Raw genomic sequence first — 43,551 nt, 5'->3', positions numbered from 1 at the left:
ATTGGTGCGCTTGGTGTCCGAGCCGAAGGGATTCTGCACGGTGACAAGGCAACTGGCCATGTCGAGAATGTCGGCCTTGAAGCCGGTATTGTAGTGCACGCGGGCTGGGGTGGTGGATACCGTGCCCGCTACGCCCGGACGAGTCACGTTCTTGTCGATATACACATAGGTGGCGCTGGCCTTGGCGGAAAAGGGCGCCGGATCAAACAGTTGATCCCAATCATAGCCATTGGCTTCAAGCCCGCCGGCATAGGCCACCCCCATCAGCGGCAGGCTGGCTGCCAGCCCGGCCAAGGTACCAATCAGTCGTCGATTCACTCTCATATGACCCTCCTAACCATGAATGGCACGCAATGGCGGCCTGCGTGATGCAGCAGGCAACCGTCTCCCGAGCAAAATGGTGACTATCAAGCCAGCCATTCCTCCTAACGCAAGGGAGTTGACCATTACGTCAACTACTAGCCAATTTGCGGCCATCGTCAATGCATCGGGCCCCCAGCATGCGACGGAGTTGGTGAATGTTGCCCTTGCGCAACGTGGATGTGGCGGCGCAAGCGTGGCCAGCGCGCCACTGGAGCGGTCGTGCGGCGCACAAAAAAGGCGCCTCCGGAGAGGCGCCCTGGCAAGCGGTGCGGCAGATGTCCTAGGACGCCGACATGGCCTTTTGCAGGTTCTGATCGATAGCGTCGAGGAACCCCATGGTGGACAACCACGGCTGATCGGGACCAACGAGCAGGGACAGGTCCTTGGTCATCTTGCCTTCTTCAATGGTGTCGACGGTCACCTTCTCCAGCGTCAGCGCGAACTTGGCCAGCGCTGCATTGTCGTCGAGCTTGGCGCGGTGGGCCAGGCCACGCGTCCAGGCAAAGATTGACGCGGTGGAGTTGGTGGAAGTCTCCTTGCCCTGCTGATGCTGGCGGTAGTGACGGGTCACGGTGCCGTGGGCGGCTTCGGCTTCGACGGTCTTGCCATCGGGGGTAGCCAGCACCGAGGTCATCAGGCCGAGCGAGCCAAAGCCCTGGGCCACGATGTCGGACTGCACGTCGCCATCATAGTTCTTGCAGGCCCAGACATAGCCGCCGGACCATTTCAGCGAGGCCGCGACCATGTCGTCGATCAGGCGGTGCTCGTACCAGATCTTCTTGGCTTCGTACTTTTCCTTGAACTCGGCCTCATAGATCTCCTGGAAGATGTCCTTGAAGCGGCCGTCATAGGCCTTGAGAATGGTGTTCTTGGTCGAGAGGTAGCAGGGAACACCGCGGTCATAGGCGTAGTTCAGCGACGCGTAGGCGAAGTCGCGGATCGAATCGTCAAGGTTGTACATGGCCATGGCCACGCCGGCGCCGGGGGCCTGGTAGACCTCGTGCTCGATGACCTTGCCATCTTCGCCGGTGAACTTGATGGTCAGCGTGCCCTTGCCGGGGAAGCGGAAATCGGTGGCGCGATACTGGTCGCCAAAGGCATGGCGGCCCACGATGATCGGCTGGGTCCAGCCGGGGACCAGGCGCGGCACGTTCTTGCAGATGATCGGCTCGCGGAAGATCACGCCGCCCAGAATGTTGCGGATGGTGCCGTTGGGCGAGCGCCACATCTTCTTGAGGCCGAACTCCTCGACGCGCTGCTCATCGGGGGTGATGGTGGCGCATTTGATACCAACGCCATGCTTCTGGATGGCATGGGCAGCATCAATGGTGATCTGGTCATCGGTGGCGTCCCGGCTCTCGACCGAGAGGTCATAATATTCGATAGGCAGATCGAGATAGGGATGGATGAGTTTGTCCTTGATCGCCTGCCAGATGATCCGGGTCATCTCATCGCCGTCGAGATCGACGACCGGGTTGGCGACTTTGATTTTGCTCATCGAAAATATCTCCTGGAATCCGCATTTTGGCCCATAGGCCGGTTTCGCAGCCCCTATAGCATTGGCTTTGGAAACGCGCAAAGGCGCCGTCCGGCAAGGGGGCATGCCAGTTGACACCGTGCATATGCACGACTACCTGATCAAAAATGAGGAGCGAGTTCGATCTTTGTCTGGTGCTCAATGCCCGCATGGCGGCGCGCGCGGTGACGCGGTTGGCGGATCGCCGCCTGCGGCAGCACGGCATCACGGCGGCGCAGTTCAGCATTTTGACCTTGTTGTGCGATCACCCCGGGCGTTCGGTGACACAGATGGCGAGCGCGCTGGCGATGGATCGCAGCACCCTGTCGCGCAACCTCACCCTGCTCGAGCGCAACGGGTTGGTGAGCACAACCGCAGCAAAACGTGGTAATGGCCGAGTCTGTGCGGTGAGCGAAGCGGGGCGACAGGTGATTGCCGCGGCAATTCCCGAGTGGCGCGAACAGCAGGCACAATTACGTTCCGCGTTGAACGATCCGGAATTTTCGACCGTCATTGCCGCTTTGCAGCAATTGGCGCGACTGCAACAAGATCCCGCGAAAGCCGGGCGCACAAGAACCAAAACAGGAGAGATTGCATGCTGAAGCCAGATCCGTCGGATCCTATCGTTGTCACCGGCATGGGTGTGGTTAGCCCGTTGGGCGTTGGCGTGCCGACCATGTGGAGCCGACTGACTGCTGGCCGCAGCGGCATTGTGCAGAACGATCGCTTCGATACCACCGGCTTTGGTTCAAGCATTGCCGGACTGGTGCCGAGCAAGGCAAACGATCCCAATGGATTTGATCCGGCGGACTTCATTGACGGCAAAGAGATCAAGAAGATGGATCTGTTCATTCAGTACGCCATCGGTGCGGCGCATGAGGCGCTTGAGCAGGCCAATTGGCACCCCACCACGCTGCAGGATCAGCAGGCCACCGCGACCATTATCGGGTCGGGCGTTGGTGGTTCGCCAGTGATGGGCCGGGCTGTGGAAATCATCAACACCAAGGGCGCGCGCCGGCTGTCGCCGTTCACCATTCCCTCGTTCCTGGCCAATCTGGCGGCGGGCTGGTTGTCGATCCTGCACAGTTTCCGTGGCCCGATCGGCACGCCGGTGACGGCGTGTGCCGCTTCGGCCCAGGCTATTGGCGATGGCATGCGGCTGATCATGACCGGTGAAGCCGAAGTGGCGGTGGTTGGCGGGGCCGAGGGCTCGGTCGATCCGATCTCGGTAGGCGGGTTTGCCGCCTCGCGCGCGCTGGCCACCTCGTTCAATGATCGGCCGCAAGAGGCATCGCGGCCATTCGACAAGGGCCATGATGGCTTTGTGCTGGCCGAAGGCTCGGCTGTGCTGGTGATCGAAAAGCTGAGCCACGCCAAGGCGCGCGGCGCGACGCCACTGGCCATTCTGGCCGGCTATGGCACTTCGGCTGACGCCTATCACCTGACCTCGGGTTCGCCTGATGGCGCCGGTGCCCAGGTGGCGATGCGCAACGCGCTGACCATGGCGGGGATTGATCAGTCGCAGATCGGCTATGTGAATGCGCATGCCACATCGACAGCCGTGGGTGACGCTGCAGAGATCGCCGGCCTGTCGGCCGTGTTCACCGGGCGTGGCAAGGATCTGGCGGTATCATCGACCAAGTCCGCCACCGGCCATATGCTGGGCGCCGCCGGGGCGTTTGAGGCGGTGGTGTCGGTGCAGGCGCTGCGCGCGGGCCTGTTACCCCCCACGATCAATCTGACGGATCCGGAAGAGGAAGCCGACAAGTTTGACCTGGTGCCCAATGTGGCCAAGGCCAAGAGCGTTGATTATGTGCTGTCGAACTCGTTCGGCTTTGGCGGGGTCAATGCTGCACTGGTGTTCGGCAAGATCTAGTCGCTGACCGCCTATTTGGGCGGCAAGGTGCTGACAAAGGCGCGGGCGATGGCGATCCATTGAGCAAGGCGATCATCGTCTTCAATGGCATCGCCCGTGACCATTACGAAGCCCGACATGGTGCGGCCGGTGAAATTCATCGGGCTGGCGCCGGGCAATTGCAGCGTTGCTGCATAGGCGGGCTTGCCGCAGCGCACCAGCAGGCTCCCATCCTTGAGTGGACCCACCAGCATATTGCCGTGCCACATGAAGGCGACGCCGCCAAACATCCTGCGCTCGCCGATATGAGGGTCGCCGGCCAGTTGCAGGCGGATGCGGTCTGCCAGTTCTTGCGAGGCCATGCTCATGGCGGGCTCTCCACCCGATAGGTGGTGTGCCGGGGCAGGTGATCGGCAATCAGGTCCCAGGCCTGCTGGCTGCGCGCAAAGATCAGTTGATTGGGCTGGTACCAGCCATTGTTGCCGGCAAAAAAGCCGACCGCAATCATGCGAATGTCGGGGGCGCGCGAGGACTGGCCATAGAGCGGCGTGCCGCATTCCGAACAGAAGTGGCGGGTGAAAACTGCGCCGGAATCACTTGGCCGGGCAAAGGATTTTGGCGCCCCGGTGACGGTCAGGGCGGCCAAGGGCGTCAGCGCCACGGTGGCGTGGCCGGTGCCGGTGGCGCGCTGGCAATCAAGACATGAGCACATGAACATCGACACCACGGGGCCGTTGATGGCCATGGTGATGGCACCGCAGGCGCAGGGGGCGGAGATGTCGATGCTGGGGCGACCGGAATTGCTCATGGGACAAGGCTGACACGCGCCGGGCGGGCCGGCAAGCGGCAGGTTCTTGCCTTTGGCCGTGGCTGGGGCAACAGTGGGTCCGGCCACGAGGGACGGCATGGCGCTCTATCCGAACTATCCATTGCAGACCGAACGCTTGCGATTGCGGCCTTTCACGCGGGGCGATGTCGATGCGGTATTTGCCTATCGGCGGCGCGAGGATGTGGCGCTTTACCTGTTTGACGGGCCGCTCAGCCGGGAGGAATGTGCCCTGGCGGTGCAGCAGCGCATTGGCCAGATTACCCTGGAGGTCGAGGGCGACAAGGTGGTGCTCGGCGTCGAACTGGCGAGCAGCGGGGCACTGATCGGCGAAGTGTCACTGATCTGGCGCAATGTGGACGCGCGGCAGGGCGAAATCGGCTGGATCTTTGACCCCGCCTATCAGGGGCACGGCTACGCCACGGAAGCGGCCAATGCCCTGCTCGATCTGGGATTTGGCCCGGGCGACATGCATCGGATCGCGGCGCGCTGCGACGTTCGCAACATTGCGTCCTGGCGCTTGATGGATCGGCTGGGGATGCGGCGCGAGGCACATTTTCGCGAACATGCGCTGTTCAAGAACCAATGGGATGAGGAGTTTGTCTATGCCATCCTCTGGCAGGAATGGCACAGCCGGCGTGAGGCCTCCGACGGCGGATGATTGTTCGCTAGCAGGGGATGGTGAGGAGCAAGTTATTCCACCGTCCGTCCGGAACCGGCGCCGCAGGTTGACGTTGTCCTGAAAACTCAGACGACGACCATGTCAGTCCATCCAGGGAGCAGCGCCATGTCACCAGCATTGCCTATTGATACCGATCGCCTGGTTCTGCGTCGTTTTGAACGGTCCGACCTGTCGGCCTTGTGTGAGTATCACGTCCTGCCGGCCATGCAGCGCTATACGCTGGGACGGACGCGCGACCGTGATGAGGTGGCTGGGGCGCTCGGCATCATGCGTGGCCAGATCAGCCTGCAACGCCCCGGCGATACGCTGACCCTGGCCATGATCCGCAAGGATGACGAGAAACTGCTTGGCCATGTTTCGCTGCACTGGACCGATTGCACCGCCGGGCAGGGCGAGTTTCGGTTTCTGATCAATCCGGTGCACTCGGGGAACGGTTTTGTTCGTGAGGCGCTGTCGGCGCTGTTTGACCTGGCGTTCGGGCATTATCGCATCCACCGGCTGATGGCGCGCTGCGATGGCCGCAACCACAATTCCATCAAGCTGCTGCAGCAGATGGGATTGCGGCTGGAAGCGCATTATCGTGAGCATGCGCTGTTTCAGGGCGAGTGGGACGAAGAACTGCATTTCGCCATTCTTGATCGCGAATGGCAGCGCTCGAGCAAGGTCGAGGACCTGCCGCCGCGCCACCGCGTCGCCTGATTGCGTCCGGGCGGTAAAACGAGCTATGTGCGCCTGATCTAAAGGATTGGGCGCCATGGCCGGAACGAACTCCTCCATCAAAATCGAGCTGCAGCCATCGCCAGTGGTGATCCTGTGTGAACCCCAGCTGGGCGAAAATATCGGCACGGCGGCGCGGGCCATGGCCAATTTCGGGCTGTGGGAGCTGCGCCTGGTGCGGCCGCGCGATGGTTGGCCCAATGAGAAGGCAATTGCCGCGGCCAAGAAGGCCGACCATGTGATGAACAATGCCACGGTGTTCGAGACCCTTGAGGAAGCGGTCAAGGATCTGACGCTGGTCTATGCCACCACGGCGCGGATGCGCGGCATCCAGAAGGACGTCATCGGCCCCGACGAAGCCGGCAGGCGGATGGCCAGCCATATTGGCGGCGGGCAGAAGGCCGGGCTGCTGTTTGGCCGCGAGAAGTGGGGCCTGCTCAACGAGGAGGTGGCGCTGGCCGACATGATCGTCACCCTGCCGGTCGAGCCCGCCTTTGCCTCACTGAACATTGCCCAGGCCGTGTTGATCCTGGCCTATGAGTGGCGGCGTCAATCGGGGCAGGCCGAGACGCTGCCGTTTGGCAGCCTGCTGCACGAGGTAGCGCCACGCAGCGAGCTGGTGGGGCTGTTCGAGCAGTTGGAGGGCACGCTGGACGAGAGCGGGTTCTTCACCTCGCTCGATAAACGGCCAACGGTGATCGACAATCTGCGCACGGCTCTGACGCGGGGCAATTTCTCGTCGCAGGAAATCCGCACGCTGCGCGGGGTAATCTCCTCGATTGACCGGCGCCACCAGCGGCCAAACCCCAAACGGCTGAAGCCGGCACCCAAGACAGACTGAGAATTGCTGGCGGCGAACGGCTTTCCGGTTTTTGGGCTTTGACGGCAGGCCCGCGCCGTGCACATTCCGCGCCATGAGCACACCAGCCCCATCTGACCGGTCCTATATTGCCTTCAGCTATGTCGGCTTCCGGTTTTTCTGGCTGACAACGCTGCTGGTCAGCTTTGCCGTGCAGATCATGTCGGTATCGATCGCCTGGCAGATCTATGATGTGACCGGCAATGTGCTGCTGCTGGGCCTGGTGGGACTATCGCTGTTCCTGCCGGCGCTGGTGCTGATCCTGGTCACCGGGCTGACTGCGGACCGGTTCAACCGCCGCGGTATCATGGCGGTATGCCTGGGGGTGGAACTGCTCTGCGCGCTGGGGTTTCTGGCTCTGGTCAATGCCGAGGCGCACGAAGTCTGGCCGATTTTTGGCATTCTGATCGTGCTGGGGACGGCGCGGGCGTTCTGGGGCCCGGCGGCGCAGTCATTGGCGCCCAACCTGGTGCCGCCACAGGCATTGTCCAATGCCATTACGGTCAATGCGTCCGCCTGGCAATTTGCCTCCATCATGGGGCCTGCCGCTGGCGGGTTGCTGTATGGCGTGGCGCCGATAGTGGCGTTTGGCACCGCAGGGGCGCTGCTGCTGGTGGCGATGGTCTGTGTGCTGTTGATCCCCCGGCCGGCGCGGCGCGAGTCGCAGCAGGCGACGAGCCTGGACACCATGCTGGCGGGCTTTCGCTATATTTTCTCCAACAAGGTGGTGCTGGGCGCCATTTCGCTGGACATGTTTGCCGTGCTGATGGGCGGGGCGGTAGCGCTGCTGCCGGTCTATGTGAAGGATATTCTGCATGCCGGGCCGCAGGAACTGGGCGCGCTGCGAGCGGCGCCGGGAATTGGCGCGATCGTGATGGCAGTGTATCTGACGCGCTTCCCGATCCGCGACAATGCGGGCAAGGTTCTGTTCCTGTTTGTCGGCCTGTTCGGCGTGTTCACCGTGGTGTTCGGATTGTCGACCACGGTGTGGATTTCCATTCCGGCGCTGGTGCTGGTGGGCGCCGCCGATATGGTGAGTGTCACCATTCGCGAGACCATCATGCAGTTGTGGACGCCCGAGGCGGTGCGTGGCCGCGTCAATGCCGTCAATTCGGTGTTTGTCGGGGCCTCCAACGAGCTGGGCGAGTTTCGAGCGGGGACGGTGGCCCATTTCATCGGGCCGGTCGCGGCAGTGGTGGTGGGCGGGTTTGGCGCCGTTGCCATTGCAGTGATCTGGAGCCGGGCGTTTCCCGGGCTGCGCAATCAGCGCACGCTGGACAAGAAAATGGCTTAAAGCCCCGTCCGGCTTGACTCCAGACCATCCCGAGTCTATCACCCGCGCACCTATAGAGACCGCAAGGTCCTTAGGCGCACCCGGGATCTCCTAACATAATTGGGGTCTGTCGGTCACTCGCGAGGGTGACAGAGGAGGGCGCGATCCATTCAACTATTAGAAGGATACGCGATGTCGAAGCGTCATTCAGCCAAGTACAAAATTGATCGCCGTCTTGGCGAAAACATCTGGGGTCGTCCGAAGTCCCCGCTCAACGCCCGTGCCTATGGCCCCGGCCAGCATGGTCAGCGCCGCAAGGGCAAGCTCTCGGACTACGGTCTGCAGCTCCGCGCCAAGCAGAAGCTGAAGGGCTATTATGGTTCGGTCACGGAAAAGGCGTTCAAGCGCCTCTACACCGAAGCTGCCCGCGTCAAGGGCGACACCGGCGAGAACCTGATCGGCCTGCTCGAGCGCCGTCTGGACGCGGTCGTGTATCGCGCCAAGTTCGTGCCGACCGTGTTTGCTGCGCGCCAGTTCGTGTCGCATGGCCACATCCTGGTCAACGGCAAGCGCGTCAACATTCCGTCCTACCAGGTTCAGATCGGCGACAAGATCGAAGTGCGTGACCGCTCCAAGCAGCTCACCGTGTTGATCGAAGCCACCCAGCTGGCCGAACGCGATGTGCCTGATTATGTCGATGTCGACCACAACAAGATGACCGCGACCTTCGTGCGCGTTCCCGCACTGTCGGATGTGCCCTATCCGGTGCAGATGGAACCAAACCTGGTCGTCGAATTCTACTCGCGCTAAGCGACGCAGAATCCCAGAATTGGAAAGGGCCGCTCCTCAGGGAGCGGCCCTTTTTGTTTTGCCGAATTGGCCAGTTCTAGAACTGGGCCGGCTGACGGGGAAGGTCGTCGCTGGTCGGGACTTCGGCCAGAGACTGCAGGAAGATCGGGTCGTCATAGTCATTGGCGGCAATGGCGTCAGGCGGGATATTGTTCTCGAAGGCCCGCAGACGCTTGAACACGGAAATCAGCGAGATGATCGTGGTCCAGGAACTGGCAAGGAATTTGAACGAGTCCTCGACCTGGCCGAAGGCATTGCTGACCTGCTGGAACAGGCCGAGCGTCAGCGCGCCGGCAACGATGGAGGGTCCCATGGCGATCAGTGGGACGAAATTGGAGCCCTGCAGATAGGCGTATCGGGCGATGTTGAAATAGAGATAGTGCCGGTACAGCCGAAAGTAGTTGGTTTGCATGTTGATGAACAACTGCCGCAGGGTCACCGGTTCAGCACGCTCCCCACTGTCCTCGCCATAGACCAGTTCCTTGCGGAAAGCGGCTTCGACCTTCTGGTTTTCGAACTCAAGTCCGGGCAGCTTCCAGCCGACCGCCGCCAGAAGCACAGTACCGAAGGCCGACGACACCAGGGCGACCCAGACCAGACTGCCATTGACCGCGCCGAAGAATGGCAATTCGGTAATATTGCTGGACAGTTCCCAGAGCAGGGGCAGGAAGACAATCAGCGTCATCACCGACGCCACCAGCGACACAGCCAAGCCCTCAACGATGTTGGCAAAACGCTGGGTATCTTCCTGGACACGCTGGGAGGCGCCTTCGATGTGGCGCAGGTGCTGCCAGTGGCTGAGATAGAAGAAGCTCATTGCCCGGCGCCAGCGGAACAGGAAATGGGCAATGAAGAAGGCATTGAGCACCAGCACCGTGATGTTGGGGATCAATACGTAAGCGACCGTCCAGATCTCACCCAGGAACTGATCAAGTGTCACTGTGCCGGGGGTGGTCAGGGCGGATTGGATCAGGTTGTAGAACGAGCCGTACCAGTCATTGAGCCAGGCGCTGATCTGAACATTGAAGTACACCACCTCGATAATGGTGACACTGCCCACAATTGACCACCAGTACCAGCGACGATTGCCGCCGATCCAGTACCAGGGAACGCAGAACAGGTAGCCGCTGAGCAGCACGTACTGATAGAGCCACACCTTGTCGGGCGAAAAAAACGGCGCCGGGTCGGCTTCGCTAGGTGCGATACCCAGCCAGGGGCCCAGGCTGAGCCCGGACTGGAGCTGTGGTCCAATGGTGTACCAGGCCACCATAACCAGCGCGACCCAGCACAGGGCGGCGGTAAAAAACAAACGAGGATTGGGAAAGAATGAGCGAAACACCGCGTGACTCCTGGGTGTCCAAAGATGGGCTATCTAGCCGTGGCAATTGGATTAGCACAAGCCGAAGAAGTTAAGCTTTGGTAAGGTTGGCCGCCTGCGCGGACCCTTCCCCTTTGCGCGTGGGGGCGCTATCAGCGGGAGCGGTATAAAAAAGAGAGTTCCATATGAGTGAGGGCATGATGCGCGCTGCTGTAGCGCCGCTGATCGATGCGACCGATGAAACCGATTCGGGCGCGCATCCGATCTATGCGCATGCGCCGCGCTCGGTGGAGTTCAACAAGCTGCGCAAGCGGTTGATCCGGCAGACGCGCGAGGCGCTGGAAAAATTCGCCATGGTGCGGGCGGGCGAAAAATGGCTGGTGGCGCTGTCGGGCGGCAAGGACAGCTACGGGTTGCTGGCGCTGCTGCTGGATCTGAAGTGGCGCGGCCTGCTGCCGGTGGAACTGCTGGTGTGCAATCTCGACCAGGGACAGCCGAATTTCCCCAAGCATATCCTGCCCGAATTCCTCACCGGGATCGGGGTGGCGCACCGCATCGAATACAAGGACACCTATTCGATCGTCACCAGCAAGCTGCCGGCCGGGGCGACCTATTGCTCGCTGTGCAGCCGGCTGCGGCGCGGCAATCTCTATCGCATCGCGCGCGAGGAGGGCTGCGCCGCGCTGGTGCTGGGGCATCACCGCGATGACAGTCTCGAAACCTTTTTCATGAACCTGTTTCATGGTGGCAAGCTGGCGGCGATGCCGCCACGGCTGCTCAATGATGAGGGCGATATCGAGGTGTTGCGACCGCTGATCTATTGTGGCGAAGAGGATCTGCAGCGGTTCTCCGACGCAATGGCGTTTCCGATCATCCCCTGTGATCTGTGCGGCAGCCAGGACGGGCTGGAGCGCAATGCGATGAAGGCCATGCTCGCCGATATCGAAAAACGCATGCCCGGCCGCAAGGATGTGATGATCCGGGCGATGGGCAATATCAATGCCAGCCACATGCTCGATACCAAGCTGTTTGATTTCAATGCGTTATTTGACAAGAGGACCGCATCTTGAACTTTGACGTAGTGGCACTGGCCAATATCCTGCGTGACGCCGCCCGGGCCGAGGCCCTGCCGCGCTTCCGGCGGCTGGATGCCTCCATGGTGACGACCAAGAGCGAAGCCATCGACCTGGTCACCGAAGCGGATGTGGCGACCGAAGAGGCCATCAAGATGGCGATGGCGCGGTTCATGCCCGCGGCGCTGTTTGTTGGCGAGGAATCGGTGGCGGCCGATCCGGTGCTGCTCGGGCGGCTGGCGGATGCCGAACTGGCCGTGGTGATCGATCCGATTGACGGTACGGCCAATTACGCCGCCGGGCTGCCGCTGTTTGCCACCATGGCAGCGGTGGTGTCGAAGGGCGAAACCGTTGCCGGGATCATCTACGATCCGATGGGCGATGACTGGATGATGGCCGAGAAGGGCTCGGGCGCCTGGTTGCGCCGGCCCGACGGGGAAGCGGTGCGGCTGTCGGTTGCCGCGCCGCTGCCGCTGGCCGAGATGGTGGGCTGTGCGTCAGTGTCGTATCTGCCGGTCAACAACCGCGCCCAGGTGCTGGCCAATCTGGCAAAGGTGCGTGTTGTCTCCAATTTCCGCTGTGCCGGGCATGAGTATCGCACGCTGGTATCGGGCCATTCGCAGTTCAGCTGCTGGAACAAGCTGATGCCATGGGACCATCTGGGCGGGGTGCTGATGAGCCAGGAAGCCGGGGCCCATGCTGCGCGGCTCGATGGGTTGCCCTATCTGCCGCACCATGCCGATGGCGGGCTGCTGGTCAGCATTGATCGCGACAGCTGGGACGAATTGCGGCGCGAAGTCTTCAGCTTCTAGGCGGGTTTGTCGGCGCTGCAGGCAGGGGCTTGCGGAATCACATAAGTCTGTGCTTATGTGAGCGCATGAGCGATACCGATATTTTCAAGGTTCTGGCTGATCCGACCCGCCGCGCCGTGCTGGAGCGGCTGGCCGACGACGAGTTGACGGCCACGCAATTGCGCGAGGGTTTTGCCATCAGCCAACCGGCGATGAGCCAGCATCTGGCGGTGTTGCGCGGGGCCGGGCTGATCAGCGAGCGCCGCGAGGGGCGCTTTGCCCATTACCGCGTGGCGCCAGACGGATTGGCGCCGCTGCACGCGTGGATTGCCCGCTATCGTGCCTTCTGGCCCAGCCGGATCGACAATCTCAAAGACCTGCTCAAGGAGATGGATCAATGACGTCAGACGTGGATGAGCTGGTCTTTGAGTGCAGTCTGGACGCGCCGCCGGAACAGGTCTGGCGGGCGCTGACCATTCCGGAATATCTGGCGCGTTGGCTCCAGCCAGCCGAGGATGTCGAGCTGGCGCTGGTCCGGGTCGACGAAAACAAGAGCCTGACCTATCGCTGGCGCGAGAGCGGGCAGGGCGCGGCGCTCAGCAGCGGGGATAGCCTGGTGACGTTTGAGCTGACTCCGACCCTGGATGGCGGCACCTGGTTCAGGCTGACGCATGTACCCCTAGCGGTGCCCGCGGCGGCCAATGGTAATCAGGCCGGGCCGATGATGCTGGCGGCCTAGCGCGCCGAAAGCTGCCCAACCCCCTCCCTGACCCTCCCCGCAAGGGGGAGGGTGATGACTGATAAATCGACCAACAAATCAACGAACAGGAGTTCGCCGATGCGCGACATGATGCAACTCGTCCCTATGGTGGTGGAACAATCGAGCCGCGGGGAGCGATCATTTGATATCTACTCGCGGCTGTTGCGTGAGCGGATCATCTTTCTCAATGGCGAGATCGAGGACAATATGGCGGCTCTGATCTGCGCGCAGCTGCTGTTTCTGGAGTCCGAAAATCCCGGCAAGGAAATCTCGCTCTACATCAATTCTCCCGGCGGGGCCGTGACGGCGGCGCTGGCCATGTATGACACCATGCAGTTCATCAAGGCGCCGGTGGGCACGCTGTGCATGGGCATGGCAATGTCGGCGGGCTCGTTCCTGCTGATGGCCGGTGAGCCGGGGAGTCGGGTTTGCCTGCCCAATGCCTCGATCATGCTGCATCAGCCGAGCGGGGGCTTTCAGGGCAAGGTCACCGATATCATGCTGCATGCAGCAGAAAGCGAGCGGCTGAAACGGCGCATGCACGGGCTCTATGCCAAGCATTGCGGGCGCACTTATGAAGAGGTGGAAGCCGCGCTGGAACGCGACAATTTCATGACGCCCGAGCAGGCCCGCGACTGGGGGCTGGTGGACCACGTCTATCGCGACCGTGGAGACATCGAGGCGCTGTCGCGCCCCGATGCTGGTTAGTGTGCGCTGCCGAGCGCGGCCGCTTCGTCGTCCTGGGCATATTGCTCGCCGACACCGAACAGGCGGCCGTTTTCGGCGATCAGGATGAAGATCAGCGACAGAATACCCATGCCGGCGTAGCCGACGGCCACGGGGATGGTGGTGTTGTTGAACAACTGGCCGATATAGCCGCCAATCACCGCACCGCCGACAGTCTGGATGAAGCCGAATACGGCTGATGCCGAACCGGCAACGGCGCCAAGCGGCTCCATGGACAGCGAGTTCATGTTCGAGGCGGCCCAGCCGAAGCTGAACATGATCACCGCCAGCAGGGAGAAGAACAACCATAGCGGCAGGAATCCGATCAGGGCAAAGCCCAGCCAGACGATGCTGAAGCCGGTGAAGCACAGCATGGCGCCATGCGACAGGCGGCGCATGCCGTAGCGCCGCACAATGCGCGAATTGGTGAATGAGGAGACCGACATCAGGCCCGCCATGGCGGCGAAGGCCACGGGGAAATATTCGCCCAGGCCGTAAATGTCGACATAGATCTGCTGGGACGAGCTGATGAAGCCGAACAGGGCGCCAAACAGGAAGGTGCCGGCCAGGCCATAGGAAATGGCCATGCGATTGGTGAAGACAATGCGGAAGCCCTCGATAATCCCCTTGAAGGTCAGTGGGCGACGCTTGTCCAGAGGCAGGGTTTCGGGCAGCCGGAAGAAGGTCCACAGCCAGGAGGCGGAGGCCAAAAGCGCCATGAAAATGAAGATGGTCTGCCAGGGGCCGGTCAACAGCAGCACCTGACCGATGCCAGGCGCAATGATGGGGACAGCCATGAAGACCATGAAGGTCAATGACATGACCTCAGCCATCTCGCGGCCGGCATAGCGATCGCGCACGGCGGAGGTGACAATGACGCGCACGCTGGCGGCGCCGAGACCCTGGATGAAGCGCAGAACCAGTAGCGTGGTGAAATTGGGGGCAAAGACTGCGATAAAGGCGGCAATGACATAGATGCCCATGCCCACCAGCAAGGGAGCACGGCGGCCGAAACGGTCGCTGAGCGGGCCGAACACCAGTTGGGCCGTGCCCATGCCGATCATGAAGGCGGTGATGACGAACTGCCGCTCGTTCTCGCTGGTGACGCCCAGGGCCTCGCCCATATAGGGCAGAGCCGGCAGCATGACATCAATGGCCAGCGCATTGAGGGCCATCAATGCCGCCATCAGGGCAATGAATTCGGGGCGCGAGAGAACCCGCGTGAAATGATTGGTCATGAAAGAGTCTCAGAAAAGCCGCCGCAGAAATGCCGGCGCTGGAATTGAGGGCGGACCATGAACCTGCTGGCGGGATTTGGCAAGGCTACATCGTCGAAAAACGATGGTTGCCTGGCGCAGTATTTCTCAAGCGGGCTGGAGCGAAAAGCTGGGCGCTGCGCGCTCATTGATGGGCAGGTGCACCGCCGCTGAGGCGAGGCCGAGCATGATGCCCAGATACCAGACCAGACTGTAGGATCCGGTCACATCAAAGACGTAGCCGCCGAGCCAGACGCCGACAAATGAGCCGAGCTGGTGGCTGAAAAAGGCGATGCCATAGAGCATGCCGAGATAGCGGGCGCCAAAGAACATGGCCACCAGCCCGGCCGTCAGTGGCACGGTGGACAGCCAGAGCACGCCCATGGCAGCGGCGAAGGTATAGGCGGTGAGCTCGCTGACCGGAAAGATCAGGAACAGGCCAATGGCAACGGCGCGCAGGAAGTAGATGGCCGCCAGCAGCAATTGCTTGGGCAGGCGACCGCCGAGATAGCCCGAGAGCAGCGAGCCGACAATATTGAACAGGCCGATCACGGCAATGGTCCAGCTACCCACAGATGGCGACAGGCCGCACTGCACCAGATAGGCGGGCATGTGCACATTGATGAAGGCCAAATGGAAGCCACAGACGAAAAAGCCCACGACCAGCAGGCGGTAGGAGCCGTGACCCCAGGCCTGGGACAGGGTTTGCATGAATGGCAGGTCGGCTTGACCGACGGGATTTTCGGTGCGGCCGCGCAGGGCATAGCTGAGGGGGATGATCAGCAGCAGTGCCATGCCCAGATAGAGCAGGGCCGACTGCCAGCCGAAGGCGTTGATGAAGCCCTGGCTGATGGGGGCAAAGGCAAACTGGCCGAAGGAGGAGGCCGCCGTGGCGACGCCGAAGATCAGCGAGCGCTTTTCCGGTGGCACGGCGCGACCAAAGGCTGCCATTACCACGCTGAACGAGGAAATGGCGATGCCAACGCCGGTGATGATGCCGGCAGTGACGGCCAGCACGCCGGCGGTGGGAGACACGCGCATCAGCAGCACACCGAGCGCGTAGATCGCGGCACCGACGGCGATGGTACGCCCGGTGCCGACGCGATCGGCATAGGCGCCGGCAAAGGGCTGGGCGATGCCCCAGGCCAGGTTCTGGATGGCCATGGCCATGCCCCAGCCTTCGCGCGACATGTCCAGATCTGCCGTCATGGGCAGGGTGAACAGGCCGAAGCTGGTGCGCACGCCATTGCCGATGGCCGCCACGGCGCAGCCGGCAATGATCAGCACGAGCAGGGGAACCACTGGGCGGAGGGCGGACGAGTTCATGGCGCGCGTTCTCTGAGTAAGACTCAGCTTTTACGCCGGCGCCGTGATTGGGCAAAGCGACAAAACAGAATGGGCGTTATCAGCTTTGGTGATGGGCAGTGCGCAAAGAAAAACGCCGGACCCCAGGGTCCGGCGCTTGATCGATTGGGCAATGGCGATCAGGCGGTCTGCTTGACCGGGATGCCAGCGGCTTCCATGTGGGCCTGCAATTCACCGGCCTGGAACATTTCGCGGACGATGTCGGCGCCGCCGACGAATTCGCCCTTCACATAGAGCTGGGGGATGGTTGGCCAATTAGTATAGGCCTTGATGCCGTCGCGCAGTTCAGCGCTGTCGAGCACGTTGGCGCTGTCATAGGTGACGCCGAGATAGCCCAAAATCTGGACGACCTGGCCGGAAAAGCCGCATTGCGGAAAGTCCGGCGACCCCTTCATGAACAGGAAGACGTCGTTGTTCTTCACCTTTTCATCGATGAAAGCGTTGATATCGGTCATTGCAGCAGCCTTTCGTGAGCCAAGGGCGGGCCAGAAAATTGTTAGCCCACAAATAGGAGCTTGGCGTGGCGCTGTCGAGGGGGCCATCGGCAATCGCCGATCAAGTCGGGGTGCGTCACAAAAGCGCCATGACGCGGACTGGCTAGAGCCGCGCGGCAATCCAGGGGTGGGTGGTGACATCCTCAACGGTGGTGAACAGCACGGCCTCCCAGCCGGCGCGACGGGCGCCGTCGATGACTTTGGGGGTGTCATCGAAGAATAGCGGTGGTTCAGTTTGCGGGCCGATGCGGTGTTCGATAAAATCGAAAAAGCCCGGCTCCGGTTTTCGGACGCCAGCGCGGGCGGAATAGAAGATGTCCTCGAAGAGTTCGCCCAGTCCCAGCGTCTGCCAAAGCCAGAGCGCCCGCATGTGGTCCTGGTTGGTGGCAATGAATAGCCTGAGGTCATCGCGTGCCTTGAGCTGGCGGACGATGTCGAGCAGCGGCTGGTTCAGATCGCTGTCATGGCTGAGCCAATAGTTGACGAAGGCCATGGGCGAGCCTCCATAGCCCAAGGAGGGCAGGCGGCGATCGAGAGCCTCAACCAGCGACATCTCGCCGACGATGACCTTCTTGATGAAGATGTCGAAGATAAATTCATTGCGGAACCGCTCGCGATCGATGCCGAGGTCTTGCAGGAGTTGGGCGTCCCAGTGTCGCTGCAGTTCCGGGCGGGCGTGATACCCGTGCACCAGCACGCCATCGACGTCGAAGAATACGGCGCGGGTCATGGGCGGGTTTCCATTGCGCCAAGGCCGGCAAGTACTTGGGGTGGAATGCTCAGGCTCTGAATCACGTCCGTATGACGACGGAAGCCGATCAGTTCACGCTGCACGAAATAGGCCCAGACGGCGCTGCGGGCCTGCTGCAGGGCCTGCAAATCGCCCGGCGCGCTGGTCAGCGCCGCAATGGCGGCGATGACCTTGTGTTCGGCGGCGCCGAGTGAGGACGCGCGTTCGGCCATGATTTCATGGTCGAGGGCAGTGGTCCCAGCCTCGGGTTTGACCATGCGGACCAGATCGAGCGAGTCGCGCAGTGACACCGGGCCGGCCTAACGCTAGTCCGGTACGTTGGTCTGCAGCGCCAGGGCGTGCAGGGCGCCGCCCATGTCACCCTGCAGGGCATCGTAGACGAGCTTGTGCTGCTGCACGCGGGACTTGCCGCGGAAGGATTCGGAAACCACCGTGGCGGCCCAGTGATCGCCATCGCCGGCCAGATCGCGGATTTCAACCTTGGCATCGGGAATGGCCGCCTTGATCCGGCGTTCGATTTCGCTGCCATCCATCGCCATGACACAACTCCTTGGGTAAACCACGGTCGAGTGACCGATTCAGCGCAGGATAGGCCACGGCAGGGGCGGCAGCAATACAACGGGCAGCAAAGGCGCTATTGTGCCGCGGCTGGTTCGGGCGAGGGCGGCACGGCAACGCAGCATTCGGCGTCGGCGCTGGTGGAGAAATTGGCAATGATGAAATTGACAATCGGGCGGGCCTGTTCGGCCTGCGTCGTGTCGAACAGGCAATCGAGCGTATAACCGAGCCCGTTGGCCACAGTTTCGGTGTGCACGATGGTCAGCGGCATGCCCATGGGCGAGTCGGTGCTGGTGCCCTCATAGATCAGCGCCGGATCACTCTGGTAGGCAGTGGTGCCGGTGGTGCCCAGCACGAAACCGGGGAAGGTGGCGCGCCAGCCCGCTTCCAGTTCAGCCACATCCAGCGAGGCCAGGGCCCCCTCGGGCGTCCAGTCGGTCTGCTCCACGGTCACGTAACTCATGGTGCACTGCAGGGGCGCATCGGCATGATTGATGGTCAGCGGCTTGTCGACGCCGCCGGAGGCCTGCATCGTGGCGGGATAAATCAGGGTGTAGGACTGATCGGGCAGCACCGAATGCGTCACGCTGATGTCCTGCGCGACGGCGGCATGGGTGCCCAGCGCCATGATCAGGGCGGTCACGCAGACAGTAGCCGGTCGAATGTTCATTGAGCTCTCCAAAAGAAACGACGCCGCCCTTGAGGGTTCAAAACACCCCAAAGAGCGGCGATCATAAGGCAGTCCGTCGATTAGGCTGCGGCGCCTGCCATAAAGCCGGGAAACCATCCCTCATGGGCGGCCTTGAGGTCGGCGACTGGCACGGGGCGGGCGGCGCCCAGCGTCAGCGCCGTGCCGCCGGTGGTGCCGATCCAGGGGCAGAAAACGCCCAGTTGCCGGGCCTGGTCCCAGAGCGCCAGCATGGCATCGCCCTGCGGGTCGAGGTTGACGGTGACCAGATAGCGGCCCTGATCCTCGCCAAAATACTGCAGGACGGGATCCTGGCCCTCCAGATCAACAATCTGTGCGCCGATGCCCGAAGCCACGGCCATTTCGGCCAGGGCGACGCCCAGGCCGCCATCGGACAGGTCGTGACAGGCAGTGACGACGCCGGAGCGGATCAGCTGGCGCACGAAATCGCCGGTGCGGCGCTCATGGGCAAGATCAACCGGTGGCGCCGAGCCATCGCGGCGATCGAACAAATCGCGCAGATAGATGGACTGGCCGAGATGGGTGCCGCGCTTGTCGGGCGATCCGACCAGCAGGATGGCCTGGTTTTCAGCGGCAAAGGCGATAGAGGCCATGCCGGTCCAGTCGGGCAGCAGGCCGACGCCACCAATGGTGGGGGTGGGCAGGATGCCCTGGCCGTTGGTCTCGTTGTAGAGGCTGACATTGCCCGAGACGATGGGGAAATCGAGCGCCAGGCAGGCCTCGCCAATGCCCTTGATGGCATGAACCAGCTGGCTCATGATTTCGGGGCGTTCGGGATTGCCGAAATTGAGATTGTCGGTGGCGGCCAGCGGCTCGGCGCCGGTCGCGGTCAGATTGCGCCAGGCTTCGGCGACGGCCTGCTTGCCGCCCTCATAGGGATCGGCCTGGCAATAGCGCGGGGTGACGTCCGAGGTGAAGGCCAGCCCCTTGGTGGGGTGACCATCGACGCGGATGACGCCGGCATCGCCGCCGGGACGCTGCACGGAATTGCCCTGGATCATGGTGTCGTACTGCTCATAGATCCAGCGGCGCGAGGCGCACTGGTGGCCACCGACCAGCTTGAGCAAGGCGTCGGCCACATCCATCTGCGGCACGTCGCTGGCCGCCAGCGCGGGGGCGGGGGCAGCCGGGGTCCAAGGACGGTCATATTCGGGGGCCTGGTCGCCCAGATCCTTGATCGGCAGATTGGCAACTTCATCGCCCTGCCACAGCACGCGGAAGCGCAAATCGTCGGTGGTCTTGCCGACGGTGGCAAAATCGAGTTCCCATTTGACAAAGACCGCGCGGGCCACGGCTTCCCTGTCGGGATGCAGGACCATGAGCATGCGCTCCTGGGATTCCGAGAGCATCATCTCATAGGCGGTCATGTTGGTTTCGCGCACCGGCACCATGTCGAGGTCCAGTTCGACGCCGAGATTGCCCTTGGCACCCATTTCGACGGCCGAGCAGGTCAGCCCGGCAGCGCCCATGTCCTGAATGGCGATGACGGCGCCGGTGGCCATCAGCTCAAGGCACGCCTCGAGCAGGCGCTTTTCGGTGAAGGGGTCGCCAACCTGGACGGTGGGGCGCTTTTCCTCGATGTCGTCGCCGAATTCGGCCGAGGCCATGGTAGCGCCACCGACGCCGTCGCGGCCGGTCTTGGCGCCGAGATAGACCACCGGCACGCCAACGCCCTTAGCTTCGGACAGGAAGATACTGTCGGTATCGGCCAGGCCCGCCGCAAAGGCATTGACCAGAATATTGCCGTTATAGCTGGCGTCGAATTCGACTTCGCCGCCCACGGTGGGCACACCAAAGGCATTGGCATAACCACCAATGCCCGCCACGACGCCGGAAACCAGGTGCTGGGTCTTTTCATGATCGACGGCGCCAAAGCGCAGCGCGTTCATCGCGGCGACCGGGCGCGCGCCCATGGTGAAGACGTCGCGCAGAATGCCGCCCATGCCGGTACCGGCGCCCTGATAGGGCTCGATGAAGCTCGGATGGTTGTGCGATTCCATCTTGAAGATCACGGCCTGGCCGTCGCCGATATCTACGACGCCGGCGTTTTCACCCGGGCCCTGAATGACCCGGGGGCCGGTGGTCGGCAGGGTCTTCAGCCACTTCTTGGAGGATTTATAGGAGCAGTGCTCGTTCCACATCGCCGAGAAGATGCCCAGCTCGGTATAGGTTGGCGTGCGCCCGATCAGATCGAGAATCTTCTGGTACTCGTCGGGCTTGAGGCCATGGTCGGCAACGAGTTCAGGGGTAATCACGATGTCATTGGGGATGGTCATCAGGCTGGGTTTCCGTAGGGCGGCTCTGGAAAATATTCCATGTGGGTCTGGGTGGAGCGGGCCATGTCTTCGCCGAACAGATGCCCCACCAGCCACAGGGTCATGTCGATGCCGGCGGAGACACCGGCGCTGGTGACGATATTGCCGTCATGCACGAAGCGCTGGTCGAGAATATAGGTGTGCGGCGCATGGGCGCGCAGAAAGTCCAGCGCGCTGCGATTGGTGGTGGCCTGGCGCCCTTCGAGGAAGCCGGCGCGGGCCAGCAGCGCGGACCCGGTGCACACCGAGGTCTGCCATTTGGCCTGCGCCAGATAACTGCGCAATTCGGCGTTGAAGACATCGTCCTGGGCCAGCTGGCGGGTGCCCTTGCCGCCGGGAACCAGTACGACATCGGCCCGGGGCTTGTCGGCAAAGGCATGGTCGGCGGTGATCTTGAGGCCCTTGGCGCAGGTGATCGCCGTATCGGGCCAGCCAACAGTGAACACATCGAGTGGTGCACCGAGCTGTTTGGCCATGGAAAACACTTCCCAGGGACCGACAAAATCCAGCTCTTCAACGCCATCAAAAACCAGAATGGCAATGCTCGCGTGAGCGGCGGTTTCAGGCATGGTGGTCCCTCCAGAAAAGGGGCAGGGGGAAGATGGCGTGCAGCATACCCGACAGAGGGCGGGTGCGCTGCATCTCAGGCGGCCTGGCCGAGCAGGCCAGTAAACAGAGCCCGGCCATCAGTGCCGCCATGAGCGGCCTCAATGAGGTTTTCGGGGTGTGGCATCAGGCCGAGCACGTTCTTGCGCGCGTTGAGGATGCCGGCAATGTCGTGCAGCGAACCATTGGGATTGGTACCTTCGGCGTAGCGGAAGGCCACCAGGTCTTCACCCTCGAGGCGCTTGAGCGTCTCGGCGTCGGCAAAATAATTGCCGTCATGATGGGCCACGGGGCAGCGAATAATCTGGCCCTTTGTGTAGCCACGGGTGAAGTCGGTGTCGGCATTGGTGACCTCGAGCTTGACCTCGCGGCAGACGAATTTGAGCGAGGTGTTGCGCATCAGCGCACCGGGCAGCAGACCGGCTTCGATCAGGATCTGGAAGCCATTGCAGACGCCCAGCACCTTGGTGCCCTGCTCGGCGCGGGCGCGGACTTGATCCATGATCGGCGAGCGGGCGGCGATGGCGCCACAGCGCAGATAATCGCCATAGGAAAAGCCGCCGGGGATGACGATCAGGTCGACATCGGGCAGCTCGGTATCCTGGTGCCAGACTATGGCCGGGGCAGTGCCCGATACCTTGGTCAACGCCGCGATCATGTCGCGGTCACGATTGAGTCCAGGGAAGACGATGACAGCGGCTTTCATCGGCTATTCCTCGCTATGTCAGGAGTTGCGAGGCTCTTTTGGTGAGTCTTGGCGGAAAAGGCAAGGGCCGTGATGGGATATCGCGGCCCGAGCCTTGCCAGCGCCACGGCGCCGCTACTCGGCCGGGTTGGCCTGTACCTGCTCGCGCCGTCGTGCGGTGCCGGGCAGGTGGGCCCAGGCAGGACGCTCGAACAGAAACCTGCCGAAGCCGGTACGCTGCGCCAGCCAGAGCAGCACGAGCGGGGAAATGATCGCCACGGCCATGGTCAGGAAGGTCAAAAGCGTGGGTTCGACAAGGCCGAGCTTGATCAGCAGGGTGCGGGCAATGCCCATGGGCAGCACGAAGGCGACATAGACGATCAGGGACTGGCTACCCATCCAGCGCAGCCAATCCATCATGGGCAGGCGGGTGAGCAGGGCGGCGATCATGCAGAGGGCGGCGGTGCCGAGCAGCGCCAAGATCAGATGCACGCCGGGCAGACCGGCCAGGCCCATGACCGGGTGGACAGGATCAATAGCAAAGCCGGGGGAGAACACCAGGGCAGTGTGAAGAATCAGCCAGATTGCCAGGCCGACCAGGGTCAGCGCGATATTGCTGGTGGCCCAGTCGGTGAGGCGGAACAGCTGGGGCGCGAGCACGAAGCCGGCGTAAAAGAACACAAAATAGGCGGCGAACTGGTCAATGGCGTAGCTGCCGGTGTGGATCGCGGCCATTTGCAGAATGGCGCCGACGGCGAAGACGGCCCAGACCGGGGCGCGCAGGCTGTGCAGCAGCTTGGTGGCGGCGCTGACCACGGCCAGCATGTAGATGAACCACAGCACGCCATAGGGCTGGATCACGGCCCAGGCGAGTTGCTCGACGGCACCCAGCGGATCGGTGGCCAGCAGGCCAACCTTGAAGACGATGTGGATGAGCGCCCACAGGGCATAGAAATAGAGGTAGTGGACCACCCGGCGGTCGGCAAAGGCGCGCCAGGGGCGGTCGATCACCTGCGCCAGGAACAGGCCTGAGATCAGGAAGAATTCGGGCATGCGGAACGGGGTGGCAAAGGCGATTGCCCAGTGGAAGGCGCCGACGCGACCGGTGTCCTCGCCAACACTGGCGGCGGCATACATCATCACCACCAGAATGATGGACAGGCCCTTGGCCATGTCCACCCAGTCAAGACGCTTGTTATCGGCTGTCATTGTCCACACTCCGCTTATGCCGGGCATATTAGCGGGAGGAGCAACGCCAGCGGGTAAACAGCGGCCAGCAGGCGCAAGATAGCTATTTGACTGGTAAGCAGTTTGCTAACGCCTGCGCGCATCAAGCCGATGCCGGGACGCGATCAGTGCCGCTGCGGCATGCCAGGGCACGCGCGCGTTTGTGGCCTGGTGCGCGCCGCGATGCGGCCAGCGGTTGGAATGGCGGGGAGCTGTTAGACCGGCACCGAGGCGTAGGCGGCGAAGAGGAGGCCGAGGGTGGCGAAGAACATGACCGAGAGGGCGACAGATTTGAGCATAGCAAAGGGTCCGGCGCCGTAGAGTGGCGCACTACTAGTTATCGCCGTCAGGCGTTAATTTGAGATTTCGATCGCGTAGTTTTCGATCACCGTGTTGGCCAGCAGCTTGTCACACATGCTGGTGATCTGAGAACGTGCGGCCTCCACATCGGTTCCCTCCAAAACAAGATCAAAGACCTTGCCCTGGCGGACCGAGGCGACACCGGGAAAGCCCAGAGTCTTGAGCGAGCCTTCGATGGCCTGCCCCTGCGGATCGAGGACGCCGGCCTTGAGTGTAACGGTTACACGGGCTTTCATGGGGTCTGCTCCGGACTATTGAACGAGACGCGGACCAGTGGTCAGCGCGTTTTCGGTTTCAACCAGAATGCCAAGGCGCTGGGCGACGTCGCGGTAGCTTTCGATCAGACCGCCCAGGTTTTCGCGGAAGCGGTCCTTGTCCATCTTGGCGCGGGTCTTGACGTCCCACAGCCGGCAGCTATCGGGGCTGATCTCGTCAGCCAGCACGATACGCATCAGGTCGCCTTCATAGAGGCGGCCGCATTCGATCTTGAAATCGACCAGCTGGATGCCGACGCCCATGAACAGGCCGGTGAGGAAGTCGTTGACCCGGATGGCCAGGCTCATGATGTCGTCGAGTTCAGCCGGGGTGGCCCAGCCAAAGGCGGTGATGTGCTCTTCGCTGACCATGGGGTCATGCAGCGCATCGTCCTTGTAGCAGAATTCGATGATCGAGCGGGGCAGCTGGGTGCCGGGCTCAAGGCCGAGGCGCTTGACCAGCGAGCCGGCGGCAAAATTGCGCACGATGATCTCAAGCGGAATGATCTCCACTTCCTTGATCAGCTGTTCGCGCATGTTCATGCGGCGAATGAAGTGCGTGGGAATGCCCAGGCCGTTCAGCTTGGTGAAGATGAACTCCGAGATTCGGTTGTTCAGCACGCCCTTGCCGTCGATGATTTCATGGCGGGCGCCATCACCAGCGGTGGTGTCGTCCTTGAAATACTGAACCAGAGTGCCGGGCTCAGGACCTTCGAACAAGATCTTGGCCTTGCCCTCGTAGATTTTGCGACGACGGTTCATTGCGAATCCGGACCATTGGGGAGAGAGGAGGATTTGGCCGCTTCATGTGCCAGAACCCGGCTAAAAAGCAAGCTCTATTGCATTGGCGCGGGTGATGGCAACCCGCGCTGGCCCCGCCTGAGCATGTGGTCGCAGCGCTGGAGGAGGCGTTGATTTGGCCGGATGAACCGCCTATGTCGATGGATGAGCGCCCGGCAGGGCGAAGCTATCAAAGCGAGCGGAGAGTGGCATGAAGCAGTTTGAGGATCGGGCGAAGGGGCAGGAAGCCAAGTTTGCCTTCGACGCTGAAACCAAGTTCAAGGCTGAGGCGCGGCGCAACAAGCTGCTCGGCATCTGGGCTGCCGAACTGCTGGGCCATACCGGGGAGGCAGCGACCGCCTATGCGGCCGAAGTGGTGGCAGCCGACTTCGAGGAAGCCGGCGACGAGGATGTGTTCCGCAAGGTGGCGGGCGATATCAAGGCCAAGGGGCTGGCCATTGGCGAGGACGTGATTCGCGCCAAGATGCTGCAGCTGACGCAGACCGCCAATGAGCAGGTCGCCGCAGAAGGCTGAGCGTTCAGCCAAAACGAAATCTGGAGGAGCCGGTCACGTGACCGGCTCTTTTTTTGTTGGAAGTTTCGCGCTAGTTTTTGATCTGGCACAAAGTTGTGCCGCCGCGGCTGACTATATTCTGGGGTATTGGGAGAACACATACCATGACTGATAGCGTCAAAAGTCGGGCAGGCGATCCCCTATACTCATCGCAACAGCGGCTGATTTTTCCGTTTCTTGAGAACTTCTATGAGGGCTTTGCCAAGCCCTTCGCCTGGGTGGCCCTGCGGCTCGCCGTCGGCCTGGTCCTGGCCTATGAAGGCTGGGTGAAGATGGGCAATCCCATGGCCATGGCCGGGTTTGTGGAAAGCCTGAATTTCTATCCGGGCTGGTTCTGGTCGCCCGTGCTGGGCCTGGTCAATCTGGTGGGCGGTCTCTGCATCGCCTTCGGTCTGCTGACGCGGCCCATGGCACTGGCCAATACCGTGATGTTGGCCGTTACCCTGTGGTTTCACTACACCCACCCCTATGGTCCGACATTTCTGACCGAGGCGGGCATTGAACTGCTCAAATCGCCCGACGCCGCGCAGTATTTCACGGCAGACGCCTTGCGCCGGCTGGCCGATGGTGGTGGCGCATTCCTGACACAGGTGCAGGGCAAGGCCAATTTCGCCTCGCTGTACTGGACCGGGGCGACGGCACTGTTTGCGGCTTATGGCGGCGGGGCATGGTCGATCGACCGCAAGCTGGGCAAAGAGTTCTAGCCGTAGCGCCAGGATGGATTTTGCTGGGGAGCCGGTCGCAAGATCGGCTCCCTCTTTTTCGAGGGTGCACCGTCACTTTCTCGCCGGGCGCGAGGCCGGGCCTGGACGGTGAGCGGCAGGACATGGCGGCTGCCAGCACCAGGCTGCGGGCGAGCAGGTTGACGGTGGCAAGCTGGCGGCGATCCAGAAGTGGCCAGACTAGAGCCGCTGCATCAGCCGGGTGAACATCAGCAGGCCCTCCGGCCAGGGGCCGTGGCCCGAGTCCAGGTTGATGTGGCCGGCTTCGCCGGCCTGATGAAAATCGGAGCCCCAGCAATTGGCAAATTCCACGGCCCGTTCCAGCGATACATAAGGGTCGTTGCTGGAGGCAACGAGCATGGACGGAAACGGGAATGGATCGCGCGGGATCGGGCGGAAGCCATGCACCTCTTCGGGGGCAGCGGGGCTCAGTTCGACGTCGGTGGGGGCAACGAGAAACGCGCCGCTCACATTGTCGGGCAGGCGGGTGGCGGCATGCGCCACAGCCGTGACCGACAGCGAGTGGGCAATCAGCACGACTGGGCGCGTGGTCAGGCGACAGGCCTGATCAATGGTGGCGACCCAGTCATCGAGGTCGGGTTCATCCCAATCGGCCTGTTCCACAATGGCCGCGGTGCGCATGCGCTCGGCCCAGCGCACTTGCCAATGGCCGGGGCCGGAATTGCCGAGACCGGGCAGGATCAGGATGTCGCACTCGGCCAGTTTCATGGGCGATCAGTCCTTGCTGCTGGCTTGGCCGAAGACCCGGGCAAAGATCGTGTCGACATGCTTGAGGTGATAGGCGTCATCGAACATGGCGTCGATTTGTGCATCGCTCAGAGTCACTTCGGGGTCGTTCTTGAGGTTGGCTGCGAACTGGCCGGCGCGGTCGCCCTGCATGGCCCAGACCTTCATGGCATTGCGCTGCACGGCCGCATAGCTGTCTTCGCGGCTATAGCCGGCCTGGGTGAGGGCCAGCAGCATACGCTGGGAATTATGCAACCCGCCCAGCAGGTCGAGGTTTTTCCGCATGTTTTCTGGATAGACCACCAGCTTGTCGATGACGCCGGTGAGGCGGGCCAGCGCAAAGTCGAGGGTGACGGTGGCGTCAGGGCCGATCATGCGTTCGACCGAGGAGTGCGAGATATCGCGCTCGTGCCAGAGCGCCACGTTTTCCAGCGCCGGGGTGACCATGCCGCGCACGAGGCGGGCGAGGCCGGTGAGGTTTTCGGTCAGCACCGGGTTACGCTTGTGCGGCATGGCTGAAGAGCCCTTCTGGCCGGGAGAGAAGAACTCCTCGGCTTCGAGCACTTCGGTGCGCTGCAAATGGCGGATTTCGACGGCAACGCGCTCAATGGAGCTGGCGACGACGCCCAGCGTGGCGAAGAACATGGCGTGGCGGTCGCGCGGGATCACCTGGGTCGACACCGGCTCGATGGAAAGCCCGAGCTTTTCGGCGACATATTCTTCGACCTGCGGATCGATATTGGCAAAGCTGCCAATGGCGCCAGAGATGGCGCAGGTGGCGATTTCGGCGCGGGCGGCGACAAGGCGGGCGCGGTTGCGGCTGAACTCGGCATAGGCTTCGGCCAGCTTGACGCCAAAGGTGGTCGGCTCGGCATGGATGCCGTGGCTGCGACCGATGGTGATGGTGTCCTTGTGCTCATAGGCGCGGCGCTTGAGGGCGGCGAGCAGGGCATCGCAATCGGCAATCAGCAGGTCGGCGGCGCGGGCCATCTGCACCGAGAGGGTGGTGTCGAGAATGTCCGAGGAGGTCATGCCCTGATGCACGAAGCGGGCGTCGGGGCCGACGATTTCGCTGAGGTGGGTCAGGAAGGCGATGACGTCGTGCTTGGTGGTGCGCTCGATCTCGTCGATGCGCGCGACGTCAAAGCCGTAATCGCCATGCTCGGCCTTGCGCGCATTCATCACGTCCCAGATGTTCTGGGCGCTCTCTTTGGGGACCACGCCCAGTTCGGCGAGCTTGGTGGTGGCGTGGGCCTCGATCTCGAACCAGATGGCAAAGCGCGTTTCGGCGGACCAGATGGACACCATTTCGGGGCGGGAATAGCGCGGGATCATGGGCTTAGGCTTTCGGGTTCAATAGTTGATTCAGGCGAGGCGGGTGGAGGCCGCAGTACGGATGGCGGCAATGCGGGGGGCATAGGTGGCTGCGTCATTGCCGCCATAAACCGAGGAGCCGGCGACAAAAACATTGGCGCCGGCTTCGGCCACGGCGCGGGCATTGTCGGGGGTGATGCCGCCATCGACTTCGAGATCGATGGCGCGGTCGCCGATCAGCGCGCGCGCCTGGCGCAGCTTGTTCAGCGATTCGGGAATGAAGCTCTGGCCGCCGAAGCCGGGATTGACCGACATGATCAGCAACAGGTCGATATCGCCGATCACATGCTCGAGGGCGGAGACGGGGGTGGCCGGATTGATGGCGACGCCGGCCTTCTTGCCCTCGGCCTTGATGGCCTGAATGGTGCGGTGCAGATGCGGGCCAGCTTCGACATGCACGGTGATGATATCGGCGCCGGCCCTGGCGAAGGCGGGGATATAGAGATCGACCGGGGCAATCATCAAATGCACGTCGAACGGCTTGCTGGTGATCTTGCGCACCGATGCCATGACCAGCGGGCCAAAGCTGATATTGGGCACGAAATGGCCATCCATCACATCGACATGGATGTAATCGGCGCCGGCCGCGTCAATCGCCGCGACTTCTTCGCCGAGCCGGCTGAAATCGGCCGAAAGGATGGACGGGGCGATGCGGATCGGTCGCGTGGTCATGGCAGCAATACCTCAGCCGGCAGGGATGAGGCTGGAATATAGCGGGCAGGGGGTTAGGGCAAGGGTGGAGGTGGCCGGGCAGCATTGCTTGTGCGGGGGCGGTTGCGGGCCCAGGCCTTCAACGATGGCGGGCCAGGGTCGCGGTGTAAACCATAAAACGGCATCGCAGCGGACTCCGGCGCGGGTCTGCGTTAAGGTTTCGTCAACCATATCTGGGAGGGCGTGATGCGAGTTCCGTCGATTGGTCTGCCGCTTGATGAGCGCCGCATAGTGCGCGAGGGCTATCGGCTCGCCGAGCGGATGCTGCGCGATTACGTCGATCCGCCGGGGCCGTTCGCGGTGATCGGCGCGACGCTGGCAAACTGCCGCCAGATGCTGCGCGGATTTTACCAGGTGATCGCGCGCGGCTGAATCCGGCGGCATGGGCGCGCGTTCGGGCGGCCCGCTTCACGAAGGGGCGATGTGACATCGGGCGCATTGCATTGGCGGGCCGACGCGGTAGAACAACACCGCAAACGGGAGCGTCATCTTGGAATTTTCACTGCCATTGGTGTTCGGCGCCGGCGTGCTGAGCTTTCTGTCGCCATGCGTGCTGCCGCTGGTGCCGCCTTATCTCACCTATATGAGTGGCGCGAGCTTTGACCAGCTGCGCGATGAGGGTACCACTGCCGGGGCCCTGCAACGCCGGGTGGCGTTCACGTCGCTGTTCTTCATTTTCGGCTTTACCGTGGTGTTCGTCTTGCTGGGCGCCACAGCGACGGCCTTTGGCCAGGTGTTTCGGCAGGCCTTGCCGATCCTGACGCCGATTGCCGGCGTGTTGATCATCGCCATGGGCCTGCATTTCCTGGGCGTCTATCGCATCGGCCTGCTCGACCGGCAGATGCGGCACCAGGGGCCGGGGGTGGCCAGCGGGCCGCTGGGCGGCTTTCTGCTCGGCCTGGCCTTTGCCATTGGCTGGACGCCCTGCATCGGGCCGGTGCTGGCGGCAGTGCTGTCGGTAGCGGCGAGCAAGGGCACGGCCTGGGAAGGGGCCGGGTTGCTGGGCCTGTATTCGCTGGGGCTGGGCGTGCCGTTCTTTCTGGCCGGCATTGCGGTGGGGCCGTTCCTGGCATTCTTCCAGGGCTTCAAGCGCCATCTGCAGACGGTTGAGCGGGTGATGGGCGGCCTGCTGGTGCTCACCGGCGTGCTGTTCCTGACCGGCAATTTCAGCCGGCTATCCTACTGGTTTCTTGAGACCTTCCCGGCACTTGCCAATTTCGGCTGAGCGGTAATGGCCGCTTAACCGTGGTCACAGATACGTGATTTTTCCGGTTCCGGTTCAGTCCTGATTTACCCGGGGGCGGCACACTGCGCTGCATGAGTGAAACCGTGTTGCCAGCGCTGGACCCGACAATGCCGCCATCCGCCACTCTGGCCGGCGATGGGGTTCCGGCTGCGACTATGCCAATGGCGATCAGCGTTGCGGTGAGCCATGAGATTGCCGAGGTCGAGGATGTGTGGCGGGCATTGACGCGCACGGCCATCGAATCGCCGGGGCAGAGTTTTGATTTTATCCGGGCCTGGGTCACTCAGCGCGGCATTGCACCGGCTGACCAGCGCTATGTGGTGGGGCGGGTCGATGGCGTGGCGGTGGCCCTGTTGCCGCTGCATCGCAAGCGCGTTTATGGCCAGCCGATCCTGACCTGGTTTCCGGGCGCCAATGCGGGCTGCTATGCGCCGGTGGCCGATTATGAGCGGCTGGCGCGGATGGGGCCGGCGGGCCGCAAGGCTTTGTGGGCGGCGATGACCGGGGCCCTCAGGGGTGCGGACATGATCTATCTGCGCTCGATCCCCATGGCGGTGGGCGGGCATGAGGGGCTGTGTGACGAGCTGGGCAGCGCGCTCGCCGTCGAGACGCTGTATCGCTCCGAATATGGCAGCTGGGAGGCGTGTGACCGGCTGCAGCGCAGCAAGTCGCGGCGCAAGCATGACCGGCAGCAGGGCGACCGGCTCAATGCCATGGGCGCGGTCAGTTTTGAGGAGATCCGCAATGGCGGCGCCACCGAGCGGGCCATTGCAACGATGTTCCAGCAACGCTCGGCGCGGTTCCAGGCGCAGGGGATTCGCGACACTTTTGTGTATGATCGGCTGACCGGTTTCTATCAGGCGATAGCGGCTCCCGATTCCGGGGTCGATGTACGGCTGCACGTGCTGCGGCTGAATGGCGACACGGTCGCGGTGCGCTACAATGTGGTGCACAATGACCGCATGTTCTGCCTGATTTCCTCAATGAGCGATGACCCGGCGATCCAGAACGGCTCACCGGGCAAGCAATGCCTGTTGCGGGTCATGCAGAGCGTTTTCGACCAAGGCATTGCCGTGTTCGATATGGGCGCCGGTTTCACCGACGAGAAGCGCCATTGGTGCAATGTGCAGCTGCCGCTGCGGCAGCACTATATCGGGCTCAACTGGCGCGGTGGGCTGATTGTCATTGCCCATCAGAGCTTTCAGAAGGCCAGGGCCCGGATCAAGGCCAACCAGCAGCTCAAGGCGGGTTTCCGCATGGCGCAGCAGGTGATTGACCGGTTCAGCGGCGCGAAAAGGCTGCCAGCGCAAGGCGCGCCATCAGAGTAGCTTGAGGCCGCGCAGCGAGGCGTGGCCGGTTTTGCCAATGATGATGTGATCGTGCAGCGTGATGCCGAGCGGCCTGGCGATGTCGTTGATGTCCTTGGTCATGCGCACATCGGCGGACGAGGGCGCCGGGTCACCCGAGGGGTGGTTGTGCACCAGGATGATGGCGGTAGCGGAGAGTTCGAGCGTGCGGCGGATCACCTCGCGCGGATAGACGGGGGTGTGATCGACGGTGCCGGTCTGCTGCACCTCATCGGCGATCAGCCGGTTTTTCTTGTCCAGAAACAGAATGCGGAACTGCTCGATGCTCTGATAGGCCATCTGGCTGTTGCAGTACTCGATCAGTTGCGACCAGGACGACAATATGGGTTGGGCGGAGTCGATCCTGTCGCGACCGAAGCGGGCGGCAACCGCCTGGATCACCTTGAGATGGGCAATGGTGGTGGGGCCCAGCCCCTTGATAGTGGCCAGACGCGCCTGGCTGGCGGTGAAGACGCCGGAAAACGAGCCGAATTCGCGCAGCAGCGTCTTGGCCAGCGCCTTGGTATCGCGCCGGGGAATGGCCAGTTGCAGGGCCAGTTCGAGCAGTTCGTAATCTTCGAGCGCGTCACCCCCCACCTTGAGGAAGCGTTCGCGCACCCGCTGGCGATGGCCCGCATGGTCGTCGACGCCCGTATCGGGCGCTGGAAAGCCGGCCTCGGCGAATTCGTCGGGCCGGTCGCTCATCAGGCGGCCCGCACGGCCAGCGGATTGAACAATCCGCCCGGCGACAGGGTGAAAATCTCATGGCCGGTTTCGGTGATGCCGATGGAGTGCTCACACTGCGCCGACAGGGTGCGATCACGGGTGACGGCGGTCCAGCCATCGGAGAGAATTTTCACGTCGGGCCGGCCCAGATTGATCATCGGTTCGATGGTGAAGATCATGCCCGGCTTGAGCGGTACACCGGTACCCGGCTTGCCGAAGTGGAGAATATTGGGCTCGTCATGGAACAGCTGGCCCAGGCCGTGGCCGACGAAATCGCGCACCACGCTCATGCGTTCAGCCTCGGCCAGGGTCTGGATGGCGTGGCCGATATCGCCGGTGGTGTTGCCCGGTATGGCCGCGGCCAGACCGGCCTCGAGGCTGGCATAGGTGATTTCGATCAGGCGTTCGGCCTTGCGGGAAATCTCGCCGACCGGGTACATGCGGCTCGAATCGCCATGCCAGCCATCGACCACCAGGGTGAGATCGATATTGACGATGTCGCCGTCGCGCAGGGCACGCTCGTCGGGGATGCCGTGGCAGACCACGTGGTTGATCGAGGTGCACAGCGAGTGGCGGTAGCCCTTGTAGAACAGGGTGGCCGGCACGGCGCCGTTGTCGCGGGCGAATTCGTAGGCGATCTTGTCGATGGTGGCAGTGGGCACGCCGGGCTCGACGTAGTCGGTGAGGATGTCGAGCGCCTGGGCGGTGAGGGCGCCAGCCTTGCGCATGCCCGCAAATCCTTCCGCCCCATGCAGCGGGATGACGCCGGCGGTGCGGCGGGCTTTGGCAGGGGCGTCGACAAAGGTAATCATCTAGAACTCCAATTGGTGCGCCGAAAATAGGCGCACTGGAGCGTGATTGGAAGACCAACAGCGCCGCTTGACGCGGTAATCGCTCCCGGGCATTGCTGATCCCTCATATTCAGGGAACAATCCATGCCCAGCGCAGACAGCGTAACCGCCGGCCTTCTGGTGATCGGCGATGAAATCCTCTCGGGGCGGACCAAGGACGTCAACATTGGCGCGACCGCCGATTTCTGCACCGATCTGGGGATCGAGCTCAAGGAAGTGCGGGTGGTCAGCGACGAGACCGACGAAATCGTCGACGCGCTCAACGCCATGCGGGTGCGCTACACCTATGTGTTTACCACTGGCGGCATCGGGCCGACCCATGACGACATCACTGCCGATGCGGTGGCCAAGGCCTTTGGCGTGGCGCTGCCGATCAATCCGCTGGCCCGCGAAATGCTCGAGTCGCGCTGGAAGCAGACCGGGACCGAGGTCAACGAGGCCCGGCTGCGCATGGCGCGGATTCCGGAAGGCGCCGACCTGATCGTGAATTCGGTCAGCGCCGCGCCGGGCTTCCGGATCGACAATGTGCATGTGATGGCCGGGGTGCCGGTGATCATGCGGGCCATGCTCGAAGCGCTGGTGCCGACGCTGAGGGGCGGCAAGAAGGTGCTGTCGGTGACGGTCAAGGCCTTGGTGGGCGAGGGCACGGTCGGCGGGCCGCTGGGCGAGCTGCAGGCCGAATATCCGGACGTCAAAATGGGCAGCTACCCGCAAATGGGCCAGGATCGGATCATGACCGAACTGGTGCTGCGCTCGTCCGATCCGGCCCGGCTGGAAGAGGCGGCAGCCAAGGTGCGGGCGATGGTGGCGGCGGCTCATGCCAAGGCCGGCATTGCCACACCGGCAGAAGACTGATTGGCGCAGCGCCTCAGCTTTGCTACACAACGGCCTTCCGAAAATTCAACCGGGCGCGTGACGCCGGTGCAGGAGAGACAGTTTGAGCGATCCCAACCAGAAGTCGTTCCCGGTAACGTGGGACCAGTTTCACCGCGACAGCCGGGCCCTGGCTTGGCGTCTGGCCACCATGGGGCCGTTCGATGCGGTCGTGGCCATTGCCCGTGGCGGCCTGGTGCCCGCAGCCATCGTGGCGCGCGAGCTCAATATCCGTACCGTCGAGACCGTGGCGGTCAAGAGCTATGACCACCAGAACAAGGGCGGCATCCAGGTGCTCAAGGAGATCAGCCAATCGGTGCGTGATCTGGCCGTTTCCGGCGCCAAGGTGCTGATCGTGGACGATCTGGTCGATACCGGCTCGACTGCCCGCGTGGTCCGCGAGATGCTGCCGAACGCGCATTTTGCCACGGTCTATGCCAAGCCAAAGGGCCGCGAGATGGTGGACACCTTCATTACCGAAGTCAGCCAGGACACCTGGATCTTCTTTCCGTGGGATCTGGACGTCGCCTATGTCGCCCCGATCAGCGGCGGGACCGACTGAGGGACGTCCCCGCCTCGGCGGGGAACGCTCGATAGTCCAACCTGCGACCGGGGCAGCCTCTAGCGGACGACGAGGACGGGAATGGTGGTGTGGGCCAGCACTTCAGCTGTCTGACTGCCCAGCAGCAGCTTTTGCATGCCACGGCGACCGTGCGAGGCCATCACGATGAGGTCACAGCCATTGAGTTTGGCGTACCTGATGATTGCCTCGGCCGGAAATCCGTCAATTTCGTGGGCCAGCGTCGCGGCGACGCCGTGTTCGGTGCCGCGTTTCTCGATTTCAGTGAAGCGTTCCCGCATGACGGTATCGATCTGCTGGTCGTAGCGCCCGACGGGATCACCGATGCCGCCCAGCCGTGCCGCATTTGCCATCTGCTCGCTCAGCGGTTCGGACACCGTCAGCACCGTCGCTTTCGCCCCCAGCGCCTTGGCCAGCTTCAGGCCCTGTTCAAGACCCTTGGTGGCCAGGTCCGAGCCATCGGTGGCGATCAGAATGTGCTGGTACATGTGCTCTCTCCATGCAGGAATGACGCACGCATCCTGCACGGTATTGCTGCGAAAACAAGCAATTGTCACCAGCGGTCGCGACGTTGACCAATGTGTGTATGGAGCTTGGCTGTTGGGATGGCGCGGGCAATGGCCGCTGCGTAGTGCGTCCCCGGGACGCCCTCTGATCGGGCGGCGCATTCTGCTGAGCGGGAATCGCCTAACAGCGTTGGCACAGCTCGGGGAGCGTGCTAATCGCCGATGCGCTGCGGGCGTGGTGGAATGGTAGACACACCGGACTTAAAATCCGGAGGGGGTATCCCCGTGCGGGTTCAAGTCCCGCCGCCCGCACCATAATGACGTGGCCGGACATCAACCATCACGCGGACGCGCTGTGGCGCGGTGCGGTTCAGCTTTCCATCAGGCGGCCTGGCTGATAATTCGGCAGCGGCATCGAGCCAAGGGTGGATGCCAATTCGGGCGCTATGCCGGGGATGGCGGCGCGCAGGATGGCTTCATCGGCCGGGGGCAGATTGCCGAAGTCGAGCAGGTAAAGCAGGGCCGCGACGGTGTCTGCCGGCGTCGTGGCTATTGGCGGGCTTTGCAGGGCTTCGAGCGCCGGGCCATAGGTGTTGCGGACAGCAGCAACGCTGTCCAGGCCATCCCGCATCATGATTTCGTAGTTGGCGACCTGTTTACGGAACTGAGCGATAAGCGCGGCAAGGCTGGTTGGTTTCTGGGCTGGCATATAATAAACACGCGTCTAATGACCTGCGCGAACTTGCGCGAGGATATGGTCTCACCGACGCGCGCCGGACACAAGTCACGAATACTGACCGATTTTTTGCCGCCGCGGCTTGGGCAGGCACGGTTGGCGGTGCTAGGGTATGGGCACCTCTTACACCCAGCAAACAGCAATCGACAGGATGAGCATGATTGAGCAGATCAGGACAGGAATTGCCCCCTCGGCGTCGCCGGTAAGCGATGCGATCAAGGCTGGCAATCAGGTGTGGCTGGTGGCCATTGCCGAGGATCCGGACAGTGGCGAGATCGTGCCGGGCGGTATTGAAGAGCAGACGCGGCGGACGCTGCAGAATCTGGAAATTGCGATCCGGGCAGCAGGCGGTACGCTGGCCAATATCGTGCAGGTACAGGTGTTCCTGATCGACAGTGCAGACGCCAAGGGCATGAATGCGGTCTATGCCGAGTTCTTCCAGCAGCCTTTTCCGGTGCGCGCTACCGTGGTGGTCAAGGAATTGCTGGCCAAGGGACTGAAGGTGGAAATGCTGGCAACGGCGGTGCTGGGCTGATGTTGCTCAAGGCTGCGCTGCTCGAAGAGATCAAGGCGGGCAAGGTCGATCTGATCTTTCGCCGCTGGAGCCGACCGACCGTCAAGGCAGGCGGTACGCTCAAGACCAAGGTAGGGCTGCTGGCGATCAAGGCGATCGACGATATGGCGCCCGAGGATGTGACAGAGGCCGAGGCGCAACGCGCCGGGTTCAAGGATGTGGCCGAATTTCGCACCTGGCTGGCGACGATGAAGCCGGGCCATTTGTTCCAGCGTATCGAAGTGGGCTTTCTCGGCGAGGCCTAGAATGGGGGTGGGGCCACGAAGGTCATGAACGCGCCGGTGCTGGGATGGGTGAAGCCCAGTTCGGCGGCATGCAATTGCAGCCGATCGGCCGCAGCCAGGGCATCGGCATCGGCATAAAACGCATCACCCAGAATTACATGGCCGATGGCCTTCATGTGAACCCTGAGCTGATGGGTGCGGCCGGTCAGCGGATGCAGCCGCACGCGGGTGGCGTCGGCCTCGCGCTCCAGCACCGTCCATTCGGTCTGCGAGGGCTTGCCGTTTTCATGGTCGACGCGCTGGCGCGGCTTGTTGTTCCAATCGGTGGCCAGCGGCAGATCGACCAGACCGGAATCGGCCTCGATAATGCCGGCGACGCGGGCGATGTAGGATTTGGTGGTCTGGCGGTGCTCGAACTGGCTACCGATGCGGCCATGGGCGCGCTTGTTGAGCGCCATCACCAGCACGCCCGAGGTGTCCTTGTCGAGGCGGTGGCACATGCCGGCGGTCGGCCAGGTCTGGCGGGCGCGATGCTCCAGGCAATCCCACAGCGAAGGGTCCTTGCCGGGCACGCTGAGCAGGCCGCTCGGCTTGTCGAGCACGAGGATGTCGTCGTCCTGATGCAGCACAACGAGGTAGGGCTCAAGTGGCGGAAAATAGTTGACGAGCGTGGGCATGGGTCCGGGCATGGCGCCGTGTAGCAGACCGGTTAGGTGATGGGCAATAAGGGGGCGCCATCCGCAAGTACCACTGGCGATTCCCGGGGGGCATAATCGTGTGGCGCCGGCGCAATGGGACGGAACGATTGGCTGGCGCAGCCGTTATGTGGGGGAAACACTACAGAGGAGCTTCCCATGCATAAAGATGAAGTTGAAGGCGCCGGCAAGCAGGCCAAGGGCGCGATCAAGGATGCTGTTGGCGGGCTGACCGGCAACGAAAAGCTGCAGGCCGAGGGCAAGCTCGACAAGGCCGAAGGCAAGGTGCAGCAGAAGGTCGGCGAAGGCAAAGACGCCATTCGCGATGCGCTGAAGAAATAGTCCATCGGTTGACACGCAAAAGGCCGCCCCACCGGGCGGCCTTTTTTCGTTCAGTTGAAGTGGTGGGTCAGTTGAAGCGATAGTGCAGGCGGGCGCAGGCTGGCGTCAGCATTTTGGCAGAGACCAGCCTGGGTGACGCGCGCAGGCCGGTGGCGGGAAACAGCGCAATACCCGCGCCGATGATTTCGGAGATGACATAGATCTCGATCTCGTCGAGCGCATCGTGCTGCATGAAGGCCATTTGCAGTCTGCCGCCGCCAAGCATCCAGACATTGCCATCGTCGAGGGCGCGCAATTCGGCGATCAGGGCAGCAATATCCGACCGGGTTTCCAGTGGCCCCTTGGGATTGTCGATGGGGCGCGAGGTGACGACGATGACCCGCTGATCCCGGTATTCCCAGGCTCCCGGATAGTTGGCGATCCAGTCATAGGTGGCGCGACCCATGACCACGGTGCGGATGGTCTTGATGAAGGTGCGATAATCGTGCTCACCGAGATCAAGGTCCGGCTGGTTGGTGAGCCAGTCGAGGTTTTCATCGGGCGTGGCGATGAAGCCGTCCAGGCTGGTGGCGATATAGCCGACGATTTTGGCCATGCGGGGATATCTCCTTGCTGGTGGGCGTGGAAGCTGGCGCAGCTGCCTGACAGCATGTGTCAGCAGTGTTGCGATGCGCCACGATAGGAGCTGGAAAGCGGCGCCTCAGGTCCGTAAGGTCTGGGCATGGAAACCACGATCTTTGACACAGCATTGGGAGAATTCGGCATTGGCTGGACCGATGTTGGGGTGGCGCGCGTGCAATTGCCGGGGCTGGATCGCGCCGCGCTATTGGCGCGGATCAATCGGGATGGGGCGGTGGCGGGCGCGCCGACACGGGCAATCGAGGCGGTGATCAACCGGATCGAGGATTATGCGGATGGCGCGGCGGTGGATTTTTCGACCGTAGCGCTGGATCTGCGCGGGGTGCCGGATTTTCATCGCAAGGCCTATGCGGCGCTGCTGGCGTGCGGCTGGGGGCAGACCACCAGCTATGGCGCCCTGGCCAAGGCGCTGGGTGATGTAACGCTGTCGCGCGCCGTGGGGCAGGCGATGGGGGCCAATCCGATACCCCTGATCATTCCATGCCATCGGGTGCTGGCGAGCACTGGCAAGCCGGGCGGATTTTCGGCGCCCGGCGGGGCGCTCTCCAAGCTGCGCATGCTGGCGCTGGAGGGCGTGTCGGTGGGGGCGCCTGCGGGCCAGATGGCGTTCGGGTTTTAGCCATGGGCATTGAAATCGAACGCAAATTCCTGGTGCGATCAGACGGATGGAAGGCTCTGGTAACGCAGCGCGCGGCGCTAAGGCAGGGCTATCTGTCGACCAATGCCAAGGCGACGGTGCGGGTGCGGACCAAGGATGATGCGCAGGCGGTGGTGACGATCAAGGGGGCCGCCGTGGGGCTGGTGCGGGCGGAATATGAGTATGCCATCCCGATCGAAGATGGCCGCGAAATGCTGGCGATGGCGGCGCCGCACGTGATCGAAAAGGTGCGCCATCTGGTGCCGATTGGAGATTTGATCTGGGAGGTCGACGTGTTTGGAGGCAAACACGCCGGCCTTGTGCTGGCCGAAGTCGAATTGCATGCGGCGGATCAGCCGGTGCCGCTGCCCGACTGGGTCGGGGCCGAGGTGAGCCAGGACGACCGCTACGCCAATGCCAGCCTGTCGCGCAGTGACGGGGTGCCTGACGAAATGCTGGTGTGAGAGTCGGGCACGGGTAGTGCAGGACGGGCCTGCGGGCCCGTTTTTTGTTGCCTGGACGGAAGATCGCGTCGATAGAGAGCGTAGCTCCCAGAGACATTTCATGACCAAGCCCAATTCCACCACCGCCCTGTGGCTTGCCACGCTCGCCCTGATGGTGATGGCCGCCATGTCAGCAGCCATCCATGAAGCCGCCAAGGTGGCGCCCGTCGGGCAATTGGTGTTCTGGCGGAGCTTTGCAGCGCTGCTGCCTATCGTGAGCTACGTGGCAATACGGGGGCAACTGGGCACTTCGCTGCGCACCAGATATCTGCACAAGCATCTGATCCGTGGCCTGCTGGGCTGCGCGGTGATGTTCTTCTCGTTCATTTCACTGGCCTATCTGTCGGTGGGCATGGCGACGGCGCTGAGCTATCTGGCGCCGATGCTGTCGATTCTGGCCGCCATGACATTGCTGCGGGAGCGCCCGGGCGCCTTGGTTTTTGTCGGCGTGGCGCTGGGCTTTATCGGCATTGTGCTGATGGTCTACCCGTCGCTGGTCGGCGACGCCGTGCGGGAGGGAACGCTGATCGGCGTGGCGGCCGGGCTGGCGATGGCGGGAACCAATGCGCTGTCGCGGGTGCAGGTGAAAGACCTGACGCGGACCGATCCACCGGCCAGCATCGCGCTGTCTTTTGCCGTGATCTGCAGTATCGTCGGACTGGCCACCATGGCATTTGGCTGGGCCGAGCTGGATGGCCGCGCCTTCGCGCTGCTGATCGGCGCCGGGCTGCTGGGTGGCATGGGGCATGTGCTGATGATGGAGGCGGTGGCCCGTGCGCCGGTCTCGCTGCTGGCGGCCTATGAGTATAGCGGTATCGTCTGGGCCTTCCTGTTCGACATCACGCTGTTGGGCGTGGCGCTGGACGCCTGGTCGGTCGCCGGCGCCCTGGTGGTGGTCAGCGCGGCGGCTTTGGTCGCCTATGGCCAGGGACGATTTAGCCAACGGACAGCGCGCGTGGCGCAAGCAGGAGAGTGACAATGCTGATCAATGCAGCAGATTTCGAGGCCATCGTGGCCGGACGTGTGGATACCGCATTTCGGCGCTGGGTCAGGCCGACCGTCAAGGCGGGGGGTACGCTCACGACATCGGCGGGTGTGCTGGCCATCGAGGCCGTGGATGCCGTGGCGCTGAATGCGGTCAGCGACGATGACCTCAAGCGCGCCGGATATGCCGACCGGGCAGCGTTGGACGCCATGCTTGGCAAGCGGGAGGGGACGCTCCATCGTATTCGCCTGCGCTACCTGGGGGTGGACCCTCGACTGGCACTGCGCGACGCAGCTGCCCTGTCCGACGAGGATGCCGCTGAACTGTCCCAGACGATCGAACGGATGGATGGGGCGACACCCTGGGTGAGGGTCACACTAGAATTGATCGGGCAGCGACCGGGCGCGCCTGCCCAGGACCTGGCCGAATTGCTTGGGCGGGAGAAGACCAAGTTCAAGAGCAATGTCCGCCGGCTCAAGTCGCTGGGCCTGACCGAAAGCCTCACCGTGGGCTACCGGCTATCGCCGCGCGGAGAGGCCTGGCTGAGCCGGGCTACTGCCAGCGCTTGAAGGTCTTGAGGTGGGTGAGCGATTTGGTCACCGTGCGGGTGATCTTGTCGACGCTGTCGGTGACCGGCACGGTCAGCACGTTTTCGGTGGCCGGTTCTGGCACCTCAAGGGTGGCGAACTGGCTGTCGAGCAGGCTGGCGGGCATGTATTCGTGGCTGCGCTTGGCCATGCGCTCGGCAACGACCTCCCGATTGCCGTCGAGATAGACGAAGAGGATCGGCTCGCCGGCCTGTTTGGTCAGAAAGTCACGATAGGCCCGCTTGAGGGCGGAGCAGGCGCCCACGGCGGCGTCCTTGCGCTCGGCCGCCTCGTGCAGGGCGGCGGCCAGCCGTTCCAGCCAGGGCCAGCGATCGTCGTCGGTCAGCGGGATGCCGGCGCGCATTTTTTCGACATTGGCCTCGGGGTGGTAACCGTCACCGTCAAGGAACGGGACGTGCAATCGCCGGGCGATGGCATTGCCGACGGTGGATTTGCCCGATGAACTGACGCCCATCACGATGATGATGCGGGCTGGAGTAATGCTCATGGCTCAGGCCGTCGCGGTAAAGGCGCCATCCACGTAAAGGATGTGGCCGTTGACAAAGGTAGCGGCGTCGGACGCCAGGAAGACCACGGCGCCGCTCAGTTCCTCGGGCTTGCCCCAGCGGCCCATCGGCGTGCGGGCTTCGAGCCAGGTATTGAACTTGGGATCCTCTACCAGCGACTGGTTGAGCTCGGTGGCGAAATAGCCCGGGGCGATACCGTTGACGTTCAGGCCATGGGGCGCCCAATCGACCGCCATGCCACGCGTCAGATTGGCCACAGCGGCCTTGGAGGCGGCGTAGGGGGCGATCGAGGCGCGGGCAAAGCCGGACATCAGCGAGCAGGTGTTGATGATCTTGCCCCGGCCGCGCGCGATCATGTGGCGGGCGACAGGCTGGCTGACATTGAATACCGAAGTGAGATTGGTGGTGATCAGCTGATCGAATTTTTCCGGCGGGAAGGCCTCGAGGCTGGAGCGGAACTGCATGCCGGCATTGTTGACCAGAATGTCGATGGGACCGATCTCGTCCTCGATATGATTGATCGCCTGGTTGATGCTGTCGCGATTGGTGACGTCAAAGGCGACCGCATTGACCTTGGCGCCGGTGGCCGCCAGATCCTGGGCGGCGGCGCCCAGCGCAACGGCGTCGCGGGCATTGAGCACGATGGTGGCGCCAGCGGCAGCCAGTGCCCGGGCCATCGCCAGACCAAGACCACGGCTGGACCCGGTCACCAGGGCGCGCTTGCCGGACAAGTCAAAGGGAGAGGGCATGAAATTGGCTCCGAACAGGGTGGGAGGCGAGAGGGTTTGCCTCAAATAACAAGAAAAACTACCATACTAGAAGCTGAATTTGCCCAAATATTGCTTGAATGCGGCTTTCTTCGAGCGGCGGATTGTGGTCAGGTTCGGCGCCGCGCGGCGTGAGTTGCGCGTAGCTTACGCGAAAATCTTCAGAAGGACTGCTAGTATGTCGACAGCGGATATCGGCCTGATCGGCCTTGCTGTGATGGGTTCCAACCTGGCCCTCAACATCGCCGAAAAAGGCTACACTATTGCTGTCCACAACCGGTCTGCCGGGCGTATTGACGAATTCGTGGCGGAAGCCAAGGCGCAGGGGCTCGATGGCAAGACCATCGCCAAATACGATCTGGCCGAGTTCGTGCAGACGGTAAAGCGTCCACGCTCGATCATCATCATGGTCAAGGCCGGCAAGCCGGTGGACGACATGATCGAGCAATTGCTGCCGCATCTGGAAAAGGGCGACGCGATCATCGAGTGCGGCAATTCGCTGTTCACCGATACGCAGCGCCGTTTTGACTATCTGACCCCCAAGGGCATCGGCTATCTCGGCGCTGGTGTATCGGGCGGAGAAGAGGGCGCGCGCCACGGACCATCGATCATGGTGGGCGGCTCCAAGGAGCAGTGGCACAATGCCGAAGCGGTGCTGACGGCGATTGCCGCCAAGTTCGATGGGGAGAGCTGCTGCGCCTATCTGGGCGAAGGTGGGGCCGGCCATTTCGTCAAGACCATCCATAACGGCATTGAATATGGCGACATGCAGATGATCGCCGAAGTCTATGGGGTGATGCGCGACGGTCTGGGGATGAGCCCGGGCGAGTGCGCTGACGTATTCAAGGGGTGGAACAAGGGTCCGCTCAATTCCTATCTGATCGAAATCACCGGCCATGTGCTGGCCGCTGTTGATGATCAGACGGGCAAGCCGCTCGTCGAGCTGATTCTGGACAAGGCTGGCCAGAAGGGCACTGGCGTCTGGTCGGCGATTGCCGCCCAGCAGATGGGTGTGCCAGCCACGGCCATCGAAGGCGCCGTGGCGGCCCGCTCGATCTCCTCGCGCAAGGAGGAGCGCGTCATCGCCGAAGGGATTTACGGCAAGCCGGAC

55 protein-coding genes, 1 tRNA gene and 1 pseudogene are annotated in these 43,551 nt (G+C 62.7%); 28 read left to right on the top strand and 29 right to left on the bottom strand.

Annotated elements, in window-relative coordinates; all coding sequences use genetic code 11:
* Together Q8O80_RS09330 and Q8O80_RS09325 are read right to left on the bottom strand one after the other, a co-directional pair.
* A pseudogene (locus tag Q8O80_RS09330) lies at positions 1-324 on the bottom strand (transporter); the annotation flags it as partial.
* Between the two features lie 319 nt (positions 325-643).
* On the bottom strand, positions 644-1,861 hold the full coding sequence (locus Q8O80_RS09325; RefSeq protein ID WP_305579189.1) for an NADP-dependent isocitrate dehydrogenase: 1,218 nt from the start codon (positions 1,859-1,861) through the stop codon (positions 644-646).
* A 146-nt stretch (positions 1,862-2,007) separates the two neighbouring features.
* Between Q8O80_RS09325 and Q8O80_RS09320 the strand changes: the two genes are divergently transcribed.
* Together Q8O80_RS09320 and fabF are read left to right on the top strand one after the other, a co-directional pair.
* Positions 2,008-2,481, top strand: a complete 474-nt coding sequence (locus Q8O80_RS09320) for a MarR family winged helix-turn-helix transcriptional regulator (RefSeq protein ID WP_305579188.1) — start codon at positions 2,008-2,010, stop codon at positions 2,479-2,481.
* Positions 2,475-3,755: a beta-ketoacyl-ACP synthase II gene (fabF, locus tag Q8O80_RS09315; RefSeq protein WP_305579187.1), complete on the top strand. Its 1,281-nt coding sequence runs from the start codon at positions 2,475-2,477 to the stop codon at positions 3,753-3,755. Before Q8O80_RS09320 ends, fabF begins: the two co-directional genes overlap by 7 nt.
* 11 nt (positions 3,756-3,766) lie before the next feature.
* Here fabF and Q8O80_RS09310 read toward each other — a convergent pair whose 3' ends face one another.
* Both Q8O80_RS09310 and Q8O80_RS09305 read right to left on the bottom strand, forming a co-directional pair.
* The gene (locus Q8O80_RS09310; RefSeq protein ID WP_305579186.1) at positions 3,767-4,102 is read right to left on the bottom strand and encodes a TfoX/Sxy family protein; all 336 of its coding nucleotides are present in this window, start codon (positions 4,100-4,102) and stop codon (positions 3,767-3,769) included.
* Complete coding sequence (locus tag Q8O80_RS09305) at positions 4,099-4,641, bottom strand: GFA family protein (protein ID WP_305579185.1); 543 nt, start codon at positions 4,639-4,641, stop codon at positions 4,099-4,101. The genes Q8O80_RS09310 and Q8O80_RS09305 overlap by 4 nt, the downstream gene beginning before the upstream one ends.
* Here Q8O80_RS09305 and Q8O80_RS09300 point away from each other — a divergent pair.
* The 5 genes from Q8O80_RS09300 to rpsD all read left to right on the top strand — a co-directional run bounded on the left by Q8O80_RS09300 (position 4,640) and on the right by rpsD (position 8,901).
* A complete protein-coding gene (locus tag Q8O80_RS09300) occupies positions 4,640-5,221 on the top strand; it encodes a GNAT family N-acetyltransferase (RefSeq protein ID WP_305579184.1) in 582 nt (193 codons plus the stop codon). The genes Q8O80_RS09305 and Q8O80_RS09300 overlap by 2 nt on opposite strands.
* Positions 5,222-5,347: 126 nt before the next feature.
* On the top strand, positions 5,348-5,941 hold the full coding sequence (locus Q8O80_RS09295) for a GNAT family N-acetyltransferase (RefSeq protein WP_305579183.1): 594 nt from the start codon (positions 5,348-5,350) through the stop codon (positions 5,939-5,941).
* Positions 5,942-5,996: 55 nt separating this feature from the next.
* Positions 5,997-6,800: an RNA methyltransferase gene (locus tag Q8O80_RS09290; RefSeq protein ID WP_305579182.1), complete on the top strand. Its 804-nt coding sequence runs from the start codon at positions 5,997-5,999 to the stop codon at positions 6,798-6,800.
* 73 nt (positions 6,801-6,873) lie between these two features.
* The gene (locus Q8O80_RS09285) at positions 6,874-8,112 is read left to right on the top strand and encodes an MFS transporter (protein ID WP_305579181.1); all 1,239 of its coding nucleotides are present in this window, start codon (positions 6,874-6,876) and stop codon (positions 8,110-8,112) included.
* Between the two features lie 171 nt (positions 8,113-8,283).
* Positions 8,284-8,901: a 30S ribosomal protein S4 gene (gene rpsD, locus Q8O80_RS09280; protein ID WP_305579180.1), complete on the top strand. Its 618-nt coding sequence runs from the start codon at positions 8,284-8,286 to the stop codon at positions 8,899-8,901.
* A 76-nt stretch (positions 8,902-8,977) separates the two neighbouring features.
* On the opposite strand, the gene sbmA is transcribed toward rpsD, so the two are convergent.
* Positions 8,978-10,279 carry a peptide antibiotic transporter SbmA gene (gene sbmA / locus Q8O80_RS09275; RefSeq protein ID WP_305579179.1) on the bottom strand — a complete coding sequence of 434 codons (1,302 nt, stop codon included), beginning with the start codon at positions 10,277-10,279 and terminating at the stop codon, positions 8,978-8,980.
* A gap of 176 nt (positions 10,280-10,455) precedes the next feature.
* On the opposite strand from sbmA, the gene ttcA reads away from it, so the two are divergent.
* From ttcA to Q8O80_RS09250, 5 genes are all read left to right on the top strand, one after another.
* Entirely contained in the window at positions 10,456-11,328 is an 873-nt protein-coding gene (gene ttcA, locus Q8O80_RS09270) for a tRNA 2-thiocytidine(32) synthetase TtcA (protein ID WP_371136153.1), read from the top strand.
* A complete protein-coding gene (locus Q8O80_RS09265) occupies positions 11,325-12,143 on the top strand; it encodes an inositol monophosphatase family protein (protein ID WP_305579177.1) in 819 nt (272 codons plus the stop codon). Before ttcA ends, Q8O80_RS09265 begins: the two co-directional genes overlap by 4 nt.
* Before the next feature lie 65 nt (positions 12,144-12,208).
* Complete coding sequence (locus tag Q8O80_RS09260) at positions 12,209-12,523, top strand: helix-turn-helix transcriptional regulator (RefSeq protein WP_305579176.1); 315 nt, start codon at positions 12,209-12,211, stop codon at positions 12,521-12,523.
* Positions 12,520-12,861, top strand: a complete 342-nt coding sequence (locus tag Q8O80_RS09255; protein WP_305579175.1) for an SRPBCC domain-containing protein — start codon at positions 12,520-12,522, stop codon at positions 12,859-12,861. The genes Q8O80_RS09260 and Q8O80_RS09255 overlap by 4 nt, the downstream gene beginning before the upstream one ends.
* A gap of 99 nt (positions 12,862-12,960) precedes the next feature.
* Positions 12,961-13,590, top strand: coding sequence for an ATP-dependent Clp protease proteolytic subunit (locus tag Q8O80_RS09250; protein WP_305579174.1), 630 nt, complete (start codon positions 12,961-12,963; stop codon positions 13,588-13,590).
* On the opposite strand, the gene Q8O80_RS09245 is transcribed toward Q8O80_RS09250, so the two are convergent.
* The 13 genes from Q8O80_RS09245 to purC all read right to left on the bottom strand — a co-directional run bounded on the left by Q8O80_RS09245 (position 13,587) and on the right by purC (position 24,950).
* Positions 13,587-14,846, bottom strand: a complete 1,260-nt coding sequence (locus tag Q8O80_RS09245; RefSeq protein WP_305579173.1) for a multidrug effflux MFS transporter — start codon at positions 14,844-14,846, stop codon at positions 13,587-13,589. The two genes, Q8O80_RS09250 and Q8O80_RS09245, sit on opposite strands and share 4 nt — an antisense overlap.
* A 126-nt stretch (positions 14,847-14,972) precedes the next feature.
* A complete protein-coding gene (locus Q8O80_RS09240; RefSeq protein WP_305579172.1) occupies positions 14,973-16,190 on the bottom strand; it encodes an MFS transporter in 1,218 nt (405 codons plus the stop codon).
* A 158-nt stretch (positions 16,191-16,348) separates the two neighbouring features.
* The gene (gene grxD / locus Q8O80_RS09235; RefSeq protein WP_305579171.1) at positions 16,349-16,684 is read right to left on the bottom strand and encodes a Grx4 family monothiol glutaredoxin; all 336 of its coding nucleotides are present in this window, start codon (positions 16,682-16,684) and stop codon (positions 16,349-16,351) included.
* A gap of 142 nt (positions 16,685-16,826) precedes the next feature.
* Positions 16,827-17,453, bottom strand: a complete 627-nt coding sequence (locus Q8O80_RS09230; RefSeq protein ID WP_305579170.1) for an HAD family hydrolase — start codon at positions 17,451-17,453, stop codon at positions 16,827-16,829.
* Positions 17,450-17,764, bottom strand: a complete 315-nt coding sequence (locus tag Q8O80_RS09225) for a DUF6665 family protein (RefSeq protein WP_305579169.1) — start codon at positions 17,762-17,764, stop codon at positions 17,450-17,452. Before Q8O80_RS09225 ends, Q8O80_RS09230 begins: the two co-directional genes overlap by 4 nt.
* 15 nt (positions 17,765-17,779) lie before the next feature.
* Positions 17,780-18,013, bottom strand: a complete 234-nt coding sequence (locus Q8O80_RS09220) for a BolA family transcriptional regulator (RefSeq protein WP_305579168.1) — start codon at positions 18,011-18,013, stop codon at positions 17,780-17,782.
* A gap of 95 nt (positions 18,014-18,108) precedes the next feature.
* Positions 18,109-18,702, bottom strand: coding sequence for a hypothetical protein (locus tag Q8O80_RS09215; protein ID WP_305579167.1), 594 nt, complete (start codon positions 18,700-18,702; stop codon positions 18,109-18,111).
* Positions 18,703-18,782: 80 nt separating this feature from the next.
* A complete protein-coding gene (purL, locus tag Q8O80_RS09210) occupies positions 18,783-21,017 on the bottom strand; it encodes a phosphoribosylformylglycinamidine synthase subunit PurL (RefSeq protein WP_305579166.1) in 2,235 nt (744 codons plus the stop codon).
* Positions 21,017-21,625 (bottom strand): DJ-1/PfpI family protein, encoded by a 609-nt coding sequence (locus Q8O80_RS09205; RefSeq protein ID WP_305579165.1) that lies wholly within the window; start codon positions 21,623-21,625, stop codon positions 21,017-21,019. The genes purL and Q8O80_RS09205 overlap by 1 nt, the downstream gene beginning before the upstream one ends.
* Before the next feature lie 74 nt (positions 21,626-21,699).
* Positions 21,700-22,368, bottom strand: a complete 669-nt coding sequence (gene purQ, locus Q8O80_RS09200) for a phosphoribosylformylglycinamidine synthase subunit PurQ (RefSeq protein WP_305579164.1) — start codon at positions 22,366-22,368, stop codon at positions 21,700-21,702.
* A 114-nt stretch (positions 22,369-22,482) separates the two neighbouring features.
* Positions 22,483-23,556 carry an acyltransferase family protein gene (locus Q8O80_RS09195; RefSeq protein ID WP_305579163.1) on the bottom strand — a complete coding sequence of 358 codons (1,074 nt, stop codon included), beginning with the start codon at positions 23,554-23,556 and terminating at the stop codon, positions 22,483-22,485.
* Positions 23,557-23,927: 371 nt separating this feature from the next.
* Entirely contained in the window at positions 23,928-24,170 is a 243-nt protein-coding gene (gene purS, locus Q8O80_RS09190; RefSeq protein ID WP_305579162.1) for a phosphoribosylformylglycinamidine synthase subunit PurS, read from the bottom strand.
* 15 nt (positions 24,171-24,185) lie between these two features.
* Positions 24,186-24,950 (bottom strand): phosphoribosylaminoimidazolesuccinocarboxamide synthase, encoded by a 765-nt coding sequence (purC, locus tag Q8O80_RS09185; protein WP_305579161.1) that lies wholly within the window; start codon positions 24,948-24,950, stop codon positions 24,186-24,188.
* Between the two features lie 229 nt (positions 24,951-25,179).
* Here purC and Q8O80_RS09180 point away from each other — a divergent pair, with 229 nt between their 5' ends.
* A complete protein-coding gene (locus Q8O80_RS09180) occupies positions 25,180-25,503 on the top strand; it encodes a DUF1476 domain-containing protein (protein ID WP_305579160.1) in 324 nt (107 codons plus the stop codon).
* A 143-nt stretch (positions 25,504-25,646) separates the two neighbouring features.
* Positions 25,647-26,246, top strand: a complete 600-nt coding sequence (locus Q8O80_RS09175; RefSeq protein WP_305579159.1) for a DoxX family protein — start codon at positions 25,647-25,649, stop codon at positions 26,244-26,246.
* 198 nt (positions 26,247-26,444) lie between these two features.
* Here the strand turns inward: Q8O80_RS09175 and Q8O80_RS09170 are convergent, their stop codons facing one another.
* Genes Q8O80_RS09170 through rpe form a run of 3 tightly spaced genes read right to left on the bottom strand, consistent with a single transcriptional unit; the run spans position 26,445 to position 29,057 of the window.
* Positions 26,445-26,993 (bottom strand): alpha/beta hydrolase, encoded by a 549-nt coding sequence (locus tag Q8O80_RS09170; RefSeq protein ID WP_305579158.1) that lies wholly within the window; start codon positions 26,991-26,993, stop codon positions 26,445-26,447.
* A 6-nt stretch (positions 26,994-26,999) separates the two neighbouring features.
* Positions 27,000-28,346, bottom strand: coding sequence for an adenylosuccinate lyase (gene purB, locus Q8O80_RS09165; protein ID WP_305579157.1), 1,347 nt, complete (start codon positions 28,344-28,346; stop codon positions 27,000-27,002).
* 30 nt (positions 28,347-28,376) lie between these two features.
* Positions 28,377-29,057: a ribulose-phosphate 3-epimerase gene (gene rpe, locus Q8O80_RS09160; protein WP_305579156.1), complete on the bottom strand. Its 681-nt coding sequence runs from the start codon at positions 29,055-29,057 to the stop codon at positions 28,377-28,379.
* A gap of 225 nt (positions 29,058-29,282) precedes the next feature.
* On the opposite strand from rpe, the gene Q8O80_RS09155 reads away from it, so the two are divergent.
* From Q8O80_RS09155 to Q8O80_RS09145, 3 genes are all read left to right on the top strand, one after another.
* Entirely contained in the window at positions 29,283-29,468 is a 186-nt protein-coding gene (locus Q8O80_RS09155) for a hypothetical protein (RefSeq protein WP_305579155.1), read from the top strand.
* A gap of 118 nt (positions 29,469-29,586) precedes the next feature.
* Positions 29,587-30,321, top strand: a complete 735-nt coding sequence (locus Q8O80_RS09150; RefSeq protein ID WP_371136152.1) for a cytochrome c biogenesis CcdA family protein — start codon at positions 29,587-29,589, stop codon at positions 30,319-30,321.
* Between the two features lie 92 nt (positions 30,322-30,413).
* Complete coding sequence (locus tag Q8O80_RS09145; RefSeq protein ID WP_305579154.1) at positions 30,414-31,670, top strand: GNAT family N-acetyltransferase; 1,257 nt, start codon at positions 30,414-30,416, stop codon at positions 31,668-31,670.
* Here the strand turns inward: Q8O80_RS09145 and radC are convergent.
* Positions 31,662-32,393 carry a DNA repair protein RadC gene (gene radC / locus Q8O80_RS09140; RefSeq protein WP_305579153.1) on the bottom strand — a complete coding sequence of 244 codons (732 nt, stop codon included), beginning with the start codon at positions 32,391-32,393 and terminating at the stop codon, positions 31,662-31,664. The genes Q8O80_RS09145 and radC overlap by 9 nt on opposite strands.
* A complete protein-coding gene (map, locus tag Q8O80_RS09135; protein WP_305579190.1) occupies positions 32,393-33,223 on the bottom strand; it encodes a type I methionyl aminopeptidase in 831 nt (276 codons plus the stop codon). Before map ends, radC begins: the two co-directional genes overlap by 1 nt.
* A 126-nt stretch (positions 33,224-33,349) precedes the next feature.
* Between map and Q8O80_RS09130 the strand changes: the two genes are divergently transcribed.
* Both Q8O80_RS09130 and gpt read left to right on the top strand, forming a co-directional pair.
* The gene (locus Q8O80_RS09130; RefSeq protein WP_305579152.1) at positions 33,350-34,120 is read left to right on the top strand and encodes a molybdopterin-binding protein; all 771 of its coding nucleotides are present in this window, start codon (positions 33,350-33,352) and stop codon (positions 34,118-34,120) included.
* A gap of 82 nt (positions 34,121-34,202) precedes the next feature.
* Entirely contained in the window at positions 34,203-34,700 is a 498-nt protein-coding gene (gene gpt / locus Q8O80_RS09125) for a xanthine phosphoribosyltransferase (RefSeq protein WP_305579151.1), read from the top strand.
* A gap of 59 nt (positions 34,701-34,759) precedes the next feature.
* Here the strand turns inward: gpt and Q8O80_RS09120 are convergent, their stop codons facing one another.
* Positions 34,760-35,206: a universal stress protein gene (locus tag Q8O80_RS09120; protein ID WP_305579150.1), complete on the bottom strand. Its 447-nt coding sequence runs from the start codon at positions 35,204-35,206 to the stop codon at positions 34,760-34,762.
* Positions 35,207-35,453: 247 nt separating this feature from the next.
* Between Q8O80_RS09120 and Q8O80_RS09115 the strand changes: the two genes are divergently transcribed.
* Positions 35,454-35,539 (top strand) — tRNA-Leu (locus tag Q8O80_RS09115).
* Between the two features lie 55 nt (positions 35,540-35,594).
* Here the strand turns inward: Q8O80_RS09115 and Q8O80_RS09110 are convergent.
* A complete protein-coding gene (locus Q8O80_RS09110; RefSeq protein ID WP_305579149.1) occupies positions 35,595-35,933 on the bottom strand; it encodes a hypothetical protein in 339 nt (112 codons plus the stop codon).
* Positions 35,934-36,117: 184 nt separating this feature from the next.
* Between Q8O80_RS09110 and Q8O80_RS09105 the strand changes: the two genes are divergently transcribed.
* Complete coding sequence (locus Q8O80_RS09105; protein WP_305579148.1) at positions 36,118-36,495, top strand: RidA family protein; 378 nt, start codon at positions 36,118-36,120, stop codon at positions 36,493-36,495.
* Positions 36,495-36,779, top strand: a complete 285-nt coding sequence (locus tag Q8O80_RS09100; protein WP_305579147.1) for a hypothetical protein — start codon at positions 36,495-36,497, stop codon at positions 36,777-36,779. The genes Q8O80_RS09105 and Q8O80_RS09100 overlap by 1 nt, the downstream gene beginning before the upstream one ends.
* Here the strand turns inward: Q8O80_RS09100 and Q8O80_RS09095 are convergent.
* The gene (locus Q8O80_RS09095; protein WP_305579146.1) at positions 36,776-37,435 is read right to left on the bottom strand and encodes an RluA family pseudouridine synthase; all 660 of its coding nucleotides are present in this window, start codon (positions 37,433-37,435) and stop codon (positions 36,776-36,778) included. The genes Q8O80_RS09100 and Q8O80_RS09095 overlap by 4 nt on opposite strands.
* Before the next feature lie 177 nt (positions 37,436-37,612).
* Between Q8O80_RS09095 and Q8O80_RS09090 the strand changes: the two genes are divergently transcribed.
* On the top strand, positions 37,613-37,795 hold the full coding sequence (locus Q8O80_RS09090; protein WP_305579145.1) for a CsbD family protein: 183 nt from the start codon (positions 37,613-37,615) through the stop codon (positions 37,793-37,795).
* A 67-nt stretch (positions 37,796-37,862) separates the two neighbouring features.
* On the opposite strand, the gene Q8O80_RS09085 is transcribed toward Q8O80_RS09090, so the two are convergent.
* Positions 37,863-38,390, bottom strand: coding sequence for a dihydrofolate reductase family protein (locus Q8O80_RS09085; protein ID WP_305579144.1), 528 nt, complete (start codon positions 38,388-38,390; stop codon positions 37,863-37,865).
* Between the two features lie 126 nt (positions 38,391-38,516).
* Between Q8O80_RS09085 and Q8O80_RS09080 the strand changes: the two genes are divergently transcribed.
* The 4 genes from Q8O80_RS09080 (at position 38,517) to Q8O80_RS09065 (ending at position 41,128) form a co-directional block, all read left to right on the top strand.
* Positions 38,517-39,053: a methylated-DNA--[protein]-cysteine S-methyltransferase gene (locus Q8O80_RS09080; protein ID WP_305579143.1), complete on the top strand. Its 537-nt coding sequence runs from the start codon at positions 38,517-38,519 to the stop codon at positions 39,051-39,053.
* A 2-nt stretch (positions 39,054-39,055) separates the two neighbouring features.
* Positions 39,056-39,535, top strand: coding sequence for a CYTH domain-containing protein (locus Q8O80_RS09075; protein WP_305579142.1), 480 nt, complete (start codon positions 39,056-39,058; stop codon positions 39,533-39,535).
* A gap of 100 nt (positions 39,536-39,635) precedes the next feature.
* The gene (locus Q8O80_RS09070) at positions 39,636-40,550 is read left to right on the top strand and encodes a DMT family transporter (RefSeq protein WP_305579141.1); all 915 of its coding nucleotides are present in this window, start codon (positions 39,636-39,638) and stop codon (positions 40,548-40,550) included.
* 2 nt (positions 40,551-40,552) lie between these two features.
* Positions 40,553-41,128, top strand: coding sequence for a hypothetical protein (locus tag Q8O80_RS09065; RefSeq protein ID WP_305579140.1), 576 nt, complete (start codon positions 40,553-40,555; stop codon positions 41,126-41,128).
* Here the strand turns inward: Q8O80_RS09065 and Q8O80_RS09060 are convergent.
* Both Q8O80_RS09060 and Q8O80_RS09055 read right to left on the bottom strand, forming a co-directional pair.
* On the bottom strand, positions 41,112-41,654 hold the full coding sequence (locus Q8O80_RS09060) for a gluconokinase (RefSeq protein ID WP_305579139.1): 543 nt from the start codon (positions 41,652-41,654) through the stop codon (positions 41,112-41,114). The genes Q8O80_RS09065 and Q8O80_RS09060 overlap by 17 nt on opposite strands.
* A gap of 3 nt (positions 41,655-41,657) precedes the next feature.
* Positions 41,658-42,422, bottom strand: coding sequence for a glucose 1-dehydrogenase (locus tag Q8O80_RS09055; protein ID WP_305579138.1), 765 nt, complete (start codon positions 42,420-42,422; stop codon positions 41,658-41,660).
* Positions 42,423-42,618: 196 nt separating this feature from the next.
* Between Q8O80_RS09055 and gndA the strand changes: the two genes are divergently transcribed.
* A partial coding sequence (gene gndA / locus Q8O80_RS09050) for an NADP-dependent phosphogluconate dehydrogenase (protein WP_305579137.1) occupies positions 42,619-43,551 on the top strand: 933 nt, incomplete at its 3' end.

The organism is Devosia sp., from assembly GCF_030689745.1.
Lineage (GTDB): Bacteria > Pseudomonadota > Alphaproteobacteria > Rhizobiales > Devosiaceae > Devosia > Devosia alba.
The sequence above is the reverse complement of the archived record's forward strand: the minus strand, read 5'-3'. Positions and strand labels throughout refer to the sequence as shown.

Bases quoted from the DNA above. Each gene is read 5' to 3' on its own strand.
- purQ (WP_305579164.1), bottom strand. From the start codon at position 22,368: ATGAAAGCCGCTGTCATCGTCTTCCCTGGACTCAATCGTGACCGCGAC.
- Q8O80_RS09070 (WP_305579141.1), top strand. From the start codon at position 39,636: ATGACCAAGCCCAATTCCACCACCGCCCTGTGGCTTGCCACGCTCGCC.
- radC (WP_305579153.1), bottom strand. From the start codon at position 32,393: ATGAGCGACCGGCCCGACGAATTCGCCGAGGCCGGCTTTCCAGCGCCC.
- Q8O80_RS09320 (WP_305579188.1), top strand. From the start codon at position 2,008: ATGAGGAGCGAGTTCGATCTTTGTCTGGTGCTCAATGCCCGCATGGCG.
- Q8O80_RS09205 (WP_305579165.1), bottom strand. From the start codon at position 21,625: ATGCCTGAAACCGCCGCTCACGCGAGCATTGCCATTCTGGTTTTTGAT.
- Q8O80_RS09110 (WP_305579149.1), bottom strand. From the start codon at position 35,933: ATGCCAGCCCAGAAACCAACCAGCCTTGCCGCGCTTATCGCTCAGTTC.
- Q8O80_RS09255 (WP_305579175.1), top strand. From the start codon at position 12,520: ATGACGTCAGACGTGGATGAGCTGGTCTTTGAGTGCAGTCTGGACGCG.
- Q8O80_RS09060 (WP_305579139.1), bottom strand. From the start codon at position 41,654: ATGAGCATTACTCCAGCCCGCATCATCATCGTGATGGGCGTCAGTTCA.
- Q8O80_RS09310 (WP_305579186.1), bottom strand. From the start codon at position 4,102: ATGAGCATGGCCTCGCAAGAACTGGCAGACCGCATCCGCCTGCAACTG.
- Q8O80_RS09170 (WP_305579158.1), bottom strand. From the start codon at position 26,993: ATGAAACTGGCCGAGTGCGACATCCTGATCCTGCCCGGTCTCGGCAAT.
- Q8O80_RS09215 (WP_305579167.1), bottom strand. From the start codon at position 18,702: ATGAACATTCGACCGGCTACTGTCTGCGTGACCGCCCTGATCATGGCG.
- Q8O80_RS09305 (WP_305579185.1), bottom strand. From the start codon at position 4,641: ATGCCGTCCCTCGTGGCCGGACCCACTGTTGCCCCAGCCACGGCCAAA.
- purC (WP_305579161.1), bottom strand. From the start codon at position 24,950: ATGAACCGTCGTCGCAAAATCTACGAGGGCAAGGCCAAGATCTTGTTC.
- Q8O80_RS09080 (WP_305579143.1), top strand. From the start codon at position 38,517: ATGGAAACCACGATCTTTGACACAGCATTGGGAGAATTCGGCATTGGC.
- Q8O80_RS09120 (WP_305579150.1), bottom strand. From the start codon at position 35,206: ATGTACCAGCACATTCTGATCGCCACCGATGGCTCGGACCTGGCCACC.
- ttcA (WP_371136153.1), top strand. From the start codon at position 10,456: ATGATGCGCGCTGCTGTAGCGCCGCTGATCGATGCGACCGATGAAACC.
- fabF (WP_305579187.1), top strand. From the start codon at position 2,475: ATGCTGAAGCCAGATCCGTCGGATCCTATCGTTGTCACCGGCATGGGT.
- Q8O80_RS09085 (WP_305579144.1), bottom strand. From the start codon at position 38,390: ATGGCCAAAATCGTCGGCTATATCGCCACCAGCCTGGACGGCTTCATC.
- rpe (WP_305579156.1), bottom strand. From the start codon at position 29,057: ATGACCACGCGACCGATCCGCATCGCCCCGTCCATCCTTTCGGCCGAT.
- Q8O80_RS09180 (WP_305579160.1), top strand. From the start codon at position 25,180: ATGAAGCAGTTTGAGGATCGGGCGAAGGGGCAGGAAGCCAAGTTTGCC.
- Q8O80_RS09100 (WP_305579147.1), top strand. From the start codon at position 36,495: ATGTTGCTCAAGGCTGCGCTGCTCGAAGAGATCAAGGCGGGCAAGGTC.
- Q8O80_RS09300 (WP_305579184.1), top strand. From the start codon at position 4,640: ATGGCGCTCTATCCGAACTATCCATTGCAGACCGAACGCTTGCGATTG.
- Q8O80_RS09250 (WP_305579174.1), top strand. From the start codon at position 12,961: ATGCGCGACATGATGCAACTCGTCCCTATGGTGGTGGAACAATCGAGC.
- grxD (WP_305579171.1), bottom strand. From the start codon at position 16,684: ATGACCGATATCAACGCTTTCATCGATGAAAAGGTGAAGAACAACGAC.
- Q8O80_RS09095 (WP_305579146.1), bottom strand. From the start codon at position 37,435: ATGCCCACGCTCGTCAACTATTTTCCGCCACTTGAGCCCTACCTCGTT.
- Q8O80_RS09075 (WP_305579142.1), top strand. From the start codon at position 39,056: ATGGGCATTGAAATCGAACGCAAATTCCTGGTGCGATCAGACGGATGG.
- purS (WP_305579162.1), bottom strand. From the start codon at position 24,170: ATGAAAGCCCGTGTAACCGTTACACTCAAGGCCGGCGTCCTCGATCCG.
- Q8O80_RS09245 (WP_305579173.1), bottom strand. From the start codon at position 14,846: ATGACCAATCATTTCACGCGGGTTCTCTCGCGCCCCGAATTCATTGCC.
- purL (WP_305579166.1), bottom strand. From the start codon at position 21,017: ATGACCATCCCCAATGACATCGTGATTACCCCTGAACTCGTTGCCGAC.
- Q8O80_RS09145 (WP_305579154.1), top strand. From the start codon at position 30,414: ATGAGTGAAACCGTGTTGCCAGCGCTGGACCCGACAATGCCGCCATCC.
- Q8O80_RS09295 (WP_305579183.1), top strand. From the start codon at position 5,348: ATGTCACCAGCATTGCCTATTGATACCGATCGCCTGGTTCTGCGTCGT.
- Q8O80_RS09240 (WP_305579172.1), bottom strand. From the start codon at position 16,190: ATGAACTCGTCCGCCCTCCGCCCAGTGGTTCCCCTGCTCGTGCTGATC.
- Q8O80_RS09155 (WP_305579155.1), top strand. From the start codon at position 29,283: ATGCGAGTTCCGTCGATTGGTCTGCCGCTTGATGAGCGCCGCATAGTG.
- Q8O80_RS09325 (WP_305579189.1), bottom strand. From the start codon at position 1,861: ATGAGCAAAATCAAAGTCGCCAACCCGGTCGTCGATCTCGACGGCGAT.
- Q8O80_RS09260 (WP_305579176.1), top strand. From the start codon at position 12,209: ATGAGCGATACCGATATTTTCAAGGTTCTGGCTGATCCGACCCGCCGC.
- purB (WP_305579157.1), bottom strand. From the start codon at position 28,346: ATGATCCCGCGCTATTCCCGCCCCGAAATGGTGTCCATCTGGTCCGCC.
- Q8O80_RS09055 (WP_305579138.1), bottom strand. From the start codon at position 42,422: ATGCCCTCTCCCTTTGACTTGTCCGGCAAGCGCGCCCTGGTGACCGGG.
- Q8O80_RS09090 (WP_305579145.1), top strand. From the start codon at position 37,613: ATGCATAAAGATGAAGTTGAAGGCGCCGGCAAGCAGGCCAAGGGCGCG.
- Q8O80_RS09105 (WP_305579148.1), top strand. From the start codon at position 36,118: ATGATTGAGCAGATCAGGACAGGAATTGCCCCCTCGGCGTCGCCGGTA.
- Q8O80_RS09175 (WP_305579159.1), top strand. From the start codon at position 25,647: ATGACTGATAGCGTCAAAAGTCGGGCAGGCGATCCCCTATACTCATCG.
- Q8O80_RS09285 (WP_305579181.1), top strand. From the start codon at position 6,874: ATGAGCACACCAGCCCCATCTGACCGGTCCTATATTGCCTTCAGCTAT.
- rpsD (WP_305579180.1), top strand. From the start codon at position 8,284: ATGTCGAAGCGTCATTCAGCCAAGTACAAAATTGATCGCCGTCTTGGC.
- Q8O80_RS09230 (WP_305579170.1), bottom strand. From the start codon at position 17,453: ATGACCCGCGCCGTATTCTTCGACGTCGATGGCGTGCTGGTGCACGGG.
- Q8O80_RS09220 (WP_305579168.1), bottom strand. From the start codon at position 18,013: ATGGCGATGGATGGCAGCGAAATCGAACGCCGGATCAAGGCGGCCATT.
- Q8O80_RS09065 (WP_305579140.1), top strand. From the start codon at position 40,553: ATGCTGATCAATGCAGCAGATTTCGAGGCCATCGTGGCCGGACGTGTG.
- Q8O80_RS09195 (WP_305579163.1), bottom strand. From the start codon at position 23,556: ATGACAGCCGATAACAAGCGTCTTGACTGGGTGGACATGGCCAAGGGC.
- Q8O80_RS09290 (WP_305579182.1), top strand. From the start codon at position 5,997: ATGGCCGGAACGAACTCCTCCATCAAAATCGAGCTGCAGCCATCGCCA.
- Q8O80_RS09130 (WP_305579152.1), top strand. From the start codon at position 33,350: ATGCCCAGCGCAGACAGCGTAACCGCCGGCCTTCTGGTGATCGGCGAT.